Source organism: Nocardioides phosphati, from assembly GCF_014646375.1.
Taxonomy (GTDB): domain Bacteria; phylum Actinomycetota; class Actinomycetes; order Propionibacteriales; family Nocardioidaceae; genus Nocardioides; species Nocardioides phosphati.
In genome coordinates this window covers 1-57,671 of the sequence record NZ_BMNI01000010.1, presented here as the reverse complement: position 1 = coordinate 57,671, position 57,671 = coordinate 1, and the positions used below count along the sequence as shown (strand labels likewise).

At 71.5% G+C, this 57,671-nt stretch carries 47 protein-coding genes; 25 read left to right on the top strand and 22 right to left on the bottom strand.

Going from position 1 to position 57,671, the window contains the following annotated elements:
- Positions 1-157: 157 nt before the first annotated feature.
- Positions 158-625 (top strand): nucleoside deaminase, encoded by a 468-nt coding sequence (locus IEX47_RS15495; RefSeq protein ID WP_188784927.1) that lies wholly within the window; start codon positions 158-160, stop codon positions 623-625.
- On the opposite strand, the gene IEX47_RS15490 is transcribed toward IEX47_RS15495, so the two are convergent.
- From IEX47_RS15490 to IEX47_RS15480, 3 genes are read right to left on the bottom strand one after another with little or no spacing between them, the layout of a single operon-like run.
- Positions 619-1,872 carry an MFS transporter gene (locus IEX47_RS15490; protein ID WP_229662923.1) on the bottom strand — a complete coding sequence of 418 codons (1,254 nt, stop codon included), beginning with the start codon at positions 1,870-1,872 and terminating at the stop codon, positions 619-621. The genes IEX47_RS15495 and IEX47_RS15490 overlap by 7 nt on opposite strands.
- 7 nt (positions 1,873-1,879) lie before the next feature.
- Positions 1,880-2,077 carry a DUF3046 domain-containing protein gene (locus tag IEX47_RS15485; protein WP_188784926.1) on the bottom strand — a complete coding sequence of 66 codons (198 nt, stop codon included), beginning with the start codon at positions 2,075-2,077 and terminating at the stop codon, positions 1,880-1,882.
- Positions 2,077-2,604: a DinB family protein gene (locus IEX47_RS15480; protein ID WP_188784925.1), complete on the bottom strand. Its 528-nt coding sequence runs from the start codon at positions 2,602-2,604 to the stop codon at positions 2,077-2,079. The genes IEX47_RS15485 and IEX47_RS15480 overlap by 1 nt, the downstream gene beginning before the upstream one ends.
- A 71-nt stretch (positions 2,605-2,675) precedes the next feature.
- On the opposite strand from IEX47_RS15480, the gene IEX47_RS15475 reads away from it, so the two are divergent.
- The 5 genes from IEX47_RS15475 to IEX47_RS15455 are packed head-to-tail and all read left to right on the top strand — an operon-like array spanning position 2,676 to position 10,007.
- Entirely contained in the window at positions 2,676-3,236 is a 561-nt protein-coding gene (locus IEX47_RS15475) for a DUF305 domain-containing protein (protein ID WP_188784924.1), read from the top strand.
- Positions 3,237-3,259: 23 nt separating this feature from the next.
- Complete coding sequence (locus IEX47_RS15470) at positions 3,260-7,801, top strand: ATP-dependent helicase (RefSeq protein WP_188784923.1); 4,542 nt, start codon at positions 3,260-3,262, stop codon at positions 7,799-7,801.
- Positions 7,794-8,567 carry a DNA-formamidopyrimidine glycosylase family protein gene (locus tag IEX47_RS15465; RefSeq protein WP_188784922.1) on the top strand — a complete coding sequence of 258 codons (774 nt, stop codon included), beginning with the start codon at positions 7,794-7,796 and terminating at the stop codon, positions 8,565-8,567. The genes IEX47_RS15470 and IEX47_RS15465 overlap by 8 nt, the downstream gene beginning before the upstream one ends.
- Positions 8,568-8,619: 52 nt before the next feature.
- Positions 8,620-8,997 carry a GNAT family N-acetyltransferase gene (locus IEX47_RS15460; protein WP_188784921.1) on the top strand — a complete coding sequence of 126 codons (378 nt, stop codon included), beginning with the start codon at positions 8,620-8,622 and terminating at the stop codon, positions 8,995-8,997.
- 26 nt (positions 8,998-9,023) lie between these two features.
- Positions 9,024-10,007, top strand: a complete 984-nt coding sequence (locus IEX47_RS15455; RefSeq protein WP_188784920.1) for a pseudouridine synthase — start codon at positions 9,024-9,026, stop codon at positions 10,005-10,007.
- Between the two features lie 5 nt (positions 10,008-10,012).
- On the opposite strand, the gene IEX47_RS15450 is transcribed toward IEX47_RS15455, so the two are convergent.
- The 8 genes from IEX47_RS15450 to IEX47_RS15415 form a co-directional block, all read right to left on the bottom strand.
- The gene (locus IEX47_RS15450) at positions 10,013-10,309 is read right to left on the bottom strand and encodes a helix-turn-helix domain-containing protein (RefSeq protein WP_188784919.1); all 297 of its coding nucleotides are present in this window, start codon (positions 10,307-10,309) and stop codon (positions 10,013-10,015) included.
- 33 nt (positions 10,310-10,342) lie between these two features.
- A complete protein-coding gene (locus IEX47_RS15445; RefSeq protein ID WP_188784918.1) occupies positions 10,343-10,861 on the bottom strand; it encodes a CinA family protein in 519 nt (172 codons plus the stop codon).
- A 23-nt stretch (positions 10,862-10,884) separates the two neighbouring features.
- On the bottom strand, positions 10,885-15,042 hold the full coding sequence (locus IEX47_RS15440; RefSeq protein WP_188784917.1) for an ExeM/NucH family extracellular endonuclease: 4,158 nt from the start codon (positions 15,040-15,042) through the stop codon (positions 10,885-10,887).
- A gap of 121 nt (positions 15,043-15,163) precedes the next feature.
- On the bottom strand, positions 15,164-15,808 hold the full coding sequence (gene pgsA, locus IEX47_RS15435; protein ID WP_188784916.1) for a CDP-diacylglycerol--glycerol-3-phosphate 3-phosphatidyltransferase: 645 nt from the start codon (positions 15,806-15,808) through the stop codon (positions 15,164-15,166).
- Entirely contained in the window at positions 15,805-17,298 is a 1,494-nt protein-coding gene (rimO, locus tag IEX47_RS15430; protein WP_188784915.1) for a 30S ribosomal protein S12 methylthiotransferase RimO, read from the bottom strand. Before rimO ends, pgsA begins: the two co-directional genes overlap by 4 nt.
- A 110-nt stretch (positions 17,299-17,408) precedes the next feature.
- The gene (locus IEX47_RS15425; protein WP_188784914.1) at positions 17,409-18,119 is read right to left on the bottom strand and encodes a sunset domain-containing protein; all 711 of its coding nucleotides are present in this window, start codon (positions 18,117-18,119) and stop codon (positions 17,409-17,411) included.
- A gap of 148 nt (positions 18,120-18,267) precedes the next feature.
- Complete coding sequence (locus IEX47_RS15420; protein WP_188784913.1) at positions 18,268-20,085, bottom strand: helix-turn-helix domain-containing protein; 1,818 nt, start codon at positions 20,083-20,085, stop codon at positions 18,268-18,270.
- Positions 20,082-22,664, bottom strand: coding sequence for an FtsK/SpoIIIE family DNA translocase (locus IEX47_RS15415; protein WP_188784912.1), 2,583 nt, complete (start codon positions 22,662-22,664; stop codon positions 20,082-20,084). Before IEX47_RS15415 ends, IEX47_RS15420 begins: the two co-directional genes overlap by 4 nt.
- 84 nt (positions 22,665-22,748) lie before the next feature.
- On the opposite strand from IEX47_RS15415, the gene IEX47_RS15410 reads away from it, so the two are divergent.
- Positions 22,749-23,459: a lysoplasmalogenase gene (locus IEX47_RS15410; RefSeq protein ID WP_188784911.1), complete on the top strand. Its 711-nt coding sequence runs from the start codon at positions 22,749-22,751 to the stop codon at positions 23,457-23,459.
- A gap of 47 nt (positions 23,460-23,506) precedes the next feature.
- Here the strand turns inward: IEX47_RS15410 and IEX47_RS15405 are convergent, their stop codons facing one another.
- Genes IEX47_RS15405 through IEX47_RS15375 form a run of 7 tightly spaced genes read right to left on the bottom strand, consistent with a single transcriptional unit; the run spans position 23,507 to position 30,354 of the window.
- A complete protein-coding gene (locus IEX47_RS15405; RefSeq protein ID WP_188784910.1) occupies positions 23,507-25,198 on the bottom strand; it encodes a ribonuclease J in 1,692 nt (563 codons plus the stop codon).
- A 22-nt stretch (positions 25,199-25,220) separates the two neighbouring features.
- Positions 25,221-26,114: a 4-hydroxy-tetrahydrodipicolinate synthase gene (gene dapA, locus IEX47_RS15400; RefSeq protein WP_188784909.1), complete on the bottom strand. Its 894-nt coding sequence runs from the start codon at positions 26,112-26,114 to the stop codon at positions 25,221-25,223.
- Positions 26,115-26,150: 36 nt separating this feature from the next.
- Positions 26,151-27,965 carry a serine/threonine protein kinase gene (locus IEX47_RS15395; protein WP_188784908.1) on the bottom strand — a complete coding sequence of 605 codons (1,815 nt, stop codon included), beginning with the start codon at positions 27,963-27,965 and terminating at the stop codon, positions 26,151-26,153.
- 31 nt (positions 27,966-27,996) lie between these two features.
- A complete protein-coding gene (locus IEX47_RS15390) occupies positions 27,997-28,509 on the bottom strand; it encodes a dihydrofolate reductase (RefSeq protein WP_188784907.1) in 513 nt (170 codons plus the stop codon).
- Complete coding sequence (locus tag IEX47_RS15385) at positions 28,506-29,300, bottom strand: thymidylate synthase (RefSeq protein ID WP_188784906.1); 795 nt, start codon at positions 29,298-29,300, stop codon at positions 28,506-28,508. Before IEX47_RS15385 ends, IEX47_RS15390 begins: the two co-directional genes overlap by 4 nt.
- A gap of 26 nt (positions 29,301-29,326) precedes the next feature.
- Complete coding sequence (locus tag IEX47_RS15380; RefSeq protein WP_188784905.1) at positions 29,327-30,109, bottom strand: aminoglycoside adenylyltransferase domain-containing protein; 783 nt, start codon at positions 30,107-30,109, stop codon at positions 29,327-29,329.
- On the bottom strand, positions 30,106-30,354 hold the full coding sequence (locus tag IEX47_RS15375; protein WP_188784904.1) for a hypothetical protein: 249 nt from the start codon (positions 30,352-30,354) through the stop codon (positions 30,106-30,108). The genes IEX47_RS15380 and IEX47_RS15375 overlap by 4 nt, the downstream gene beginning before the upstream one ends.
- A gap of 38 nt (positions 30,355-30,392) precedes the next feature.
- On the opposite strand from IEX47_RS15375, the gene IEX47_RS15370 reads away from it, so the two are divergent.
- Positions 30,393-30,923 carry a bifunctional adenosylcobinamide kinase/adenosylcobinamide-phosphate guanylyltransferase gene (locus IEX47_RS15370; RefSeq protein ID WP_188784903.1) on the top strand — a complete coding sequence of 177 codons (531 nt, stop codon included), beginning with the start codon at positions 30,393-30,395 and terminating at the stop codon, positions 30,921-30,923.
- Positions 30,920-31,774, top strand: coding sequence for an adenosylcobinamide-GDP ribazoletransferase (gene cobS, locus IEX47_RS15365; protein ID WP_229662922.1), 855 nt, complete (start codon positions 30,920-30,922; stop codon positions 31,772-31,774). The genes IEX47_RS15370 and cobS overlap by 4 nt, the downstream gene beginning before the upstream one ends.
- 181 nt (positions 31,775-31,955) lie before the next feature.
- Here the strand turns inward: cobS and gcvT are convergent, their stop codons facing one another.
- Positions 31,956-33,059, bottom strand: a complete 1,104-nt coding sequence (gcvT, locus tag IEX47_RS15360) for a glycine cleavage system aminomethyltransferase GcvT (protein ID WP_188784902.1) — start codon at positions 33,057-33,059, stop codon at positions 31,956-31,958.
- A gap of 33 nt (positions 33,060-33,092) precedes the next feature.
- Here gcvT and IEX47_RS15355 point away from each other — a divergent pair, with 33 nt between their 5' ends.
- Positions 33,093-34,574 (top strand): leucyl aminopeptidase, encoded by a 1,482-nt coding sequence (locus tag IEX47_RS15355; protein WP_188784901.1) that lies wholly within the window; start codon positions 33,093-33,095, stop codon positions 34,572-34,574.
- A gap of 5 nt (positions 34,575-34,579) precedes the next feature.
- On the opposite strand, the gene IEX47_RS15350 is transcribed toward IEX47_RS15355, so the two are convergent.
- A complete protein-coding gene (locus IEX47_RS15350; RefSeq protein ID WP_188784900.1) occupies positions 34,580-34,873 on the bottom strand; it encodes a hypothetical protein in 294 nt (97 codons plus the stop codon).
- 116 nt (positions 34,874-34,989) lie between these two features.
- On the opposite strand from IEX47_RS15350, the gene sucB reads away from it, so the two are divergent.
- From sucB to IEX47_RS15300, 10 genes are all read left to right on the top strand, one after another.
- Positions 34,990-37,134, top strand: a complete 2,145-nt coding sequence (gene sucB, locus IEX47_RS15345; protein WP_188784899.1) for a 2-oxoglutarate dehydrogenase, E2 component, dihydrolipoamide succinyltransferase — start codon at positions 34,990-34,992, stop codon at positions 37,132-37,134.
- A gap of 139 nt (positions 37,135-37,273) precedes the next feature.
- A complete protein-coding gene (locus IEX47_RS15340; RefSeq protein WP_188784898.1) occupies positions 37,274-39,196 on the top strand; it encodes an ABC transporter permease in 1,923 nt (640 codons plus the stop codon).
- A 142-nt stretch (positions 39,197-39,338) separates the two neighbouring features.
- Positions 39,339-41,249: an ABC transporter permease gene (locus tag IEX47_RS15335; RefSeq protein ID WP_188784897.1), complete on the top strand. Its 1,911-nt coding sequence runs from the start codon at positions 39,339-39,341 to the stop codon at positions 41,247-41,249.
- 167 nt (positions 41,250-41,416) lie between these two features.
- Positions 41,417-43,336: an ABC transporter permease gene (locus IEX47_RS15330; RefSeq protein WP_188784896.1), complete on the top strand. Its 1,920-nt coding sequence runs from the start codon at positions 41,417-41,419 to the stop codon at positions 43,334-43,336.
- A complete protein-coding gene (locus IEX47_RS15325) occupies positions 43,333-44,238 on the top strand; it encodes an SDR family oxidoreductase (protein WP_188784895.1) in 906 nt (301 codons plus the stop codon). Before IEX47_RS15330 ends, IEX47_RS15325 begins: the two co-directional genes overlap by 4 nt.
- A gap of 5 nt (positions 44,239-44,243) precedes the next feature.
- A complete protein-coding gene (locus IEX47_RS15320) occupies positions 44,244-45,695 on the top strand; it encodes a flavin-containing monooxygenase (protein WP_188784894.1) in 1,452 nt (483 codons plus the stop codon).
- Between the two features lie 54 nt (positions 45,696-45,749).
- Positions 45,750-46,649 carry a TIGR01777 family oxidoreductase gene (locus IEX47_RS15315; RefSeq protein ID WP_188784893.1) on the top strand — a complete coding sequence of 300 codons (900 nt, stop codon included), beginning with the start codon at positions 45,750-45,752 and terminating at the stop codon, positions 46,647-46,649.
- 4 nt (positions 46,650-46,653) lie between these two features.
- Complete coding sequence (gene lipB, locus IEX47_RS15310) at positions 46,654-47,394, top strand: lipoyl(octanoyl) transferase LipB (protein WP_229662921.1); 741 nt, start codon at positions 46,654-46,656, stop codon at positions 47,392-47,394.
- Positions 47,395-47,446: 52 nt separating this feature from the next.
- Positions 47,447-48,427, top strand: a complete 981-nt coding sequence (lipA, locus tag IEX47_RS15305) for a lipoyl synthase (RefSeq protein ID WP_188784892.1) — start codon at positions 47,447-47,449, stop codon at positions 48,425-48,427.
- A gap of 26 nt (positions 48,428-48,453) precedes the next feature.
- Positions 48,454-49,158 (top strand): DUF4191 domain-containing protein, encoded by a 705-nt coding sequence (locus tag IEX47_RS15300; RefSeq protein ID WP_188784891.1) that lies wholly within the window; start codon positions 48,454-48,456, stop codon positions 49,156-49,158.
- A 109-nt stretch (positions 49,159-49,267) separates the two neighbouring features.
- On the opposite strand, the gene IEX47_RS15295 is transcribed toward IEX47_RS15300, so the two are convergent.
- Together IEX47_RS15295 and IEX47_RS15290 are read right to left on the bottom strand one after the other, a co-directional pair.
- Positions 49,268-50,041 (bottom strand): LVIVD repeat-containing protein, encoded by a 774-nt coding sequence (locus IEX47_RS15295; RefSeq protein ID WP_188784890.1) that lies wholly within the window; start codon positions 50,039-50,041, stop codon positions 49,268-49,270.
- On the bottom strand, positions 50,038-50,433 hold the full coding sequence (locus IEX47_RS15290) for an RDD family protein (RefSeq protein ID WP_188784889.1): 396 nt from the start codon (positions 50,431-50,433) through the stop codon (positions 50,038-50,040). Before IEX47_RS15290 ends, IEX47_RS15295 begins: the two co-directional genes overlap by 4 nt.
- 194 nt (positions 50,434-50,627) lie before the next feature.
- Between IEX47_RS15290 and IEX47_RS15285 the strand changes: the two genes are divergently transcribed.
- The 5 genes from IEX47_RS15285 to IEX47_RS15265 all read left to right on the top strand — a co-directional run bounded on the left by IEX47_RS15285 (position 50,628) and on the right by IEX47_RS15265 (position 57,207).
- Positions 50,628-52,805 (top strand): glutamine synthetase III family protein, encoded by a 2,178-nt coding sequence (locus tag IEX47_RS15285; RefSeq protein WP_188784888.1) that lies wholly within the window; start codon positions 50,628-50,630, stop codon positions 52,803-52,805.
- Positions 52,806-52,915: 110 nt separating this feature from the next.
- Positions 52,916-54,481 carry a peptide chain release factor 3 gene (locus IEX47_RS15280; protein ID WP_188784887.1) on the top strand — a complete coding sequence of 522 codons (1,566 nt, stop codon included), beginning with the start codon at positions 52,916-52,918 and terminating at the stop codon, positions 54,479-54,481.
- 26 nt (positions 54,482-54,507) lie between these two features.
- Positions 54,508-55,041, top strand: a complete 534-nt coding sequence (locus tag IEX47_RS15275) for a GNAT family N-acetyltransferase (RefSeq protein WP_188784886.1) — start codon at positions 54,508-54,510, stop codon at positions 55,039-55,041.
- Between the two features lie 70 nt (positions 55,042-55,111).
- The gene (gene glnA, locus IEX47_RS15270; RefSeq protein ID WP_188784885.1) at positions 55,112-56,542 is read left to right on the top strand and encodes a type I glutamate--ammonia ligase; all 1,431 of its coding nucleotides are present in this window, start codon (positions 55,112-55,114) and stop codon (positions 56,540-56,542) included.
- A 395-nt stretch (positions 56,543-56,937) separates the two neighbouring features.
- Positions 56,938-57,207, top strand: a complete 270-nt coding sequence (locus tag IEX47_RS15265) for a helix-turn-helix transcriptional regulator (RefSeq protein ID WP_229662920.1) — start codon at positions 56,938-56,940, stop codon at positions 57,205-57,207.
- Positions 57,208-57,671 lie beyond the last annotated feature (464 nt).

Sequence of the window (57,671 nt, the reverse complement as noted above, 5' to 3'; positions counted from 1 at the left end):
GACGTTAGGACGAACCACCGACAGTGCCTGGTCAGCACCGTCGAAGCCTGTGGAGAACTCCGCCCACCCGTCGTACCCGGTGATCAAACGCTAGCCGAACATCTGTTCGAAGGGGGCTGCGACACGCGCTGATTTTCCGGCGTGTCAGGATCGCGCCATGGACGACGACACCTGGCTGGCCCGGACCATCGAGCTGGCGCGCCAGAGCGTGGCGGACGGGGGCGGTCCGTTCGGCGCCGTGCTGGTCCGCGACGGCGTGGAGATTGCGTCCGGCTCCAACAGGGTCACGCTCGACCTCGACCCGACGGCCCACGCGGAGGTCGTCGCGATCCGCGCCGCCACGCGCGCGCTCGGCAGCAACGAGCTGCGCGGCGTCACCGTCTACGCCTCGTGCGAGCCGTGCCCCATGTGCCTCGGGGCTGCGCTGTGGGCGCGCGTCGACCGCATCGTCTTCACCGCCGACCGCGAGGACGCCGCGTGGGCCGGCTTCTCCGACCAGACCTTCCGTGAGCTCTTCGCCGGCCAGCGCGACGACTGGCCCGCGACCATCGAGCAGCGGCGTACGCCGGAGGCCCGGGCGCCGTTCGAGGCGTGGCTGCAGCGCCAGGACCGCGTCGCCTACTGACGCGTGCGGGCAGCGACGGTGCCGGCAGCGAGGACGACAGCAGCCAGGACCGCCGCGAACGCGTTGAGCCAGCCGTAGCCGAGCGTGCCGACGACGAGTCCGGAGACCCCACCAGCGGCCCCGGCCGAGAGTCCCATCACCAGGTCGGAGGCGCCCTGGACGTCGGTGCGGGCGGCGAGCGGCGTCCGATCGGTGAGCAGGGTCGCGCCGGCGATCGTGACGAACGACCACCCGACGCCGAGCAGGAAGAGCCCGGCGAAGACCTGCCACGAGCTGCCGCGCGGCGAGACACCCGCCAGCGCCACCGCGACGAGCTGCACGAGCGCGCCGAGCACGATCATCCGGGGGCGACCCAGCTGGTCGGTGAACCACCCGACCAGCGGCGCGAAGGCGAACATGCCGAGCACGTGGACGCTGATGACGAGGCCGATGACGTGCAGGTGCGCGCCCCCGTGCTCCATGTAGAGCGGCGTCATGACCATGACGCCGACCATGACAGCGTGGGCAGCGGCGACCGCTGTCATCGCGCAGGCGACGAGCGGCTCGACCCGTATCACCGCGACCGCACCGCCCAGCACGCCGCCCGGCCCCCTCCGTTGCGGCGCGGCGTCGCCGGTGAGCCGGCGGGCCACCACCAGCGGGTCAGGACGCAGCAGCAGCGCCACCACCACAGCTGCGAGCGCCATGCCCACCGCACCCACCAGGAACGGCCCCGTGAGCGGCGGGAGGCCGAGCCAGTCGGCGAGGTCGGCCGACGGCTCGGCGAGGTTCGGCCCGAGCACCGCACCGACGGTCGTGGCCCACACGACGGTCGAGAGGTCGCGGGCGCGGGTCGCCGGTACCGCGAGGTCGGTCGCGGCGTAGCGCGCAGCAGCGTTCGCGGCGGTCATCGAGCCGACCAGGAACGTGCCGAGCAGCAGCAGGCCCATCGAGCCGACCGCGCCGGCCACCACGCACAGCAGCGACCCGACGGTCGCGAAGCAGATGCCCGCGAGCAGGCCCACGCGGCGTCCGCGGGTCGCCATGACCGACGCGAGTGTCCAGGACGCCACGGCGGCACCGAGCACCTGGCTGGTCTGCGCGAGCCCGGCCAGGCTGTCGGAGCCGCTGAGGTCGCGTGCCAGGAGTGACGCCGTCGCGAGCGCGATCGTGATGCCGAGCGCACCGACCGCCTGAGTGGCGACCAGGCTCCGGACCGTACGCCGCTGCAGCGCGACCGTGTCGACCAGCTGCGGCGCGAGCGTCACGTGCTGCTCACCGCGCGCTCGCGGGCAGGCCGAGCACGTCGTGGACCGCCCGCCAGACGACCTTGGGGCTCTCCCCCGCGGCGAGCGCGTCCTCGACCGTGCGGCTGCCGAGGCTCCCGATCACCTGGCTGCCCGCCCAGTAGCGCGCGTACGCCGTGTCGCCCAGCGCCGTCTCCAGACGGTCCCAGAACTCCGTGTGCCGCATCAGCCGTGCACGTCCCACAGGTGGTGGACGTCGTCGTGCAGGTGGTAGCGGCCGATGGTGTCGACGGTGAAGACCGAGCCGTTGCTGCGCGTGCCCAGGCGGGTCCACTGGTCGCCGGTGACGCCGTCGTACAGCGAGGCGACGTGGTTGGCGGACTCGACGAGCTCCGCGGAGACGACGGCCGGGTCCTGCGCGGCGTAGTCGGAGGCGACGGCGGTGGCGTCCTGGTCCCAGTTGGGGAACTGCGGGTTGTCGACCTCCAGCATCAGCACGAGGCGCTCGGCGAAGATCCGGTGGACGTCGCGCACGTGGCACGCGTACTCCAGCGGCGACCACGTCCGGTCCTCCGGGCGCGCTGCGACGTCCGGCCGCTCGAGCACGGCCGCCCAGCGCTGGGCGTTGATCCGGAGCATCTCGCCGAACTCACGGCTCTCGCACGTGTCGGGGACGAAGCCGCACTCGGGGCAGGGCCGTGACAGGACCCAGGTCCAGTCCTTGTCATCGGGGATCGGCTGCAGCGTCGACATGCCGTCAATTCAACCAGCCACGTCGCGCGTGCGTCGCCGGGATTCCTGCCACGCATGGCACCATCCCTGCCATGTCCGTACGCCGCCTGGTCGCCGCCCTCCTGGCCCTCACCGTCACCTCCGGCCTGGCCGCCTGCGGCGAGGAGAAGGCCGCGCCCCTGCCCCGCACGACCGCGCTCAACGGCACCGTCTTCAACAGTGCGGACGCCAGGTTCGCCCGCGACCTGCTGGTGCAGCGGTCGAGGGAGTTCGCCCTGATCGACGTCACCGTCGGACGCCCGCTCGGCGACGACCTGGCCGCGTTCCTCGACGGAGCACGGACCGTGCGCGCCGCCGAGATCGACCAGGTGACGACCTGGATCACCGACTGGGGCCGCGAGGTGCCGGCGACGATCCGCGACCACGCGTCGGAGGACGCCGGCGCGCACGCCTTCGCCGACCTGGAGAAGGCGTCCGACGCAGGGTTCGCGCGGGCCTGGGTCGCGGCGTACCGCAAGGAGCTGGAGGCGAGCGACGACGTCGCCGCGACCGAGCAGACGGCCGGTCTCTACCGCGATGCGCGGGCCCTCGCGGCCAGCGTCGCGAAGGCCAACAGCAGGGAGGCCGACGAGCTGACGGACAACGCCGACTGACGTTGTCGGTGCCGTCCGCAAGGATGGGTGCCATGGCAGACCCGCTCGAGCGCTTCGGCGAGGCGACACGGACCTGGTTCCGCGCCGCGTTCGCTGCGCCGACGCCTGCCCAGGCAGGTGCGTGGGAGGCGATCGCGGCCAGGCGCCACGCGCTCGTGGTGGCGCCGACCGGCTCGGGCAAGACGCTCTCGGCGTTCCTCGCGTCGGTCGACCGGCTGATGACGACGCCGCCGCCGGACGACCCGCGGCTGCGCTGCCGCGTCCTCTACATCTCGCCGCTCAAGGCACTCGCGGTCGACGTCGAGCGCAACCTGCGCGCGCCCCTGACCGGCATCGGCCACACCGCCGACCGCCTCGGTCTCCCCGTCAACGACGTGCGGGTCGGCGTGCGCTCCGGTGACACGCCCGCGGCCGAGCGGCGCAAGCTCGCCACGGCCCCGCCCGACATCATGATCACCACGCCCGAGTCGCTCTTCCTGATGCTCACCTCCGGTGCGCGCGAGGCGCTGCGCGGTGTCGAGACGGTGATCCTCGACGAGGTCCACGCCGTCGCCGGCACCAAGCGAGGTGCACACCTCGCGCTGTCGCTCGAGCGCCTCGATGCGCTGCTCCCCGAGCCCGCGCAGCGGATCGGCCTCTCCGCGACCGTGCGCCCGCTCGAGGAGGTGGCGCGCTTCCTCGGCGGCTCGGCTCCCGTCGAGATCGTGGCGCCGCCGTCCAGCAAGGAGTGGGACCTCCGCGTCGTCGTCCCGGTCGAGGACATGACCAGCCCCGGGGAGTACGACGAGCAGTCGGCCGATCCCGCGCGCAGCGGCTCGCTGTGGCCCCACGTCGAGGAGAGCGTCGTCGACCTGATCGAGCAGCACCGCTCGACGATCGTCTTCGCCAACTCCCGGCGCCTGGCCGAGCGGCTGACCGCACGCTTCAACGAGATCGCGACCGCGCGCGCCGGGACCCCCGTCGGCACGGGCGTGGAGTCGCCGGCACAGGTGATCGCTCAGTCGGGCGTCTCCTACGCGGCCGAGGTGGTCATCGCCAAGGCCCACCACGGCTCCGTCTCCAAGGAGCAGCGCGCCCTCATCGAGGACGACCTCAAGCGCGGCCGGCTCCCCTGCGTCGTGGCCACCTCGAGCCTCGAGCTCGGCATCGACATGGGCGAGGTCGATCTCGTGGTGCAGATCGAGTCACCACCGTCGGTCGCCTCCGCGCTCCAGCGCGTCGGACGCGCCGGCCACCAGGTCGGCGAGGTCTCCCGCGGAGTGCTCTACCCCAAGCACCGCGGCGACCTCGCGCAGACCGCCGTCGCCGTCGAGCGCATGCGGGCCGGCGCCATCGAGTCGCTCCGCGTGCCGACCAACCCGCTCGACGTGCTCGCACAGCAGGTCGTCGCGATGACCTCCCTCGACGCCTGGCAGGTCGACGAGCTCTTCGACCTGGCCCGGAAGTCCGCTCCCTACGCCACCTTGCCGCGCTCCGCGTTCGAGGCGACGCTCGACCTGCTGGCCGGGCGCTACCCGTCCGACGAGTTCGCCGAGCTCCGGCCGCGCGTCGTCTGGGACCGCGTGACCGGGGTCGTGACCGGCAGGCCGGGCGCCCAGCGGCTCGCGGTCACCTCGGGCGGCACGATTCCCGACCGCGGACTCTTCGGCGTCTTCCTGGTCGGCTCCGAGAAGACGGGCAAGCGCGTCGGCGAGCTCGACGAGGAGATGGTCTACGAGTCCCGCGTCGGCGACGTCTTCGCGCTCGGCGCCACCAGCTGGCGGATCGAGGACATCACCCACGACCGGGTCCTGGTCACCCCCGCGCCCGGGGTGCCGGGGCGGCTCCCGTTCTGGAAGGGTGACACCCTCGGCCGGCCCGCCGAGCTCGGCGAGGCGGTCGGCGCGCTCGGTCGCGAGCTCTCCGCGCTCCCGACAGCCGCCGCCGTCGAGCGCGCGCGGGAGGCCGGCCTCGACGAGTGGGCGGCGAGCAACCTCGCGGCGTACGTCGGGGAGCAGGCGGAGGCCACCCGGGTGGTGCCCAGCGACCGCTCGATCGTCGTCGAGCGCTGCCGTGACGAGCTCGGTGACTGGCGGCTCGTCGTTCACTCGCCGTACGGCACGCCCGTCCACGCCCCCTGGGCGCTGGCGATCAACGCGCGCCTGCGGGAGCGCTACGGCGTCGAGGCGTCCGCGGTCGCCTCCGACGACGGCATCGTGCTGCGCGTGCCCGACACCTCGGGCGAGCCGCCGTCGGGCGACATCGTCGTCTTCGAGGCGGGTGAGATCGAGGAGATCGTCACCGCCGAGGTCGGTGGCTCGGCGCTCTTCGCGTCACGCTTCCGCGAGTGCGCGGCCCGGGCACTGCTGCTCCCCCGTCGTGACCCCGGCAAGCGGTCGCCCCTCTGGCAGCAGCGCCAGCGATCGGCCCAGCTGCTCGAGGTGGCCGCGAAGTACCCCTCCTTCCCGATCGTGCTCGAGGCGGTCCGCGAGGTCCTCCAGGACGTCTACGACCTGCCCGGGCTGATCGGCCTGCTGCGCCGCATCGACCAGCGCGAGGTGCAGGTCGTCGACGTCGACACGCAGCTTCCGTCGCCCTACGCGCGCTCGCTGCTCTTCGGCTACGTCGCGCAGTTCGTCTACGAGGGCGACTCCCCCATCGCCGAACGCCGCGCGGCTGCGCTCCAGCTCGACCAGGGCCTGCTCGCCGAGCTGCTCGGTCGGGCGGAGCTGCGCGAGCTGCTCGACCCGGTCGTGCTGGCCGAGACCGAGGCCGAGCTGCAGCGCCTCGTCGAGGACCGACGGGCCCGCGACGCCGAGGGAGTCGCCGACCTGCTCCGCCTGCTCGGGCCCCTCTCCCCGGAGGAGATCGCGGCGCGCTTCGCGGGAGACGACGCCGGTGCGGCCACCGCCTCGCTCGCGGACGCTCGTCGTGCCGTGCTGCTCCGTGTCGCGGGCGTCGAGCGATGGGCCGCGATCGAGGACGTCGCACGGCTCCGCGACGGCCTGGGCGTCCCCGTCCCGCCCGGCACGCCGGCCGTCTTCACCGAGCCGGTCGACGACCCGCTGGGCGATCTGGTGGCCCGCTTCGCGCGCACGCACGGACCGTTCACGGCTGACGAGGTCGCGACACGGTTCGGCCTGGGTGTGGCCGTCGTGCGCCACACCCTCACCCGGCTCTCCGGTGAAGGGCGCGTCCTCGAGGGCGAGTTCCGTCCTGCGGGTGCGGGCTCGGAGTGGTGCGACGCCGAAGTGCTCCGCCGGCTCCGTCGGCGCTCGCTCGCCCGACTGCGCGCCGAGGTCGAGCCGGTCGACCCCGAGGCGCTCGGCCGCTTCCTGCCGCACTGGCAGGGCGTCACCCGCATCAAGGGGGCGCTCCGCGGGGTCGACGGCGTCGTGGCCGCGGTCGAGCAGCTCGCCGGCTGCCCGGTGCCTGCCTCGGCCCTCGAGTCGCTGATCCTGCCGTCGCGGGTGCGCGACTACTCCCCCGCCTTCCTCGACGAGCTCACCGCGACCGGCGAGGTGCTCTGGGCCGGTCACGGAGCCCTGCCGGGCGACGACGGCTGGGTCTCCCTCCACCTCGCCGACCAGGCCGAGCTCACCCTCCCGGTGCCCGTCGCGTTCGAGCACTCCGAGCTCCACCAGGCCGTGCTCGACGCGCTCGCCCCCGGAGGCGCCTGGTTCTTCCGCCAGCTCTCCGACGCGGTCGGCGCGACCGACGACGCCGGCCTGGCCTCGGTCCTGTGGGAGCTCGTGTGGGCCGGTCGCATCGGTAACGACACGCTCGCGCCCCTGCGGTCGCTCGTCGGTGGCGGTGGTGCCCACCGGTCACGCCGGCCTGCGCCGCGGGCCCGCATGGCGTCACGTCGTCCGGCGATGCCCAGCCGCGGTGGGCCGCCGCAGACGTCAGGCCGCTGGAGCGCCCTCCCCACCGTCGACCTCGACCCGACGCGGCGCGCACATGCGCTCGCCGAGGGCCTGCTCGAGCGCCACGGCGTCGTCACACGCGGGGCCGTGCAGGCGGAGCGCGCGCCGGGTGGTTTCGCCGCGGCGTACAAGGTGCTCAGCCAGTTCGAGGACAGCGGGCGCTGCCGCCGCGGGTACTTCGTGGCCGGCCTCGGGGCTGCGCAGTTCGGCTCGGCGGGTGCCGTCGACCGGCTCCGCACCTTCAGCGAGCCCGCCGAGGAGAAGGTCGCCGTGGCACTGGCGGCCACCGACCCGGCGAACCCCTTCGGCGCTGCGCTGCCCTGGCCCGAGCGGCCGGTCTCCGACCCGACGGCCGAGACCGGTCCGGGGCACCGTCCGGGGCGCAAGGCGGGTGCGCTGGTGGTCCTCGTCGACGGCGCCCTCGTCCTCTACGTCGAGCGCGGCGGCCGCACGCTGCTGACCTTCTCCGACGACCACGAGCGCCTGACCCCTGCCTGTGGTGCCCTCGCCGACGCCGTACGCCGGGGGCAGCTCGGTCGCCTGACCGTCGAGCGGGCTGACGGCGAGCAGGTGCTCGGCTCCGGCTCCACGCCCCTGCGCGAGGCGCTGACCGCTGCGGGGTTCGTGGCCACACCGAAGGGGTTGAGGATCCGTGCCTGAAGGCGATGCGGTGTGGCGAACGGCGCGCACCCTGGAGAAGGCGCTCTCAGGGCGCGTGCTGACCCACACCGACTTCCGGGTGCCTGCCCACGCCACCGCCGACCTCGCCGGCCAGACAGTCGTCGAGACGGTCGCGCGGGGCAAGCACCTGCTCACCCGCATCGGTGACGACATCACCCTCCACACGCACCTCAAGATGGAAGGGTCGTGGGTCGTCGGTCGTTCGGGGGCGCGCTGGCGCAAGCCCGCCCACACCGCGAGGGTCGTGCTCCGGGCCGGCGAGGTGGAGGCGGTCGGCTTCTCGCTCGGCATCGTCGAGCTGGTGTCCCGTGAGCGGGAGGCCGACGTCGTCGGCCACCTCGGTCCCGACCTCCTGGGTCCTGACTGGGACGCCGCCCTCGCCGTCGAGCGCCTGTCGGCCGACCCTGACCGGCCGATCGCCGAGGCGCTGCTCGACCAGCGCAACCTCGCCGGCATCGGCAACGTCTACGCAGCCGAGCTCTGCTTCCTCATCGGACGCCTGCCGACCACCCCGGTGCGCGAGGTCGACGCCCTCCCACGCCTGGTCAGCCGCGCCCGCGAGCTGCTGATGATCAATCGCGAGCATCCGGGCATGCCGACCACGGGCGACCTCCGGCGCGGCCGCTCCCACTGGGTCTACGGCCAGCGCGCCTGTCTGCGCTGTGGCACGGCGGTCCGGGTCGAGCAGCAGGGCGAGCAGGGGCGCGAGCGGGTCCGCTTCTGGTGCCCCAGCTGCCAGCGCTGATGCCGGTCTCCCGATACGCCTGCGATCCACGACGTTCGGGTAAGGACAGACCATGAAGCCCACGCTGACCCCTGACGAGTACGTCGCCCTGCGTGCGGCCGTCGAGTGGCCCACGATGTCCGCGGAGCGCGCCGCGGAGGCGCTGCGCGACTCCCTCGCGACGGCGACCGAGCGCGACGACAACAGCCGCCTCATCGGGCTGGCGCGTGCGATCGGCGACGGCTTCTACGTCGTCATCGTCGACGTCATGGTCCATCCCGACGAGCAGGAGAACGGCGTCGCGCACCGCTTGCTGGAGCGCCTGCTCGCCCACGAGCAGGTCGAGGGCGCGGGCCACCTCAGCCTGTTCGCCGCCCCTGACGCGACGGGCCTCTATGAGTCGTTCGGCTTCGAGGCCGGCGGGGGCGTGTACATGCGGCTGACGGAGTAGCCCCGGAGCGCGCCTAGGATCTGCGGGTGCCTCCCCGCTCCCCGTTGCCCCTGCGCCACGGCTTGAGCGCAGCCTGGGTCCGTACGCCGCACGCCGGCACCGTCCCGGAGCACGAGGGGTCGATGCGTGACTGGCTCCGGCACCGGCTGCCGCCCCGCAGCAAGGAGGCGACCGGTCTGCACGCCCTTGCCGAGAGCACCCCGTCGCTCGAGCCGGGCGAGCAGCCCAGCGTTGATGTCGACAGGTTCCTCGCCGAGGGGCGGTTCGTGTGGGCCGACGGCACGCCGGTGCGCGCCGACGACCCCTACCGCGCCCACACGTTCGTGTGGTTCCACCGCGACCTGCGCGACGAGCCCGTCGTCCCCGGCGAGCTGACCGTCCTGCACCAGGACGAGCGCGTCGTCGTGGTGGACAAGCCCGCCTTCCTCTCGACGATCCCGCGCGGGAGCCACGTCGTGCAGAGCGTGGTGGTGCGCGCCCGCGAGGAGCTGGGCATGCCCGAGCTCTCCCCCGCTCACCGGCTGGACCGGGTGACCTCCGGCGTGCTGCTGCTGACGACCGGACGCCGGTGGCGCGCGGCGTACCAGGGGATCTTCGAGGACGGCACCGCGCGCAAGACCTACCGCGCCCTCGCGCCGTACGACGCAGCGCGTGCCGAGCCGACCGTCGTCCGCAACCACATCACCAAGCCGGCCGGGCAGTGGCAGGCCGCGGTGGTTCCCGACGCGCCGGTCAACGCGGAGACGCTGGTCGAGCTGGAGTCACGCGTGGGCGACGACCTTGCGGTCTACCGGCTGAGCCCGCGCACCGGGCGCACGCACCAGCTGCGGCTGCACCTGCACGGACTCGGCATCCCGATCGTGGGCGACCCGCTCTATCCCGACGTGACCGTGACCGACGTCGACGACTTCACGACACCCCTGCAGCTGCTGGCCAGCGACCTGGAGTTCACCGACCCGGTCGACGGGACGCCGCGCCGCTTCCGGAGCGCACGCACCCTGCCTCTCTGACGACGTCAGGCAGCGGAGGTGGAGACGGCCTCGGTGCGGATCGGCAGCGGGATGGGGGCCAGCGCGGCCTCCTCGAGGGCGACCTGGTGGGAGACCTCGCGGATCACCTCGGAGAGCGTGACGTCCATCGCCGTGCAGAGCGACGCGAGCAGCTCGGAGGAGGCCTCCTTGTGGCCGCGCTCGATCTCGGAGATGTAGCCGAGGGAGACACGGGCACCCGCGGAGACCTGGCGCAGGGTCATGCCGCGCTCGACGCGCTGGTGACGAAGAACGTCGCCGAGCACTCGACGGAACAGCACCATGGCGATCTCCTATCTCTCCGGGTGGGGGCAACGCTACCCGAGGCGTGGTTCTTCCCGCGGCACCTGTTCAAGAAGCAGCGCGAGCGCGGCCTCCACCGTCTCCTCGCGGATCGCCACCCGGTCCTGGCTGCTGTCGAGATCGAGCTGCACCGAGACCACGCCACCGGGGCCGGCCAGCCCGACGAAGACCGTGCCGACCGCCTTGCCCTCCTGCGTCTCCGGACCGGCGACTCCCGTGGTCGCGACGCCGAACGTCGTGCCCAGGAGACGGCGTACGCCGGCGGCCATCGCCTCGGCGCAGGGCGCCGAGACGACCCCGTGGTCCTCGATGATCGCGGGCGGGACTGCCAGCAGCTCCTCCTTGGCGTGGGTCGCGTAGGTGACCACACCACCGACGTAGACCTTCGATGCCCCGGGCGCCGCGGTGAGTGCGCCGGCGACGAGCCCGCCGGTCAGCGACTCGGCGGTCGCGACGGTCTCGCCGCGCACCTGGAGGGTCGCGACGAGCTGCGCGGCCACCGTCGGCGACTCGGTGATCTCCTCATCGGACATGCTCCGAGACTAGCCAGCGCGGGCTACACCTTCCCACGTACGACGCGCAGCCCGGTCGTGGTCGACGACGGGCTCACGCGGTCGTCACCGGGGTAGCGGACCTCGAGTGTGACCGTGCCGGGGTCCCGGAAGGGCCCGACGACGAGGGACGCCGCGCCGTCGGCGAGCGCGGCCGTGCCGAGCAGCCGGCCGTCGGCGTACACCTCGACGCGTCCGGTGGCGGGCACGGACGACACGACCTTCACCGAGAGCGTCGCGGTGCCCTTCTTCGCCTTGACGGTGTCCGGCGACAGCGTGGCGACGACGCTCGAGTCGGCCTTCGCAACGGTGACGGGAACGGTGGCGACGGTGCCGGTGGTCGCACCGCGGACGGTCAGCTCGACCCTGCCGGGGGTGACCGACGCGGGCAGCGCCACCTTCACCGAGGCGGTGCCGTACTCGTCGCCCGGCGTGGTGCCGACCGTGTTGTCGACGGGGAACGTGCCGAGCTCGCGGTCCCCGAGCGAGACCGTGACCGCGGAGTCCTTCGGGTCGGGCCCGGTGCTCATGGCGAGTGAGGTCAGGTCGAAGGCGACCTCACTGCCCGGCACGTAGCTCACAGGCGCGCCCGCCGGGAACTGGACGCCCACGGAGACCTGCGCGGCGTCGACCGGCAGCGGCGCGTCGGCGGCGTACTTCGCGAGGTAGTCGACCATCGCGGTGAGGTCGATCCGCCCGGTGTCGGCCTTGTGCGTGCCCTGGGCGAAGGCGCCGAAGTTGTCGCCCCCGGAGGCCAGGAACGAGTTGACGGTCACCGAGTAGGTGCCGGTCGCGGAGAGGGGCGCGCCGTCGAGCCACATGCCGGTGATCCGCTCACCGGCCGGTCGGGGCGCGTCGTACGTGTAGCGGAAGCCCTTCGACGTGCCGAGCCGCAGGAACGGCCGCGAGGCGCCCGCGGGCTGCCACTGCTGCTCCAGCGCCTGCCTGACCTGCGCGCCGGTGAGCTCCATGTTGACGAGCGTGTTGGCGAAGGGCTGCACGGTCGCGGCCTGCTTGTAGGTCAGCACGGCCGGGTAGCCGGCGGCGTTGTTGCCGACCATGTCGGCACGCAGGCCGCCGGGGTTCATGAACGCGATCTGCGCGCTGCCGGTCTCCGGGGAGGACGTCGCCCAGCGCTGCGCCTCGGCGACCAGGTTGCCGAGCGTGGACTCGCCGCCGCGGTTCTCGGAGCCGCTGGAGAGCTTCGCGCGGTTGAACGGGCCGGCGATCTCGCCCAGCGGCCGGGCGCCGAGCACGTCTGCCTCCGCGACCGCCTTGTCGACGATCGCCTGGGTGTCGGCGTCCGCGGGGAACCTGCCGGCCAGCGGAAGCAGCGCCTGCTTCTTCGCAACGACGTCGCCGGAGGCGGTTTCGACCGTGAAGCTGAGCTGGTTGAGGTTGTAGCCGTACTGCCCCGCGGAGACCACGGGCCGCTCGGCCACCGGCCGCCCGGCCCAGCCCGCCACGGGGAACGAGCAGTCGTAGGCGAGGTGCGTGTGTCCCGAGACGATCGCGTCGACGTTGTCGTCGACGCCGGTGATGATCGAGCCGAAGTCGGAGCTCGGGTCGTCGTCCATCGCCGCGCAGTCGGTCGTCGGCGCGCCCTCGTGGACGAGCAGCACGACCACGTCGACGCCCGCCGCGTGGAGCCGGTCGGCCTCACGGTTGGTCGCCGCGACGACGTCCTCGATCTCGACGCCCTCCATGCCGCCGGGGGCGACGAGCTCGTCGAGGTGCTCGGTCACGGCTCCGATGAAGCCGACCTGCACGCCGTCGAACTCACGGACGTACGTCGGGTCCAGCAGGTCCGACTGCGGCGCACCCGGCTTGTGCACGTTGGCGCCGATGTACTTCCACGCGGCACCGCCGTACGGGTTGGTCTGCGCGTCGTACGGCGCCATCACGCGGTGCAGCAGGTCGTCGTAGCCCTGGTCGAACTCGTGGTTGCCGACGGACGAGACCTCGAGACCGGCGGAGTTGAGCGCGTCGATCGTCGGCTTGTCGTGGGCGATGAACGACTCGAACGTCGAGGCGCCGATCAGGTCGCCCGCCGCCGCGAAGACGGTGTGGGGGTTGGCCTGCCGGAGCTGCTTCACCGCGCCCGCGATCACGGCTGCGCCCGCTTCGGCGCCGTTGGACCTGATCCGGCCGTGGAAGTCGTTGGTGGCGAGCACCTGGATGTCGGTGGTCGCCGGGGTGGGCGGCGCCGTGGAGATGCCGACCAGCTCCGGGTTGTGGTCGGACGCTGCGAACTGGTCGGGCGCGTAGAACTGCGTCGCGTTGTAGTTGTCACGGCTGTACTGGAAGGCGACCGACTCGTCGGCGTTGATCTCCCACACGTCGGCGCCGGTCACCGAGGCCTTCGCCGCGTCGTTGGCGAAGACGTGGTCGAGCGAGCCCGAGAGGCCGCTGAACGAGTAGGAGTCGTCGCCGGCCTGGTCGGAGTCGATCGTCGAGAAGCCCGCGTCGCGCAGCGCGACGACCGGGTCCTCCTGCGAGTAGGCGTTGAAGTCGCCGGTCAGGAAGATCTTCGCGGTGCCGTGGTCGGCCGCGAAGTGCTGCGCGAACGCCGCGACGGTCTGCGCCTGCCGCGTGCGGTCGCCGTTGAACGCACCCTGCGGACCCGCGGCGTTGTCGCCGGTCGCGGGCGGGTTGCTGTCGCCCTTCGACTTGAAGTGGTTGACCACGACCGCGAACACCGCGGAGTCGGGCGCTCCGGCCGGCTTGAAGGCCTGCGCCAGGGGCTCGCGCGCGTTGGCGAACGCCGTGGTGTCGAGGAGCAGGTCGGACTCCCCCACGGGCGCCACCGTGGCGGGCTTGTAGATGAAGCCGCTGCGGATCACGTCCTGCTGGGCGACGGCCTCGGGCGTGGTCGCCTCGGCCGGGGACGCGACGTACGCCCACGTGCCGGCGCCGGCGGCGTCGTTCAGGGCGCCGACGAGCTGGCGGACCGCGTCGTCGCGGTCGGTCTCGCCGACGAGCTTGATGGAGTTCTCGAGCTCCTCGAGCGAGACGATGTCTGCGCCGAGGCCGTTGATGGCGCGGACGATCTTGGCCTGCTGGCGCTGGAAGTCCTCGAGCTCGGCGGCACCGCGCGGCCCCGGCTCACCCGACGGACCGGTGCAGGTGTTGACGGTGACCGGGTCCTGGTCGCGGTCGGTGTAGTACGAGCAGGTGCCGCCGTGGGCGACGTAGTCGGTGCCGGTGGTGTTGAAGTAGTTGAGCACGTTGAACGTGCCGAGCTTCAGGTCGCCACCGACCGGCTGCGGCGCCGCGTTGGCCGCACGCGTGTCCTCGAACGTCGCGACGTCGGCGCCCGCGTCGGTCACGCGGTGCGTCGGCTGGAGCTTCCACGTGCTGTTGCGCCACTCGAGGATGACCGGCGCCTTCAGCGTCGCCGTGGCGCCGACGCGGATCGGGTTCGCCGGCGAGAGCCAGGGCAGCGGCACGTCCTGGTTCGGCGAGCCGTTGGTCATGAAGTTGAGCGAGGCGCCGTCGTCGAGCACCACCCCGCGCGCGGCGTTGTCCGCCACCACCGCGTCGTACGCCGCCGTGCCCGGCCGCGCGACCTCCGTCGGCTGGACCAGCGGCTTGCCGCCCGTCGCGAGCCCGATCTCGGCGTACTGGTTGGTGGAGTAGACGTTGGTGACAGCGAAGCTGTCCGTCGGGGCGAGCAGCTCACCCTCGTGGGCCTCGCGGGCCACGGTCGTCGTGGGGTAGGCAGCAGCGAGTGGCGTCACCGCCTCCAGCGGGTCGGCGAGCTCGACGACCCCACCCGATGCCGGCGTGACCTCGGTCAGCCCCTGGAACTCACTGACCGTGCCCGTGACCTCGACGGAGTCACCGACGGTGACCCCGGCAGGCTGGCTGTTGGCGCCGTAGACGAAGACCGCGTCGGAGGCGCCCGGCGTCGCGTCCGTAGCACCCCCGGAGCCGGCGGTCTGGACGTACATGCCGTTGAGCCCGCCCGTCGGGTACGCCGCGGTCACGACGCCGCGGAACGTGACGGACTGGCCGACGAGCGGCGAGGCGGTCCCGGTGCCCTGCACGTCGGCGATCGTGACGGCCGTGGCCGCCCGTGCTGGAGTGGCGAGGCCGAGGGCGAGAGGGGCGGTGACGAGCGCAAGCGCGGCGACGGGGGCCGCGACCCGGGAGGTGATCACCCGGCCGAGGTTGGCCCTGCCAAGTGACGACCGGGTGAGCAGAAGGTCACGATCCGGCCTCGACGCCGGATCCGTCCGGCTCTGTTCCGCTCCGTCCATCCGGCTCGCGCCGGTGCAGAGGTCAGGCGGTGTGGGCGCGCTTCTGCCGGAACGCGTCGCGGAAGAACTCGTAGCCCGACCACAGCGTCAGCGCCACGGCGACCGCGAGGATGACCTGCGCGACGTAGAAGATGACCTCGCCCACGGTGCCCCAGGCGTGGTCGTCGGCGACCAGCGGCAGGGAGAGCAGGCCGAGTGCGACACCCTGCGCGGTGGTCTTGATCTTGCCGAGCTGCGCGGCCGGGATGACGACGTCCTTCATGATCGACAGGCGGAGCAGGGTCACGCTCCACTCGCGCACGAGCACGAGGATCGTCACCCACCACCAGATCTCGCCGCCCGCGACGTACCACGCCTCGCCGGACTGGCTGCCCACGATCGAGAGACCAATGAAGGCCATGCCGGTGATCGCCTTGTCGGCGATCGGGTCGGCGATCTTGCCGAAGTCGGTGACCAGGTTGTGCTTGCGCGCGAGGTCGCCGTCGATCTTGTCGGTGACCATCGCCAGCGCGAAGAGTACGTAGGCCGCGATGCGCCAGGCGATCGAGTCGCCGCCGTCGTGCAGGAGCGCGTAGCCGAAGAACGGCACCATGACGATCCGCAGCGTGGTGAGCGCGTTGGGGACGTTCCAGTTGCTCGGCTTGGTCACCGTGGTCTCGGTGGTCATCGGCTGGTCTCCTTGCGCATCGCCTGGAAACCGGCGACGAGGTCAACGCCCTCGGAGCCGGTCACGTCTGCGGTCAGCATGTCGCCGACCTTCACGCCCTCGGGGGCGTCGAGGACCAGTGTGGTGCCATCGACCTCGGGACCCTGGAACGCCGCGCGGCCGACCACGGCACGATCGCCGTCCTCGTCCTCGAGCGACTCGACGAGCACCTCGACGCGCTCACCGATCCGCTCCTCCGCGCGCTGCGCGGTGAGCTCCTCGACCAGTGCGGTCAGGTGCGCGACGCGCTCGTCGATCTCGTCCTGGTGGAGCTTGGTCGACGCGTCGAAACCTGCCGCCTCGGTGCCGTCCTCGTCGGAGTAGCCGAAGACACCGGTCACGTCGAGGCGAGCCGCCTCGAGGAAGTCGCAGAGCGTCTGGAACTCCTCCTCGGTCTCGCCCGGGAATCCGACGATGACGTTGGAGCGGACGCCGGCCTCAGGGGCCTTCGCGCGGACCTGGTCGAGCAGGCCGAGGAAGCTCTCCGGGTCACCGAAGCGCTTCATCCGGCGCAGCACGGTCGCCGACGCGTGCTGGAACGACAGGTCGAAGTAGGGGACGACGCCCGGCGTGGAGGCGAGCGCGTCGATCAGCGTCGGGCGCATCTCGGCGGGCTGCAGGTAGGAGACGCGCACCCACTCCAGGCCGTCGATCGCCGCGACCTCGGGCAGCAGCGTCTCGAGCAGGCGGATGTCGCCCAGGTCCTTGCCGTACGACGTGTTGTTCTCGCTGACGAGGAAGACCTCGCGCGCGCCGTTGGCGGCGAGCCACCGGGCCTCGTTGAGGACGTCGGAGGGGCGGCGGCTGACGAACGAGCCACGGAAGGCGGGGATGGCGCAGAAGGTGCAGCGGCGGTCGCAGCCGGAGGCGAGCTTGAGCGGGGCCATCGGGCCGGAGTCGAGGCGTGCCCGGAACGGCATGCCGAGCAGGTCACCCGAGCCCGAGCCGTCGGAGACGCCCGGGACGGAGATCGCCGAGGCGTCGCGCGAGGTCGGCGAGACCGCGAGCAGCTTCCGGCGGTCCTGCGGCGTGTGGGAGTGGTGCTGCTCCCCCGCCAGGATCCCCTTGAGCCGGGCGGCGATGTCGGGGTAGTCGTCGAAGCCGAGGACCGCGTCGGCCTCGGGCAGGCTCTCGGCGAGGTCCTTGCCGTAGCGCTCCGCCATGCAGCCGACGGCCACGACCGCCTGGGTCTTGCCGGCGGCCTTCAGGTCGGCGGCCTCGAGCAGCGTGTCGACGGAGTCCTTCTTGGCCGCCTCGACGAAGCCGCAGGTGTTGACGACGACGGTGTCGGCGTCCTCCGGGTCGGCGACGAGGCGGAAGCCACCTGCCTGGAGCCGGCCGGCGAGCTCCTCCGAGTCGACCTCGTTGCGGGCGCACCCGAGGGTGACCATCGCGACGGAGAGGAGACCCTCCTCGGAGGGTGCGGTGGGCGTGGCAGGGGGCTTCGTCATGGCCCGGCGAGTATCCCACGCACGCACCGGCGCCAGCGAAAGCACGCGAGGCGCCCTTCGTCACGTCGGTACGTGAGGAAGGGCGCCCGTCGGGGTTGGCCGACGCGTGCCTACTTGTCGTCCCAGGCGGCGAAGCCCGCGGCACGCGCCGCCTCGACGTCGGCGAACCAGACGTCGGCGGTGGTCACGGCGTAGTCGGGCGACTCCCGCGTGTGGAACGTCTTCGCCTTCTCGTCCCCCTTGATCGTGTACGCCGCACCCGGCGCGCCGCCGTCGGCCAGCGGCTCGGCCGAGCCGGTGCCGTAGCGGCCCTCGCTGGCCTCGGCGGTTCCGCCGATCGCTGCTCCGCCGAAGCCGTCCTCGGCACCGCGGTCGGCATAGCCGCCCTGCTGGCCGGGAGCACCCGTCGCCTGCAGGTCGGGCTTCTCGTAGCCGGACGTGGGCGCCTTGGAGTCGGACGCGCTGGGGCCCTTCGACGCGGGAGCGCCGGAGTGGGTCGGCGCCCACGTGGGCGTGCCGCCCCGCTTCATGGCGTACCAGCCGGCGGCGCCGGCAACGGCCAGGAGGCCGAGGGCGAGCAGACCGCGGTGGTTGCCGGCGGCCTTCTTCGCGCGGGCGGTCCGTCCGCACTTCCCCTTGTGGCCGGGCAGGTGGCTGGTGAGCTGGTCGGGCAAGTGGGTCGGAACGTGGTCCCTCGCGTGTTCGATCGCGTTCTCGAGCGCAGGCCTCACGTGCTCGACCGCGGGCTTCACGCGGTCCAGGGCAGGAGCCATCCGCTCCACCGCGGGAGCGGCGAGGTCGGTCAGGGCTGTGGTGTGCACGGCAATCCCTCCATTCGTCGGCAGCGGGCATCCGGCGTACCGGGGCCGCATGGACGACGTACCCGTCACGGGCTCGGGCACACCCCGCAACGCAGCGGGGGCGGCAGGACGATGTCCTGCCGCCCCCGGGGCGTCGTGCGAGGTGGGGTCACTGCTTCGGCTTGAAGGTCCTGACCTTGGTGTCGGTCGCGCCGTCCAGGACGCCCTTGTCCTTGCCGTTGATGGTGATCTGGACAGCACCCTGGTCGAGCACCTTCACCGTCAGTGGCGGCATCACGGTGAGCTCCTGGCCGGCCGCCGGGCCGATGTCGCCACGGAACGCCACGTTGCCGTCGTCGTCACGGACCACGACCTTCGCGCCGTCCTCGAGCCCCTCGAGGTGGAGCTTCACGGGCTGCGTGCCGATGTAGTTCGGCACGCCCGAGCCGTCGGGGCCGGTGACGATGGAGGGACCGGCCGGGGTGCGCACCTCGGCCGGGTCGTCCATGACCAGGCGCGCGATCGACCAGGCGAGCACGACCGCCATCACGGCCGCCACGAGGACCGACCAGTTGGGGCCACCCTTCATCGGGCGCAGGCCGCCGGTCATGCCGGAGGCGAGCTCGGCCTCGAAGACGCGGCGCGGGTTGATCTCGGCGTCGGCGTAGCGCTCGTCGTACGTCGCGAGCAGCGGGTCGACGTCGACGCCGAGCACGCGGGCGAGGGTCCGGAGGTGGCCCCGGGCGTAGAAGTCGCCGCCGCACGGCACGAAGTCGTCGACCTCGATCGACTCGATGACGTGCGGGCGGATCCGGGTGCGCTCCGCGAGCTGCTCGACGCTGAGGCCGATGCGGGTGCGGGCGGCCTTGAGCTCCGGGCCGATGACCGGGTCGGGTGCGGGCTGCACGGCGAAGTCGTCGATGACGAGCGGCTCGACGGCGTCGCGGACCCGGGCGAGCGGACGGACCCGGTCACCCCAGGTCGGCTTCTCCTCGACGAGGTCGACCGAGCCCGGGCGGCGCAGCTTGCGGCCGTCGATGTCGTCGGCGGCCGGAGCGGCGACGGACTTGAGCTCGGCACGACGCGCGGCGCGCGCCTCGCGGATCGGGGCGGGCGTCGGCGAGGCGTCGACCGGCGTCGCAGCCTCGACCGCAGCAGCCTCCGCGGCGATGCGTGCCTCCTCGGCTGCCTCCTCCTTCGCCGTACGCCGCTCGGCACGGGCGTCGGCCCGGCTCTTCAGCGTGTCGGAGACGGTCGAGATCGCGTGGGCGACCACCGGCCGCGGGTCGGGGAGCTTGCGGCCGGGCGCCTCGGTCTCGGCGGTCTCGACGACCTCGACCGGCTCGGCCGGCGACGCGTGCTCGGGCACCAGCTCGACGACACGGGCGCCGCTGCCGGCGAGCTGGCGCAGGGCGGTGGTCAGGTCGTCGCCGTTGGCAGCGGAGACACCGGTGACCCGGGTCGACAGGCCCAGCGGCACGGCGAACGGTGAGCCGTAGAGCCGCTCCGCGAACCGGCCCTGGCGGCGTCCGGAGGCGTCGAAGGAGGCGAGCACCTTCTCGGCGTTGCGCGGGACGAGCGTGAGCCGGCCGTCGCGGGCGACGCCGTTGCGCGGCGTGACCTCGACGGCGGCGAGGCCGCCCCAGGGGATGCCGCGCCAGGCGCGGCCGAGGCGGATCCGGACACCCTGGGTGTCGGCCACCATCAGCGGCGTACGGGCGTCGACGAAGCCGTGCAGGTAGTACGCACCCAGAACGCCGAGCACGACCGCGAGGCCCCAGTCGAGCACGGCGCCCGTCGAGGCGGCACGGGCGAGGTAGCCGATCGCGACGGCGCACGACGCGCCACCGAGGAGCGCGGCGAGGCCGCCGTTGCGGCGCACCTCGACGGCGTCGGGCGCGGCCGTGAGCACGATCGAGCCCGTGGGCTCGCGGGTGCCCTTCGGCTCCGGGGCCTCCGGCTGCGGCATGGCGTGGTTGGTGCTCACATCTCCCCCTGCAGGGTCGCGATGACGGAATCGACTTCATCGGGCTTCACGAGGACGTCGCGGGCCTTCGAGCCCTCGGACGGGCCGACGATGCCGCGGCTCTCGAGGATGTCCATGAGGCGGCCGGCCTTGGCGAAGCCGACACGCAGCTTGCGCTGGAGCATGGAGGTCGAGCCGAACTGCGTCGACACGACGAGCTCCACTGCCTGGATGACCAGGTCGAGGTCGTCGCCGATGTCGTCGTCGAGGACCTTGTCGGACTTCGCCGGCGCGGTGACCTCCTCGATGTACGTCGGCTCGAGCTGGCCCTTCACGTGACGGACCACCTCCTCGATCTCCTTGTCGCCCACCCAGGAGCCCTGTACCCGGATCGGCTTGGAAGCGCCCATTGGGAGGAAGAGGCCGTCACCCTGGCCGACGAGCTTCTCCGCACCCGGCTGGTCGAGGACGACGCGGGAGTCGGCGAGGCTGGAGGTGGCGAACGCGAGGCGGGACGGCACGTTGGCCTTGATCAGGCCGGTCACGACGTCGACCGAGGGACGCTGCGTGGCGAGGATCAGGTGGATGCCGGCGGCACGCGCGAGCTGCGTGATGCGGACGACCGAGGCCTCGACGTCGCGCGGGGCGACCATCATCAGGTCGGCGAGCTCGTCGATGACCACCAGCAGGTACGGGTACGGCGCGAGGACGCGCTCGCTGCCTGCCGGGAGCTCGACCTGGCCGGCCTTGACCGCCTTGTTGAAGTCGTCGATGTGCCGGAAGCCGAAGTTGGCCAGGTCGTCGTAGCGCATGTCCATCTCGCGACAGACCCACTCGAGCGCCTCGGCGGCCTTCTTCGGGTTCGTGATGATCGGCGTGATCAGGTGCGGGACGCCTTCGTACGCCGTCAGCTCGACGCGCTTGGGGTCGACCATGATCATCCGGACCTCGTCGGGCGTCGCCCGCATGAGGATCGAGGCGATCATCGAGTTGATGAACGACGACTTGCCGGAGCCCGTGGCGCCCGCGACGAGCAGGTGCGGCATCTTGGCGAGGTTCGCGACGACGAAGCCGCCCTCGACGTCCTTGCCGAGGCCGACGACCATCGGGTGGTGGCTGTTGCGGGCGTTGCCCGAGCGGAGCACGTCGCCGAGGGTGACGATCTCCTTGTCCGGGTTCGGGATCTCCACGCCGACCGCGGACTTGCCGGGGATCGGGCTGAGGATGCGGACGTCGGCCGAGGCGACGGCGTACGCGATGTTCTTCTGGATGCCGAGGATCTTCTCGACCTTGACGCCGGTGCCGACCTCGACCACGTAGCGCGTGACGGTCGGGCCACGGGTGTAGTCCGTGACCTGGGCGTCGATGCCGAACTCGTCGAGCACACCCTGCAGGCGGTGGACGATGTCGTCGCTCGCCTTGGTGCGGGCCTGGTGGGCGTCACCGGCCTTGAGCACCTTGGAGTCGGGCAGCGTGTAGGTGATGTCGCCGGAGAGCGAGAGCTGCTCGACGCGCTGCGGCAGCTGGGAGTGCGGCGGCGGCTCGAGGTCGGCCGCGTCGGCCTTCTCGGCCTTGGCCTTCGGCTTCGGGCTCACCCGGGACACCAGGCCGGCGATCGGGCCGGTCGGCTCCTCGTCGGGGGTCGCGGTGTCGAACGACGCGGCCACGTCGACGGCGTCGGCCTCGGTGATGCCGGTCGCCAGGCGCTTGCGCTTCTTGACCTCGCGGTCCTCCAGCACCGGGGTCTCGAACGGCTCGAGCTCGCCCACCGTGTGGTTGCGGCCGCGCGGCAGGCCGCGGGCGTCGTCAGCCGGCAGGTGGTGGGTGCCGAGGAGCGTGTCACGCAGCTCGCGGAGGCGCGTGGGGATCAGGTAGACCGGCGTCGCGCTGATCACGAGCACGCCGAACACGGCCACGAGCGCGAGCAGCGGCACCACGACGTACGGCGACTGCAGGAGGTCGAGGAGCAGCGAGGAGACGACGAAGCCGACCGCGCCACCCGCCTGCTGCAGCCCGGCGACGTCACCCGGTGCGGGGCTGCCGTTGGCGATGTCGACGATGCCCAGGATGCCGAAGAGGAACGCCGACCAGCCGATCACCTGGCGGCCGGCGGGACCGTTGCGCTCGGGGTCGCGCAGCGTGCGCCAGCCCATGAAGACCAGCGCCAGCGGCACGAACCAGGCGACCTTGCCGACCGAGCCGGCGACGACCGTGCGGGTGCCCTCCATGACCGATCCGGGGAGGTCCCACCAGACGGCAGCGGCGACGACGAGCGAGAGCCCGATCAGCGACAGTCCGACGCCGTCGCGACGGTGCTCGGGCTCGAGCTCACCAGCCGTGTGGCCGATCGAGCGCGCGATCGAGCCGATGCCCGCAGCCAGGCCCATCCACATCGCGACGAGCGCGCGGAAGAGGGCCTGGAAGGCACGGAAGATCGGGCCAGGTCCACTGCGGACCGCTCGCGGTGCCGGGCGGGCCTGGGAGGGCTTGCGCGCGGACGTCGAGGGTCGCTTGGCCTGGCTGCCGGTACTACGGGAACGCGAGGCTTGAGACGTGCTCTTGCTCCGCGAACCCGTCGGGGAAGACGTACGGGTCGCCATGCTCAGCACCCTAGGCGATCGCCCCACTGGTCACAGGGACCACAGGAGTGCGTGTCGCCGTGTCCGTTCTGCCAAGATCCGCCCATGACGTACGCCGCGTGGTCCCTCTTCGTCCTCGTCGCCCTCGCCGACTGGATCGCCGTCGCGCGGGGCGACCGCCGGGCGGAGGCGGTGCTGAAGCCGCTGGCGACCCTCGCACTGCTGGCCGTGCCGGTGGTGGCGGTGCTCGCCGACGACCGTGTGCTGGCCAGTGGGGGCGACATCATCGGCGGTGGCAGGTACGTCGACTTCTTCCTCAGCCCCTGGCTCTTCGTCGCGCTGGGGTTCGGCCTGCTCGGTGACGTCTTCCTGCTCTCGGGCTCGGTGACGCGCTTCAAGCTCGGGCTGGCGGCGTTCCTCGTGGGGCACCTCGCCTACCTGCTCGTCTTCGTCGACGCAGGCGCCTCGTGGAGCGGCTTCCGCGACGCCGCGCACGGCGCCGGCCCGTTGATCTTCGGCGCCCTGATGCTCGCTGCGCTCCTCTTCACGCGCGACGTCCTGCCCAACGCCTGGCGCACCGACGGCCCTGCGCTGGCCGTCCCGGTGGCGCTCTACACGCTGGTGATCGCCACGATGCTGGCGTTCGGGTTCGCCACGGCCCTGCCGCTCGTCATGCTCGGCGGCGCCGTCTTCGTGGCGAGCGACTCGATCCTCGCGCGGGACCGGTTCGTCGCTCCCCTCCCCCGCGGCCACCTGATGGTGATGGTGACCTACCACCTCGGGCAGGCGCTGATCGTTGCCGGCCTGCTGGCCTGACAGTCCGGCCGGGCCGGGCGGCGGGCCGGCCGGCCGGGCCGGAGTGCTCAGGCCTCGATGACGACCGGGATGATCATCGGGCGGCGCTTCACCTTGGTGCCGACCCAGCGGCCGATGGTGCGGCGTACCGCCTGCTGGAGCTGGTGCTGGTCGTCAACGCCCTCGGCCAGCAGCTTGTCGAGCGCGTCGACGATCTGCGGCTTGATCGTGTCGAAGACGCTCTCGTCCTCGGCGAAGCCGCGGGCGTGGATCTCGGGCCCGGAGAGCACCTTGCCGGCCTGGAGGTCGACCACCGTGATGACGGTGATGAAGCCCTCCTCGCCCAGCACGCGGCGGTCCTTGAGGTCGGCTTCGGTGATGTCGCCGATCGACGAGCCGTCGACGAAGACGTAGCCGCAGTCGACCTTGCCGGCGATCTGCGCCTTGCCGTCGACCAGGTCGACGACCACGCCGTCCTCGGCGATCACGACGTGCTCGGCAGGGATGCCGGTGGCCCGGGCCAGGGCCGCGTTGGCCTGCATGTGCCGGATCTCGCCGTGGACAGGCAGCACGTTGCGCGGCTTGACGATGTTGTAGCAGTAGAGGAGCTCGCCGGCCGAGGCGTGGCCGGAGACGTGCACGTTGGCGTTGCCCTTGTGCACGACGTTCGCACCCCAGCGGGCCAGGCCGTTGATCACGCGGTAGACGGAGTTCTCGTTGCCGGGGATCAGCGACGAGGCGAAGACGACGGTGTCGCCCTCCTCGATGTGCACGAAGTGGTGGTTGCGCTGAGCGATCCGCGAGAGGGCCGAGAGCGGCTCACCCTGGGACCCGGTGGAGATCAGCACCTGCTTCTCCGGAGGCAGCTTGGCGAGCTCCTTGGCGTCGACGAGGACGCCGGCGGGCACGCTGAGGTAGCCGAGCTCCTCGGCGATCGCCATGTTGCGGACCATCGAGCGGCCGACGTAGCCCACCTTGCGGCCATGGGCGGCAGCGGCGTCGAGCGCCTGCTGGACGCGGTGCACGTGCGAGGCGAAGCAGGCCACGATGATCCGCTGCGACGACTGGTGGAAGACCCGGTCGAACACCGGAGCGATGGAGCGCTCGGCCGTCGTGAAGCCGGGGACCTCGGCGTTGGTCGAGTCGGTCATGAAGAGGTCCACGCCCTCCTCGCCGAGTCGCGCGAAGGCACGCAGGTCGGTGATGCGGCCGTCGAGCGGGAGCTGGTCCATCTTGAAGTCGCCGGTGTGCAGCACCATGCCAGCGCCGGTGCGGATGGCGACGGCCAGCGCGTCCGGGATCGAGTGGTTGACCGCGACGAACTCGAGGTCGAAGGGGCCGAACGAGACCCGGTCGCCCTCCTTCACCTTGTGGTGCACGGTCTCGCGCAGGCGGTGCTCACGCAGCTTCGACCCCAGCAGCGCCAGGGTCAGCTCGGAGCCGACGAGCGGGATGTCGCCCCGCTCGCGCAGCAGGTACGGCGTGGCGCCGATGTGGTCCTCGTGGCCGTGCGTCAGCACCAGCGCCTCGACCGTGTCGAGGCGGTCACGGATGGAGGACCAGTCCGGGAGGATCAGGTCGACGCCCGGGTGGTTCTCCTCCGGGAAGAGCACGCCGCAGTCGACGATGAGCAGCCGTCCGGCGTACTCGAAGGCCGTCATGTTGCGGCCCACCTCACCCAGGCCGCCCAGCGGGATGACGCGCAGGGCTCCCTCGGGGAGCTCGGCAGGGGCGGAGAGTTCGAGGTGCGGGTGGCTCATGAGGTCCTTACGGGAGTGACGGTCAGATCAGCTGGGAGGCGGCGAGGCCGGCACGCAGCGCGGCGTACTCGTCCTCGTCGAGGGCCAGCAACGGCGAGCGGACGGCGCGGTTGTCGAGCACGCCGAGCGCCTGGAGGGCGCCCTTCGCGGTCGTCGCGCCGTAGTTGGCGACGCCCATGACGGCGTTGTTGGCCGGCACCAGGCGGGCGTTGATCTCCTGCGCGGTGGCCAGGTCGCCGGCGAGGAACGCCTCGATCATCGCCTTGAGCTCCTTGCCGGCGGCGTGGCCGAGCACGGAGACGACGCCACACGCGCCGTACGCCAGGAAGCCGAGGGTGAGGCCGTCGTCGCCGGAGTAGACGGCGTAGCCGAGCGAGCGCAGGAACGTCGCCTGGGTCGGGTCGCCTGCGGCGTCCTTGACGGCGATGACCTTCTCGTTTCCGGCGAAGGCCTCGTACGTCGACGGGGCGAGCTTGGTGCCCGTGCGGCCGGGGACGTCGTAGAGCATCACCGGGACGTCGGTGGCGTCGACGACCTGCTGGAAGTGGTTGACGATGCCGGCCTGCGAGGGCTTGTTGTAGTACGGCGTGACGAGCAGCAGGCCGTCGGCGCCGAGCTTGGCCGCCTGCTCCGCGAGCTCGATCGTGTGGCGCGTGTCGTTGGTGCCGATGCCGGCGACGACCTTCGCGCGGTCACCGACCGCGTCCTTCACCGCCGAGAGGGTCTGCCCGTCCTCGGCGATCGTCGTGGTCGCGGACTCGCCCGTCGTGCCCGACACGACGATGCCGTCGTGGCCGTTGTCGACGAGGTGGGTCGCGGTGCGCACGATCGCGTCGAGGTCGAGCTCGCCGGCCGGCGTGAACGCCGTTGCCATCGCGGTCAGCACACGGCCGAAGGGGGCGGCGGGAGCAGTCATGGCCCAAGGTTATCGCCCGGAGGCGACGGGTGTGGGTCAGCCGAGCACGGTGGACGGATGGATCACGACGTGCGCGCGTGCTTCGCGGCGACGCGCCTTGCTCGAGGCCTCGATGACGACGGCGTACGGGACGTCGGCGTACACCCCGGTCCAGCGGTAGGGCCGCGGCCCGGCGGCCGAGCGCCAGGTCCACTGGGTGCCGGCGTGGGTGCCGCGCAGCATCCACCGCTCGCGGACGCCGCCAGCGCCTCCGTGCGGCACGAGGTCGCGGGCGCTGGCGTGGCTGTCCCAGTGGGTCAGGACCACGCGGTAGCCGGTGCGCTGGCAGGTCCACCGCTCGATGCGGTGGGCGGCCTGCTCGGTGTCGAAGCGGCACACCTTCGCGCCGGCGATCGGGAAGAGCCGCTCGAGGGGGGCGGGCGTCTCCGCCCCAGGGGCGGTCGCGGAGGGCACGGTGCTGGCCGACGTGCTCGTGGCCGAGGCGGGCTCCGTGCGGTCGAGGAGGTCGGTGTGGCGGGCACCCCAGACCGTCACGAGCGCGAGGGCACCCACGACGGCTGCGGCTGCGCCGGCCCGGAGGACGCGGCGTCCGGTGCGGGGGCCGTGCAGCTTGCGCTGGGCGGAGGTGCGCGCCGCCCAGTGCCGCATCGCCTCCTTCAGCGCGCGATCGGGCTCCGCCTCCGGCGCCTCGGTGAGCAGGGCGGGCACGACGGCCGGCACGACGGCGGCTTCGCCGGCAGCCGCAGGGGGCTCCCACGCCGCGGCCAGCCCGGGCTCGGGGACGAACGCCGCATGCGCGGCCCTGTGTGCCGGCGACGCCGCCGGAGCAGGTCCAGACGCAGGCTCCTGCTCGGCGGGAGGCGCGGCGCGAGGCGTCGCGGGGGCCTCGGCGACAGGCGCGGGGGCAGCCGACTCCTCCTCGCCCGCAGCTTCGGCACGGTGGGTGGCGGGCGCCGCCGGGAACGCGACCTGCACGTCCGGCTCGCCGGGGCCACGGGGGACCACCCGCGCGGGCAGCTCGCCGACGACTCCCTCGCGCGCCAGTGCGGCGATCGAGCGGAGGGTGGCCACGAAGGCCGCGGCGTCGCGGTACCGGTCGGCGGGGTCCTTGGCCAGGGCGCGCTGCAGGACGCTGTTGATCGCCTGCTCCACAGGGCCGTCGCCGGCGACCTGCGGGATCGGCGCCGGGCCGTGGGCGGCGTACGACGCGAAGGGCGGCTCGCCGGTCAGGGCGAGCCAGAGCAGGCAGCCCAGGGAGTAGACGTCGGAGCGCACGGTGGGAGCCTCGCCCCGGTGCACCTCGGGGGCACCGAAGTCGAGCGCCTCCTGCTTCTGGCTGCCGAAGAGGGCGCTCCTCGACATCAGGACGGGCAGGATGCCGGCGTGGGCGACGGAGGCGTGGATGCCGCCCTCGCGGTCCTCGACCAGCACCCGACCCGGGCCGAGCGCACCGTCGACCAGGCCGGCGTGGTGCAGGTGGTTGATGCCGGTGCCGACCTGGGCGATGAGGTCGAGGGCGTCCTCGGGCGGGATGCCGTCGGGGGTGCAGACCTGGGTGAGGTCCACGCCGTCGAGGGGGGCGGTGGCGAAGAACGGCTGGCCGTCGACCTCCCCGAACTCGTGGAGCTGCACGAGGTGGGGCGACGCGAGCCTCCTCAGCGCGAGCGCCGCGCTCACGACGGGCGCGCGCTGCTCGGGCTCCGCGACGACGTGCGGCATGACCAGCCACAGGGTGCGGCGGGCGCCCGACCGCGCCTCACGCGCGGCGACGAGCGAACCCGCTCCGTGGTACGCCGGCTGCCCGACCATGACGTAACGGCCGAACTCGACTCCGGGGGCTGGCTCCAGCATGGGCGGAACATTAGCCACCCTGAGGCGCCAATCAGGCCAAAACGGTCGGAGTGCCTTCCACGGCGCGCCGCCACCACACGATGACGAAGCCGTCGCGCTGCTCACGACGCTCCTCGACCCACTCCGCCCGGTCGAACGCCGGGTAGTGGGCGTCGCCCTCGGGAGCGAGCGGGATCTCGCTCAGCACCTGCACGTCGGCGTACGGCATCGCGGCGTCGTAGACGGCCGCTCCCCCGCCGATCATGACGGCGCCGGGCAGCGTGTCGGCGAGCGCGAGCGCCTCCTCGATCGAGTGCGCGACGAGCACGCCCTCGTCGCTCCACGCGGGGTCGCGGGTGAGGACGATCGTGGTGCGTCCCGGGAGCGGCCTGCCGATGCCCTCGTGGGTGGTGCGGCCCATGATCAGCGTGTGGCCGATCGTCGTCGCCTTGAAGTGCGCGAAGTCCTCGGGGATGTGCCAGAGCATGTCGCCCTCGCCGCCGATCACGCCGTTGTCGGCGACGGCGGCGACCATCGTGACCTCGCGGCCCGCGGGAGTCGTCATACGGCGATCGGGGCCTTGATGGCGGGGTGCGGGTCGTAGCCCTCGACCGCGATGTCGTCGAGCTCGAACGCGTCGATCTCCTTGACGTCGGGGTTGAGCACGAGCGTGGGGAGCGCGCGCGGCTCGCGGGTGAGCTGGAGCCTCGCCTGCTCGACGTGGTTGGAGTAGAGGTGCGCGTCGCCGAGCGTGTGCACGAAGTCGCCGACCTCGAGGCCGGTCACCTGGGCGACCATGTGCGTCAGCAGGGCGTACGACGCGATGTTGAACGGCACGCCCAGGAAGATGTCCGCCGAGCGCTGGTAGAGCTGGCACGAGAGCTTGCCGTCGGCCACGTAGAACTGGAACAGCGAGTGGCACGGCGGCAGCGCCATGTTGTCGACCTCGGCAGGGTTCCACGCGCTCACGATGTGGCGGCGGCTGTCGGGGTTGGTGCGGATCTGGTCGATGACCTTCGCGAGCTGGTCGATGTGGCGGCCGTCGGGAGCCGGCCACGAGCGCCACTGCGCGCCGTAGACCGGACCGAGGTCGCCGTTGTCGTCGGCCCACTCGTCCCAGATGGTGATGCCGCGCTCCTGGAGCCAGCGGACATTGGTGTCGCCACGGAGGAACCAGAGCAGCTCGCCGAAGACCGAGCGCGTGTGGATCTTCTTCGTGGTCAGCAGCGGGAAACCGGCCGAGAGGTCGAAGCGCATCTGGTGGCCGAACACGCTCCGCGTGCCGGTGCCGGTGCGGTCACCCTTCTCGGTGCCCTCCTCGAGGACGCGGGTCAGGAGGTCGAGATAGGTCTGCACGACGCTCAGCCTAGGTCAGGGACGGCTCAGGCCGACGCAACCACGTGCGCCACGAACGCCGCGACGTCGCGGCCGCGGTCGGCCGGGTCGGCGTACTGCGGCGCGATCGCGGCGTCGTCCCCGGCTCCCCTGATCCGCAGAGCCTCGCGCAGGACGGGGTGCCACCGCTCCTCCATCGCAGTGAGCGCCCAGCGGCCGGCGGCCGACTTGGAGGTCGGGCCGCCGGTCACGAGCAGGTGGTGCATGCGTGCTGCACCGAGCACGTGCCAGCTCGCCTCCTCGGTGGCCGACTCGGCGGGGAACTTCTCGAGGGACTCGGCGATGCCGCGCCACTCACCGGTGAGGCACCCGCGGGTGAAGGCGCGCAGGCGTGTCGCGTCGGTCCACACCGCGGGCAGCTCACCCCGTACGGCGATCGAGTGGTGCGCGAGCTCGTGCCAGCCGACGGGCGTGACGTCGAACCGGCCCGCCGGGTCGAACCACCCGTGGAGGATGCACGGCAGGTCCGGGCAGTCGTCGGGGTCGCCGGCGAGGTCGCCCGCGAAGAGGTGGAATCCGTCGAGCGGTGCCCCGGGGCCGGACTCGCCGAGCCGCTCGTGGGACTCCTCGAGCGCAGCGACATCGCCGTCGTCCGGTCGGCGCGCGAGGACGGCCACCATGTCGACGTCGCTCGTGCCGGGGACGAACTCACCGAAGCCGAGGCCTCCGCGCACATGCAGGCCCGTGACGAGCCCGGGAGCCAGGTCGTCGACGAGCGCCAGCCAGGTCGCGCAGACCTCCGCGACGTCGGCAGGAAGGGCTGCGGTCACGCCTCGAGGGACATCGGGCCATAGACCTGGCGGTCGGCCTCGAAGAGCGTCACGGCACCGACGCCGGCGTCCGCCAGCTCGGGCCAGAACTCCCCCACCCACGACTCCGCGTCGGCCTGGCTCGCGAAGGTCTGGTCGGCGAGCTCGGCCGGCGCGGCGACCTCGCCGCCCGCGCCGTCCTCGAGCCGCCAGCGCCACGGCTTGGTCTCGGTCGAACGGGTTCCCGACGGGTCGAACTGGCTCATGAGGCCACCCTAGAGGCAGAGCAGGTAGGTTCCCCGGCGTGAAGACCCTGGTGATCGGTGGCGCGCGGTCCGGCAAGAGCCGGTACGCCGAGTCGCTGCTGCTCGACCGCCCCGACACGACGTACGTCGCCACGGGCTACCCCGCCGCCGCCGACGACACCGACTGGGCGGAGCGCGTGGCTGTCCACCGGGCGCGGCGCCCCGCGTCGTGGTCGGTCGAGGAGACCATGGACGTCGCGCGCCTCGTCTCGGAGCCAGGCGGGCCGATCCTCGTCGACTGCATGACGCTGTGGCTCACGCGTCTGATGGACGCCCAAAACTGCTGGACCGACGAGGGCTGGTCCCGCGGGGCGGAGGGCCTGCGCACAGAGGTCGCCGACTTCGTCGACACCGTGGCCGGCGCCGGCCGCGAGCTCGTGCTCGTCACCAACGAGGTCGGCCAGGGCGTCGTGCCGGCGGACCCGGGCACCCGGCGCTTCGTCGACGAGATGGGCGCGCTCAACGCCGCGCTCGGTCGTGTCGTCGACGACGTGGTCTGGTGCGTCGCCGGGCGTCAGGTGCGGCTGTGAGCGACCTCGGAGGAGCCGGCGGCGCCTCGGGCGGACCGACCACGCGGCCGCTGCGGCCGGCACTCTTCGACCCGCTGCGGCTCCTCTTCGGCACGCTCACGGTCTTCCCGGTCAACCCACCGCGGCTCGTCAACCGGATCGTCGCCGGACGGGCGATGACCCTGGCCCCGCTCGCCGGGTTCGCGCTGGCGCTGGTGGTCGGCGTCCCCCTGCAGCTGGCGTGGCGCTGGGGCCACGGCTCCGCCGCGCTGCTCGCCGCGCTGGTGGTCGGAGCGCTCGCCGTCCTCACCCGCGCCATGCACCTCGACGGCCTCGCCGACGTCGCCGACGGCCTCGGCAGCGGACGCCGTGGCGAACCCGCGCTGCAGATCATGAAGCAGTCCGACATCGGCCCGTTCGGTGTCGCGTCGCTGGTCGTCGTCCTGCTGCTGCAGGTCGTGGCGCTCAGCGACCTGGTCGCGTCGGGGCGCGGCTTCGCCGCCGTCGTCGTCGCGCTCGTGGCCAGCCGCACGATGCTGCCGGTCCTGTGCGGCCCCCGCTTCTCACCGGCTCGCGCCGACGGGCTCGGTGTCACGATGGCCGGCAGCGTCTCCACCCGGCAACTGGCCCTCGGCCTGGTGCTCGCCATCGGGCTCGTCGTCGCCGGCACCGGCCTCTTAGGCCTCCCCGGCTGGATGGAGCCGGCGCACGTCGAGGCCCTCGTCCTCGCGGCGCTCGGCGGCACGGCCGTCGGCCACCTGCTCGCCCACCGTGCCGTCGCCCGCTTCGGCGGCACCACCGGCGACGTCTACGGCGCGGTCGTCGAGACGACGTTCACCGCCACGCTCGTCCTCGCCGCGCTCTTCGCCTGACCCTGCGGCGCGGCGTACGCCGTGGTGGTGCGGCGCGCGGAGCCGGGTGCCTGCCCGAGCGTTGAGGCTTCGGCGCCGGCCGCGCCGAGGGTGACCACGCAGGGCGTCGCGGCCGACGCCGAACCAGGGAGGGCAGGTGGCCGGCGCAGCGCGCCGGACCAGCCCCCGCCACCGAGAACGATCAGCCCTCGCGGACCGACGTCTCCACGAACGGCGGCTTCACGACATCGAACGCCTCGGCGCGACCACGGATGTCGACCATGACCTGCTGGCCCTCCTCGATCGTGGCGGCCAGCAGCGCGAGCGCGATGCCCTTCTTGAGCGTCGGCGAGAAGGTGCCGGAGGTGACCTCACCGAGCCGGAGGTCATGGGTGAGCAGCACCGGCATGTGCGGACGCGGGATGCCGCGGCCGGCGGCGACCAGCCCGCGCAGGATGCGCTTCGGGCCGGCCTCCTTCTCCGCGAGCAGGACGTCGCGGCCCCAGAACGCCGGCTTCTTCCAGCCGACGGCCCAGCCGACGCGACCCTCGTTGGGCGTGACGGACGGCGAGATGTCCTGCCCGTGCAACGGGTAGCCCATCTCGGTGCGCAGGGTGTCGCGGGCGCCGAGGCCGCACGGCGCGATGCCGAACTCCTCGCCCGCGGCCATCAGGGCGTCCCAGACAGCACCGGCGGCGGCGTTCTTGACGACCAGCTCGTAGCCACGCTCACCGGTGTAGCCGGTGCGGCAGACCACGATCCCGGTGCCCTCGAACTCCGCCTCGACGAAGGCCATGTAGTCGAGGCCCGTCGGCAGGCCCACCTTGGCCAGCGTCTCGTCGGACTTCGGGCCCTGCACGGCGAGGACGGCGTACTCCTCGTGGTGGTTCGTGACGCTGACGCCCTCGGGCGCCTTGGCCTGCAGCCGGCGGACGACCTCGGCGGTGTTGGCGGCGTTGGGGATCAGCAGGACGTGCGTGTCGTCCTGCAGGTAGGCGATGAGGTCGTCGACGATGCCGCCGGTCTCCTCGTCGCAGCAGAGGGTGTACTGCGCCTGGCCGGGACCGATCCGGTCGAGGTCGTTGGTCAGCGTCGCATTGACGTACGCCGCGGCACCGGGGCCGGTGACCATGGCCTTGCCCAGGTGGCTGACGTCGAAGATGCCGACGGCGTTGCGCACGGCGTCGTGCTCCGCGACGACGCCCGACGGGTACTGCAGCGGCATCGACCAGCCGCCGAACTCCGAGAACTTCGCCCCGAGGGCGACGTGACGGTCGTGGAGCGGCGAGGTCAGCAGGTCAGTCATGGCGCTGAACCTACAACGAGTAAGTTCCGGTGCGTGACGACCTACATCCTGCGCAGCGCGAGCCCCGCCAAGACCAAGGCCGACGCCGTCGTCGTCGGTGTCGTGAAGTCGGCGAAGGGCCCGGTGCTCGCAGCAGGCGGTGAAGACGTCGCAGCCGCCTACGGCCGCAAGCTCGCCCCGCTCCTGGCCACGCTCGGCGTCACCGGCAAGGCGGGCGAGACCGCCAAGGTGCCCACCGCCGGCACCCTGGGCACTCCCCTGCTGGTCCTCGTCGGGCTCGGCGCCGAGGAGGCGCTCACCCCCGACGCCGTACGCCGCGCAGCCGGCGCCGCCGCCCGCTCGGTGCCCAACGCCGCGACGGTCGCGCTCGCCCTGCCGGCGACCGAGCCTGCTCTGGTGGCCGCCGTGACGGAGGGCCACGTGCTCGGCGGCTACACGTTCGACCGCTACCGCAAGGACTCGAAGGCGGAGGCCAAGGACGCCCCCGAGGTCATCGTGCTCACCCCGACCGCGCGCCAGAAGGAGACGGTGGCCGCGTTCGAGCGCGCCCAGCTCGTCGCCGCAGCGACCGCGCAGGTGCGCGACTGGGTCAACACGCCGGCCAACGACCTGTTCCCCGCGTCCCTGGCGAGCGCCATGGTCGAGAGCCTTCCCGAGGGCGTGACCGCCGAGGTGTGGGACGAGCAGCGCCTGCGCGAGGAGCGCTGCGGCGGCGTGCTCGCCGTCGGCGGCGGCTCCGCACACGCGCCGCGCATGGTCCGCCTGTCGTGGGAGCCCGCGGGCGCCACGAGGCACGTCGCGCTCGTCGGCAAGGGCATCACCTTCGACACCGGCGGCTACTGGATCAAGCCGTCGTCCTCGATGACCACGATGAAGTCCGACATGGCCGGCGCCGCCACCGTCGTCGCGGCGATCGCCACGATCGCCCGGCTCGGGCTGCCCGTCCGCGTGACCGCCTGGGCACCCCTCGCGGAGAACATGATCAGCGGCGCGGCGATGCGTCCCGGCGACGTGATGACCGCCCGCAACGGCACCACCGTCGAGATCGTCAACACCGACGCCGAGGGCCGCCTCGTGCTCTGCGACGCGCTCGCGCTCGCCGCCGAGGAGGAGCCCGACGCGATCGTCGACATCGCCACCCTCACCGGCGCGATGGTGATGGCGCTCGGCGACAAGATCGCCGGCCTCATCGGCGACGACGAGGTCGTTGCCGACCTGACCGCCGCCTCCGAGCTCGCCGGCGAGCCGGTCTGGCGCATGCCGATCCCCGAGGAGATGGCCCAGCGGGTCCGCTCCAGCAAGATCGCCGACCTGGCCCACTACGACGGCGTGCGCTGGGGCGGCGGCCTCTTCGCCGCGGCGTACCTCCGCGAGTTCGTCGACGGCCGCCCCTGGGCGCACCTCGACATCGCGGGCCCGTCGTGGGCCTCCGGCGGGCCTGCCGGCCACGTCACGACCGGTGGCACCGGCTTCGGCGTCAGCACCCTCGTGGAGTACGTCGCCGCGCTCGCCTGAGGCCGCTACGGCTTCTGGCGCGCGTTCCAGTCACGCATCCTCTGCGGGATGCCGACCACCGCCGCGTCGTACGACGGGACGCTGTGCTTGTTGGCGAAACGGTGCGCCCACTGCACCGACGGGACCCGTCGCCGGGTCCACTCGCCGTCGTGCGCGACCAGCAGCAGGGTGATGCCGCTGATCACCGTCGGGGGCTCCACGAACCCCTCCACACCACGCCGCGTGCGGATGAACTCGAGCAGGTGCGCCTCGTCCTGTGGCGTCGACACACCCGTCGTACGGCGGCGGAACAGTCCCATGGTGCGAGTGTCCCGCATGCCCGTGACAGCCGTGAGGCTGTTAGTGCAAAGATGGTTCCCGCACGCGGCTGAGCCGGGCTGAGAGAGGCCCGGGAGAACTGGAGCAAAGGACGCACATGGCCACCGAAGTCACCCTGCCGGCACTCGGAGAGTCCGTCACGGAAGGCACCATCACCCGCTGGCTGAAGCAGGTCGGTGACACGGTCGCAGTGGATGAGCCGCTGCTCGAGGTCTCGACCGACAAGGTCGACACGGAGATCCCCTCGCCCGTCGCGGGCACGCTGGTGGAGATCCGCGCCAACGAGGACGAGACCGTCGAGGTCGGCGCCGTCCTCGCGCTCGTCGGTGCCGACGGCGAAGCGGGCGCTGCCCCGGCCGCCCCTGCCGCGCCCGAGGCCCCCGCCGCTGAGGCCCCTGCTGCTGAGGCTCCTGCCCCCGAGGCCCCCGCCACGCCCGCCGCTCCCGAGGCCCCGTCAGCCCCGGCCGCGCCCGCCGGTGGCGCCTCCGGCACCTCCGTGACGCTGCCCGCGCTGGGCGAGTCCGTCACCGAGGGCACCGTCACCCGCTGGCTGAAGAACGTCGGCGACACCGTCGCGGTCGACGAGCCGCTGCTCGAGGTCTCGACCGACAAGGTCGACACCGAGATCCCCTCGCCGGTCGCCGGCACCCTGCTCGAGATCAAGGTCCAGGCCGACGAGACCGTCGAGGTCGGCGCCGAGCTCGCCGTCGTCGGCTCCGGTGACGGCGCCGCTGCCCCGGCTGACGCCGCTCCCGCCGCCCCTGCCGCCCCTGCCGCCGACGCTCCCGCGGCCGAGGCGCCGGCCGCTCCTGCAGGCCCTGCCGCTCCGGCCGCGACCGAGGAGGCCCCGGCCCCCGAGCCCGCCGACAACCCGGCCGTCTCCGACGCCGGCTCCGCCAACGGCACCTCCGTGACCCTGCCCGCCCTGGGCGAGTCGGTCACCGAGGGCACCGTCACCCGCTGGCTCAAGCAGATCGGCGACGACGTCGCCGTCGACGAGCCGCTGCTCGAGGTCTCCACCGACAAGGTCGACACCGAGATCCCCTCCCCGGTCGCCGGCAAGCTCCTGGCGATCAAGGTCCAGGTCGACGAGACCGTCGAGGTCGGCGCGGAGCTCGCCGTCGTCGGTGACGGCGCGTCCGCCCCGGCTGCCCCGGCCCCGGCTGCCCCGGCCTCCGCCGCTCCCGCGGAGGAGCCCCCGACGCAGAACGAGGCGCAGGCGCCCGCCAACGAGCCGATCGAGCCCACCCCGGCCGCCCCTGCTCCCGCGGCCGCCGCCCCGGCGCCCGCCGCCGCTGCCCCCGCTGCCCCCGCTGCCCCGGCGGCTCCCGCCGGCGGCGACGCCCCGTCGTACGTCACGCCGCTGGTGCGCAAGCTTGCCGCGAAGCACGGTGTCGACCTGTCGACGCTCAAGGGCTCCGGCGTGGGCGGCCGCATCCGCAAGCAGGACGTCCTCGACGCGGCCAAGGCTCCCGCCGCCGCGGAGGCCCCGGCCGCCGCCGCGACCGCCGCTCCGGCCGCCGCCTCCCCGCTGCGCGGCAAGACCGAGCCCCTCTCGCGCCTGCGCCAGGTCATCGCCAAGCGCATGGTCGAGTCGCTGCAGACCGCTGCGCAGCTCACCTGCGTGATGGAGGTCGACGTCACCGGCATCGCCCGCATCCTCGAGGCGTCCAAGGCCGACTTCCTGGCGCGTGAGGGTGTGAAGCTCTCCTACACGCCGTTCTTCGCCAAGGCTGCGGCCGACGCGCTGAAGCAGCACCCGAAGCTCAACGCGCAGCTCGACTCGGAGAAGAACGAGGTCACGTACTTCGACCGCGAGAACCTCTCCTTCGCCGTCGACACCGACAAGGGCCTGCTGACCCCGGTCGTCAAGGACGCCGGCGACCTGTCGGTCGCTGGTCTGGCGAAGAAGATCGCCGACGTCGCGGAGCGCACCCGCACCAACAAGATCACCCCCGACGACCTCGCCGGTGGCACGTTCACGATCACCAACCTCGGTTCGCGTGGTGCGCTGCTCGACACGCCGATCATCAACCTGCCGCAGGTCGCGATCCTCGGCACCGGTGCCGTCGTCAAGCGCGCTGTCGTGATCGACGACCCGGAGGCCGGCGAGTCGATCGGCGTCCGCCACATGGCCTACCTGACGCTCACCTACGACCACCGCCTCATCGACGGCGCGGACGCGTACCGCTTCCTCGGCGACATCAAGGCGCGCATCGAGGCTGCCCAGTTCGAGGTCTGACGCCCAACGCTCCACCACGAAGGCCCGCACCCCGCGAGGGGTGCGGGCCTTCGTCTTTCCGCGAAACGCCCCGAAGTGCTTCCCGCGGCGTGTGACAAGCGCCATTGTGGGGCTCAGTAACCCGTCGCCAGGAGGCACGATGCCGATCACGCTCGCCGCACCCGCCACACCGCCCGCCGGAGGTGCTGCCTTCCACGAGATCCTCATCGCCGCGGGCATCGCCGGCGTGGTGATCCTCTTCTTCGGCTGGGTCACCCTGATGGAGCGGCTCGACAAGCCGAATCCCGTGGGTGCGCTGGCCGACTGGGCCGCGAAGATCTCCGGCCTGCCGCGCTGGGTGGCACTTCCTGCGGTGCTCGGGCTGGTCTCGATCCTCTCCTGCGCCTGGGGCGTGTGGTGGGACGTCCCGATCCACATGCAGAAGGGCCGTGACGCAGGGCCGCTGGCCAACCCGAGCCACTACCCGATCTTCCTGGGGATCCTCGGCTTCTGCCACGCGGGCATCCTGTCGATGGCGCTCGCACGCGACCCGCTCCCCCGGCACACGATCCGCCTCGCGCCCGGCTGGCGGGTGCCGCTCGGTGCGGTGATCATCACCGGCGCCGGTCTCATCGCGCTCGTCGGCTTCCCCGCTGACGACTTCTGGCACCGCTTCTTCGGCCAGGACGTCACCGAGTGGGGGCCGACCCACACCATGATGATCGGCGGCGCCGTCACCTTCGTGCTGGGCATCCCGCTGCTCCTCGCGGAGGCCGCCCAGATCGGCACCGTCGGCGAGCGTGCGCTGATGGGACGCATCTTCGGCCACCGCGTCGTCACCGGCCTGGCGATCGCTCTGTGCGGCATCCCGTTCGCCTTCCTGATGGAGTTCGACCTCGGCGTCCCGCAGTTCCCGGCGGTGACGGAGTTCCTCATCTTCGGCTTCCTCGCGGCATGGATCTGCACATCCGTCCGGCTGTGGGTCGGCCCGGGTGGCGCCCTGCTCGTCGCCGGGGGCTACCTCTTGGTCCACGCCTTCCTCTGGGTGACCATCGACGTGCTCCCGGACGTGCTGCTCGCGCGGTTCCTCCTGCTCGTGCCGTCGGCGGTCATCGTGGAGCTCGTCGGGCTCGCCCTGCGGCCCAACCGCACGAACCGCGCCATCCCCTTCGCCCTGCTCTCCGGCCTCCTCGTCGGCTCCCTCGGCATGTACGCCGAGTGGCTCTGGTCGAAGGTCTTCATGCCGCTCCCGCAGCCGTTCGACGCCGACGCGCTGCCGTTCCTTCTCGCCGTCTCGACGGTGGCCGGTGTCGGCGGTGGGTTCATGGCCCTGTGGATGCTCAGCCGGATCCGGCTCGCCGCCGCTGCGGAGGCGCCGTCCGACCCCAGGCAGCTCCCGTACCGCGGCTTCGGCCTGGTCGGCCTGGTCATCTTCGTCGGCCTGATGAGTGCCTTCGCCGTCCCGCGTGAGGGCGACACCTACTCCGGCACGGTCACCTACAGCGATGTCTCGACCGGCGGCAAGGCGTGCGACGGGCAGCAGCGTTGCCTCGCCAGGGTGACGCTCACCTTCCACGGCAAGGACATGGCGAAGGACGCGATCTGGTTCTACGCGCTGTCGTGGCAGGGCAACCCGCGCCACGGCGCGGGCGACAACGTCCCGACGGACCCCTCCGCCCACGTCCCCGGCATCGTGCGCACCGCCCTGGAGCCGACCGGCAAGCCCGGTCAGTACACGACGAAGGACCCGGTGCCGATCTACGGCCCGTGGAAGACGCTGCTCCGCCTGCACCGCGCGCCGAGCCAGATGGTCTCGTTCCCGATCTACGCGCCCGACGACCCGGCGATCAAGGCCGCCACCGGCCGCCAGGTCCTGGTCGCCGACGGGGCGACCGTGAAGACGCAGCTCGAGAGCAAGTTCCTCCAGCGCGAGAAGAAGGACAACATCCCCGCGGCCGCCTTCACCATCGGCTACCTGCTGGTCCTCGCCACCTGGATCGCGATGTTCCTCTTCTACGGCTGGTGCTACAACCGCGCCGCGCTCTCCCCGGCCGGAGGTCGCCGGCGTACGACGTCGGGGTGAGCACTGCGCGGGAGATCACAGGGCGCACAGCCCGCTCGGGCGGGCGCGGCAGGCTAGATTGAAGATTACCGCGACACCGCGAACCGGATAGTTGCGGCGCGCACCCGTGCTCCGTTTCCCGCCTGATCTCCGAGGAGACCCGATGCTTGACACCCTCGCCCTCGAGGCAGCGCCCGCGGCCGGAGGTGCCGCGTTCTCGGAGATCCTGTACGCCGCCGGCATCGCCGCGGCCTTCTACGCCGTGACCGGGTGGGCACTGGTGCGCGAGCGCACGGGCCACCGCACGCTCCTCGGCCGGGCCTCGGACGCCCTCGGTCGCCGCGTCGGCCTGCCGGGATGGGCCGCCATCCCGGTGGTCGTCATGGTCCCCGTCTGGCTGGTCGCAGCGGCCGTCTACTGGGACGTGCCGCTGCACCTGCAGAAGGGACGCGACCCGGGCCCGCTGGCCAACCCGAGCCACTACCCGATCTTCCTAGCGCTGCTCTTCTTCAACTGCCTCGGCCTGCTGGTCATGGCACTCGCCAAGGACCCGCTTCCGCGCCGCACCCTGCGGATCGCTCCGGGCTGGCACGTGCCGTACAGCTCCGTGATCCTCACCCTGTCCGGCTTCATCGCGGTCACCGGCTTCCCGCTCGACGACCTGTGGCACCGTCTCTTCGGCCAGGACGTCACCGAGTGGGGTCCCACCCACGTGCTGATGATCGGCGGCGCGGTCACCTCGATCTTCAGCGTCCCCCTGATGCTCGCCGAGGCCCAGCAGACCGGCGCGCGGTTGATGTCAGGGCGGCTCGGGCGCTGGGTGATGGCCAGCTTCCTGTCGCTGAGCATCGTCTGCTCGGTCTTCCTCATGGAGTTCGAGGTCGGCATGCCGCAGTTCCCGGCGACGACCGAGTTCATCATCTTCGGCTTCGTCATCACCTGGACGGCCATCGGCTCGCGGCTCTGGTTCGGACCGGGCGGTGCCCTCATCACCTTCGCCTGGTGGTGGATCATGCGTGGCTACCTGATCGGCGGCATCAGCCTCTTCGGCGACCTGCTGACGATCCGGTCCTTCAGCGCCCTGCCGGCTGTCCTCATTATCGAGCTCGTCGCCCTGGCCTTCGGCGTACGCCGCGGCGGGAAGCGGGTGCTGCCGTTCGTCGTGGTGAGCGGCGCTCTTGCGGGCACCGTGGGCCTCTCGCTCGAGTTCCTCTGGTCCCGGGAGTTCATGGCGCTGCCGCAGCCCTTCGACGCCGACGGGCTGCCGCTGTACCTGGCTGTCGGAACCCTGGCCTCGATCGGCGGTGGCCTCCTCGCGACCTGGCAGGTTCGACGACTGGTGCTCGTCGCCGAGGGGTCACCGACCCCGGTCCCCCTGCCCGAGATGGCCGCGGGCCGGCGCTGGTACGGCCTCACCGGCCTGCTCAGCTTCGTGGTCCTGATGGCCTGCTTCGCGCCGCCGGCCGCCGGCACCCCGGCCGATGCCACCGTGCACTGGGAGGACGCCTCGACCGGGACCACCGAGTGCCCGGCCTCCGCCGAGCGCTGCCTGGCGACGCTCACCCTGCGCCTCTCGGACCCGAGCGTGGTCAAGCACGCGGCCTGGTTCTACGCCCTCGCCTGGCAGGGCGACGACGGCAGCGCCGACGTCCCGCGCGACCCGGTCGCCGACGTTCCGGGCATCGTGCGCAGCCACCTGCTCCCGACCGGGGTTCCGGGTGAGTACCGCTCGGAGGTGCCCCTGCCGGTCTACGGCCAGTGGAAGACGATGGTCCGGCTCCACACGCTGCCGCGCACGATGATGACCTGGGTCCTCTACATGCCGGAGGACTCCGCCATCACCAGCCAGCGCGGCCGGCTGATCCACGCCGCGGACGGTGACACGATCACCAGCCACTTCGAGCCGGAGATGCTGCAGCGCGAGCGGAAGGACGACGTCCCCGCATGGCTCTTCAACGCCGGCAATGCCGTCGTGCTGCTGCTCTGGGTGGCCGTCCTGCTCGGCTACGGCCGGTGCTACAACCGCGCTGCGCTGGGGTCGGACAGTCGCCGCCGGCGTACGACGTCGGAGTGAGGATCCAGCCCCGCACGCAACGAGAGCAGCGTCACTCTCCAACGACTCAGGTCACACCGAAACCGGCCACATCAGTGCACACCCGTCCACTAACTTGAGTGCGACACCATGTCTGTGACACGTCGTTCCGACAAGACGGTCACGGAATCACTGCACCAGGAGTGACCATGCTTCTCCCCCTCGCTGCCCCCACCGCTGGTGGCGCGTCGCTGCACGACGTGCTCATCGCATCGGGCATCGCGTTCGTGTACTTCGCCGTGACCGGCTGGCTCCTCATCCGGGAGCGCACCGGCCACCGGACCCTGCTGGGCCGCGGCCTCGACTGGTTCGGCGAGAAGGTCGGGCTTCCCGCGTGGGCCGCCGGTCCGTTCGCGATCATGCCGTTCGTCCTGCTGACCGCCGGCTTCGGCGTCTACTGGGACGTCCCGGTGCACATGCAGCGCGGTCGTGACAACGGCGCCTTCGCCAGCCCCGCGCACTACCCGATCTACCTCGTGCTGCTCGGCCTGCTCAACATCGCCCTGGTCATCATGGCGATGGCCAAGGACCCGCTGCCCAGGCGCACGCTGAAGATCGCTCCCGGCTGGCGCGTGCCGTTCAGCTCGCTGATCCTCTTCTTCGCAGGCTCGATCGCGGTGACCGGCTTCCCGCTCGACGACCTGTGGCACATCCTCTTCGGCCAGGACGTCACCGAGTGGGGCCCCACGCACGTCCTGATGATCGGTGGCGCCATCACCTCGCCGCTCTGCCTCCCGCTGCTCCTGGCCGAGGCCAAGCAGGTCGGTGCCCGCGCGATGAACAACCGCGCCGGCCGCTGGCTGATGCTGACCGCGATGGCGCTGTGCATCGTGCCGTTCGCGTTCCTGATGGAGTTCGACCTCGGCATCCCGCAGTTCCCCGCGGCCACCCAGGGCATCATCTTCAGCGTCACGCTCGGCATGTGCTGCGTGATGGCCCGCCTCTGGTTCGGCCCCGGCGGCTCGCTCGGCGTCGCGGCGTTCTGGCAGTTCGCGCACTGGTTCCTGGTCGCCGTCATCGCGGCGCTGCCCAACGTCATCACGATCCAGTTCCTGACCGCGATCCCGTTCGCGATCCTCGTCGAGCTGGTCGCGCTCGCCCTCTCGGTCGACCGCCGGAAGAACATCGTCATGTTCGCGCTCGTCTCGGGTGCGCTCGGCGGCTCGCTCGGCTACTACTTCGAGCTGCTCTGGTCGAAGGACCACATGCCGGTCCCGCAGCCGTTCGGCACGGGCTCGTGGCCGCTGCTCATCGCGGTCAGCGCGGTCGCCGGTGTCGCCGGCTCCCTGCTCGGCGTCTACATCTACCGTCGCTGCCAGCAGGTCGCCGGCGACGTGGCCGAGGGCCCGGAGGCCACCGAGACCCGCTCGTTCCGCTACGTGGGCCTCGCCGGCTTCGCGATCTTCCTCGGCCTGATGGGCGTCTTCGCGCCGCCGACCGGCACCAAGCCGGTCCACGCGGTCCTCACGTACGACCACGTCACCGGCGGTCAGACCGCGTGCACGTCCGCCACCGAGCAGTGCCTCGCCAACGTCACGATCACCTTCAAGGGCGACGACCCGACCACCGACGCGGTGTGGTTCACCGCTCTGGCCTGGCAGGGCTACCCCAACGCGGCGATCGAGCCCACGGCGAAGATCCCCACCGACCCGTACGCCGGCGTCCCCGGCATCGTCCGCACCCCGATGGTCGCGACGGGCACCCCGGGCCAGTACCGCACGAAGTACCCGCTGCCGCTCTACGGCCACTGGAAGTCGATGATCCGCCTGCACACGGGCACGACCACGATGATGGCCTTCCCGGTCTTCTTCAACGACGACCCCGCCGTGACCGGCCCCCGTGGCCGCGAGATCCGGATCGCCAACGGCGGCACGGTGGCGTCGCAGTACGAGCCTCACCTGCTGCAGCGCGAGCGCCGCGACGACATCCCGGCCTGGCTCTGGGTCGGCGGCAACGTGGTCGTCTTCTCGCTCTGGGTGATCGTCCTGCTCCTCTTCGGCTGGTGCTACAACCGCGCCGCCGGTATGGGTCGACTGCCCGCCCCCGTCCGCGAGAAGGTGACTGCATGAACTCCGACATCGACCAGGTCGTCCTGATCACCGGCGGTGCCCGCGGCATCGGCGCCGAGACCGCCAAGGCGCTCGCCGCCCGCGGCGCCCGCGTGGTCCTCACCGACCTCGACCGCGCCGCGCTCGACGAGACCGTGGCTGCCATCGGCGAGGAGAAGGCCCTGGGCGTCGTCGCCGACGTCTGCGACCTCCCGGCGATGGAGGCCGCCGTCGCGGCCGCAGTCGAGCGGTTCGGCCGCCTCGACGCCGCGATCGCCAACGCCGGCATCGCCAGCTACGGCTCCGTCCTCCACACCGACCCCGCCATCTTCAAGCGGGTCATGGACATCAACGTGCTCGGTGTCTTCCACACCGCGCGGGCGGCGCTCCCCGCGCTGATCGACAGCAAGGGCTACCTGCTCGTCGTCAGCTCGCTCGCCGCCTTCGCGGCAGCGCCCGGCCTGTCGGCGTACAACGCGTCGAAGGCGGGGGCGGAGCACTTCGCCAACGCGGTCCGCCTCGAGGTCGCCCACCAGGGCGTCACCGTGGGCTGCGCGCACATGTCGTGGATCGACACCCCGCTCGTGCAGGACGCCAAGGCCGACCTGCCGGCGTTCCAGGAGCTGCTCAAGAAGCTGCCGTACCCGCTGGGCAAGACCACCGACGTGGAGTCGTGCGTCAACGCGTTCGTGAAGGGCGTCGAGAAGCGCCAGCGCCACGTCTACTGCCCCGGATGGGTCCGCGGCATCGGCATCAACCGCAACGTGGTCAACTCGGCCGCCGGCGCGATCCCGATCCTGCGACACGTTCCCCGACTTCTCCCCCAGATGGACGAGCAGGTGGCAGCCTTGGGCCGCGCCACCAGCGCCCGCAACCTCGCCAACGACGCCAGCGATGCCGCTGCGGTCGACAACAAGGAGTGACTGAGATGACCGAAGCGACGCACCTCGACGTCCTGATCGTCGGCGCCGGACTTTCCGGCATCGACGCCGCCGTCCACGTCGGCAAGGCCTTCCCGGCGAAGAGCTACGCGATCCTCGAGATGCGCGAGGAGCTCGGCGGCACCTGGAGCCTCTTCAAGTACCCCGGCCTGCGCTCCGACTCCGACATGTACACCCTCGGCTTCGGCTTCCGCCCCTGGACGGGCAAGGACGCCATCGCCGACGGCAAGGACATCCTGCAGTACCTCAAGGACACCGCTGCCGAGTACGGCGTCGACAAGCACATCCGCTACCAGCGCAAGGCCACGGCGTACTCCTGGTCGTCGGAGCAGAACCTCTGGACGGTCACGGTCGAGAACGGCGAGACCGGCACCACGGAGACGCTGACCGCGAACTTCCTGGTCAACACCACGGGCTACTACAACTACGACGCCGGCTACACCCCGGAGTTCCCCGGCGCCGACGAGTTCAAGGGCCAGATCGTCCACCCGCAGCACTGGCCGGAGGACCTGGACTACACCGGCAAGCGCGTCGTGGTCATCGGCTCCGGCGCCACGTCGATCACGCTCATCCCGTCGATGGCACCCGACGCGGGGCACATCACGATGCTGCAGCGGACCCCGACGTACATCATCAGCCAGCCGAAGATCGACCCGGTCGCCTCGGTGCTGAAGAAGACGCTGCCCGCGGGCCTCGCCGCCAAGGCGATCCACGCGCGCTACGCGTCGGTCACCATCGGCTTCTTCGAGTTCGCGCGCCGCCAGCCGAAGGCGACCAAGCAGCTGATCAAGCGCTGGGCGAAGATCCACCTGCCCAAGGACTTCGACTACGACAAGCACCTCGTGCCGCCGTACAACCCGTGGGACCAGCGCATGTGCGTGGTGCCGGGCGCCGACCTCTTCAAGGCGATCCACAGCCACAAGGTCGACATCGTCACCGAGCACATCGAGAAGTTCGACGCGACGGGCATCCAGCTCAAGAACGGCGAGCACCTCGACGCGGACATCATCGTCACGGCGACCGGCCTGGACGTGCTGATGTTCGGTGGCGCGTCGGTGGAGGTCGACGGCGAGAAGGTGGACCTCGGCAAGAAGTTCACCTACAAGGCGCTCATGCTCGACGAGATCCCGAACTTCGCCTTCATCATCGGCTACTCCAACGCGTCGTGGACGCTCAAGGCCGACCTGGTCTGCGAGTACATCGTCCGCCTGCTCGACTACATGGATGACAACAACTTCACGAAGGTCGTGCCGCAGGTCGAGGGTGGCCTCGAGCCCGAGGACATCATGAAGCTCGACTCGGGCTACCTGGCCCGGGCCGCCCACAAGATGCCGAAGGCGGGCAACCGCGACCCGTGGCGACTCAAGCAGAACTGGTACTTCGACAAGAAGTTCATCCAGAAGGCGCCCCTCGTCGACGACGAGATCCACTTCAGCTGAGACATTCCGCCGGTACCTCTGGTCCGGCTACCGACGACCCGGCAGAGTGGGAGCGTGCAGCTCCTGCTTGCCGGGTCGTCCGGCTTTCTCGGCACCCACCTGACCGATGCCCTGCGTGCTGACGGCCACGAGATCACCCGGCTCGTACGCCGTCCGCCCACCGCCACGGACGAGGTGCGGTGGGATCCCGCCGCAGGCGTCGTGCCCCAGGAGGTCGTCGACGCAGCCGACGTGGTGATCAACCTCTGTGGCGCGCCCACCGCAGGCAATCCCCACTCGCGGCGCTGGGCGTCCGAACTGCGCACCAGCCGCGTCGACGCGACACGCACCCTGGCGACGGCGGTCGCGGCCGCCCACCAGCGCGACGCCGGCCGACCCGCCCTCCTCAACGGCAGCGCCGTCGGCTTCTACGGCGACCACGGCACCGCGCTCGTCGCGGAGACGGGCAGCTCCAACGGCGGCTCCTTCATGACCTCCGTCGTCCGCGAGTGGGAGGCGGCGACGACCGTCGCGCGCCACGCCGGCGCCCGCGTCTGCCTCCTGCGCACCGCTCCGGTGATCGACCGCGACAGCGCGCCCCTGAAGCAGCTGCTCCCGCTCTTCCGTCTCGGGCTCGGCGCCCGACTCGGCGGCGGCTCGCAGTACTTCCCGATGGTCTCCCTGCGCGACTGGGTCGGCGGCGTGCGCCACCTCGTCGGGTCGGGACTGGCCGGCCCGGTCAACATCTGCTGCCCGATGACACCGACCAACACCGAGTTCACCCAGGCGCTCGCCGACGCGGTCGGGCGCCGCGCCCGCCTGGCCGTGCCCTCCAAGGTGCTCGAGACCGCTGCCGGCCGGGTCTCCCCCGAGCTGCTCGGATCGCTGCGGGTCACTCCGCTGGCGCTCCGCTCGTCGGGCTACCAGTTCGCCGACCACGACGTGCGGGACGTCATCGCGGCCGCACTACGCTGATCCTGTGCGCGCACCGATCGACAACCCCCTCGAGTTCACCATCGCCGGCATCGGCCCCCGCGCCGTCGACTACCTCGAGGCGTGGGAGCTGCAGCGCCAGGTCCACGAGTCCGTCGTCGCCGGTGGCACCCCGACGGTGCTGCTGCTCGAGCACCCCCCGACGTACACCGCAGGCAAGCGCACCGATCCGCACGAGCGTCCCGCCGACCCGGGCGGTGCCCCCGTCATCGACGTCGACCGCGGCGGCAAGATCACCTTCCACGGGCCCGGCCAGCTGGTCGGCTACCCGATCGTGCGGCTGCCCGACCACGTCCTCGTCGTCGACTACGTACGCCGGGTCGAGGAGGCGCTGATCCGGGCGTGCGGCGAGCTCGGGGTGACGACCGCGCGCGTTCCGGGTCGCAGCGGCGTCTGGCTCAAGGCAGACCCCGCCACCGGCCGTCCCGAGCGCAAGGTCGCGGCCATCGGCATCCGCGTCGCCCGCGGCGTGACGATGCACGGCTTCTCGCTCAACTGCGACGTCGACATGGACTGGTACGACCGCTTCATGCCCTGCGGCATCGCCGACGCCGGGGTCACCTCGCTCTCGCTCGAGCTCGGTCGCGACGTGACCGTCGCCGAGGTGGTGCCGGTCGTCGAGAAGCATCTTGCGACGTACCTCGCGTGGGAGCCCTACGTGCCGACCCCGGACTACGAGGCGCGTCCCGAGCCGCCGCGCATCAGCCTGGTGCGCCCCGGCGTCTGACCCTCGTACGCCACGCAAGGCCGCGCCCGCGCGCCGCGTAGACTCGATCCTTGTGACCACCCCCACCACACCCTCCGCAGCGACCCCTGCGACACAGCCCGACGGCCGCAAGCTCCTCCGGCTCGAGGTGCGCAACTCGGAGACCCCGATCGAGCGCAAGCCCGAGTGGATCAAGACCCGCGCGAAGATGGGCCCGGAGTACACCGCACTGCAGAAGCTGGTGAAGTCCGAAGGGCTCCACACGGTCTGCCAGGAAGCGGGCTGTCCCAACATCTACGAGTGCTGGGAGGACCGCGAGGCCACGTTCCTCATCGGCGGGGACCAGTGCACGCGCCGTTGCGACTTCTGCCAGATCGACACCGGCAAGCCGCAGCCGCTCGACCGCGACGAGCCCCGCCGCGTGGCGGAGTCGGTCCGCTCCATGGAGCTCAAGTACGCCACGATCACCGGCGTCGCGCGCGACGACCTGCCTGACGGCGGTGCCTGGCTGTACGCCGAGACGGTGCGCGCGATCCACGAGCTCAACCCGGGCACCGGCGTGGAGAACCTGGTCCCTGACTTCAACGGTGAGCCCGACCTGCTGCGTGAGGTCTTCGAGGCCCGCCCGGAGGTGCTGGCGCACAACCTCGAGACCGTGCCGCGGATCTTCAAGCGGATCCGTCCGGCGTTCCGCTACGAGCGCTCGCTCGACGTGCTGACGCAGGCGCGGGCGTTCGGGCTGGTCACCAAGTCCAACCTGATCCTCGGCATGGGCGAGACCCGCGAGGAGATCAGCGAGGCGCTGCGCGACCTCCACGAGGCGGGCTGCGAGCTGGTCACCATCACGCAGTACCTCCGCCCGAGCCTGCGCCACCACCCGGTGGAGCGCTGGGTGAAGCCGGAGGAGTTCGTCGAGCTCGCCGCCGAGGCGGAGGAGATCGGCTTCTCGGGAGTCCTCTCAGGACCGCTGGTGCGTTCGTCCTACCGCGCCGGACGGCTGTACCGTCAGGCCATCGAGTCGCGGGGCGAGCCGCTCGCCACCGTCAGCTCCTGACTTCCCTCACGACAGAAGGCACGATCATGTCGACCCCGACCGCACCACCGCAGAAGCGCGGCCAGCAGCTCATCCAGGCCTACAAGATGGCCAGCAAGACCGACCGCACCCTGGGCCTCTGGATCCTCGTTGCGTTCGTCGTCTTCGCCACCTTCGGCTTCCTGCTCGGCGCGCTGCCGGGCTGGGGTCCGATCTGGCTCATCCCGGTCATCACGGCCCTGGTCCTCGGCGTGATGGGCGCGCTGCTGGTCTTCGGCCGCCGCGCCCAGCGCGCGGCGTTCAACCAGATGGAGGGCCAGCGCGGTGCGTCCGTCGCGGCACTCTCGATGCTCCGCCGTGGCTGGAAGGTCAACACCCAGCCGGTCGCGTTCACCAAGCAGCAGGACATGGTCTTCCGCGTCGTCGGCCCTCCGGGCGTCGTCCTCGTCGGTGAGGGCCAGGGCGCGCGCCTGCGCCAGCTCCTCGTCACCGAGAAGCGCTCCACGCAGCGCGTCCTCGGCGAGGCCACCCCGGTCCACGAGGTCATCCTCGGCGACGGCGACGGCGAGGTCCCGCTGCCGAAGCTCCTCAAGCACGTGCAGAAGCTCGGCCGCCAGGTGAAGCCCGCCGAGATGACCGACATCCTCAACCGCCTCAAGGCGCTCGACGCCCAGCGCGGCATGATGCCGATCCCGAAGGGCCCGATGCCGACGAGCATGAAGGGCCAGCGCGGCAACATCAAGGGCCGCTGAGCCTGCCGCTCCCCCGCGTCGACGTGTCAGCCTGACACTCTCGCCCCCACTGACACCTCCGACGTGTCAGTCCGGGCGAAGGTGTCAGGCTGTCGCCGTTCCGGGCCCGTCAGCGCGCGATGATGTCGCTGGCCTTCGGGGCCTTCACGTCGATCGGCTCGCAGTAGTTGGTGAACGTCTCGACGGTCTGCTCGTCGCCGGTCTCCGTGGTCACCTTGCGGATCAGGTTCCACTTGTCGATCCAGACGTACGACGTGGCGTGCTGTCCCAGCCCGGCCGGCGGCGTGATGCCCTGGGCGCGGGCGGCGAGGCGCGGGTCGATGTCGAACTCGTAGAGCTCCGTCGGCGTGCCGTCGTCCATCGTCTCCTTGCCGACGTAGTTGACCGCCTGGAGGCCGACGGTCCAGGCGGTGGCCGCATTGCTCGCCCCCGCCTGGTCGAACCACGCCTTCATCGGGGCAGCGAGCGGGTCACGCGGGTCGGAGGGGTCGACGGCGTAGAACTTGCCGGGGTGGTCGCTGCCGGCCGAGACGTAGACCTTGTCGTCCTTGACGATCAGCTTCACCGAGCCGTCGTCGCCGGGCAGCGTCTGCTCGAGCGCGTAGAGCTTGTCGGGTGAGGAGTCGGCCGAGCCCTCGATCGCGGCGGTCCGCTTGTCGCGGGTCAGCTCCTGACGGAAGCTGACCGTCTTGCGGCCGCCTGCCGCCTTCGCCAGCGCGGCGGGTGCGGTCTTCACGGTCAGGTGGCCCTTGCGGGCCTCCGTCAGCCCGCACGGCGCCTTGGCCACACCGGGCTCGTCTCCGCGACAGCCGGCGAGCGCCAGCGTTCCGACGAGGGCGAGCGTCGACAGCCCCGCGGCGTACGCCGGGCGGCGGGGGCTCACGCGCCCACCTTCGCGCCGGCCTGGAGGTCGTCGAGGCGGACGACGTACGAGCCCAGGATCATGTCGTGGAGGCCGCGGCGGTCCGGGCCCGCGACCAGCGGCGGGATCACCAGCAGGATCAGCACCGGCCGGGCGATGGAGCGCAGCAGGTCGAGGGGCCGGCCGTTGGCCCGGATCACGCGCAGCCGCGTCGCCAGGTGGCCGAACGATCCACCCATCAGCGCGGTGAAGAAGGCGCTCTCCACGACGAAGACCGCGAAGACGTAGAGGCCCGACCGCGGGCCGTCGCCGAAGTACGACGAACCGGAGAAGGCGAGGACGACACCGACGCAGGCCAGCCAGTCGATGAAGAGGGCGATGATGCGGCGCAGCCACGATGCGGTCTCTAGCACCGCGCCAACCTACCGGGTGTCAGGATCACTGCCGCGCGCTCGTGGAAATCGGCGGTCCTCACGGACTCACGGATTCCTCAGCACGAGTTAACACGCCCGAAACATTCGGCTACGGCCGCGAAACGCAGCACGCCTAGCGTGCAGCCTTGAATCGATCATTTCGGCACCTGGAACGCCGAGCTAGGAGCACTTCAATGACTGCGAACCCCACCCGCCTGGGTGCGATCCGCGAGATCGAGGCCAACGAGGCCCCGGCCGCCTTCTTCAACGGCACCGGCGACTCGCCGGAGATCTTCGGCGAGAACGTCTTCTCGCTTCCGGTGATGGCCAAGCGCCTCCCGAAGTCGGTCTACAAGTCCGTCGCAGCGACGATCGAGAAGGGCGAGAAGCTCGACCCCGCGATCGCCGACGTCGTCGCCGCCGCGATGAAGGACTGGGCCATGGAGAAGGGCGCGACCCACTACGCGCACGTCTTCTACCCGCTCACGGGCCTGACCGCGGAGAAGCACGACTCCTTCATGGAGCCGGTCGGCGACGGCACCGCCATCTGGGAGTTCCAGGGCAAGATCCTCGTCCAGGGCGAGCCCGACGCGTCGTCGTTCCCCAACGGTGGCATCCGCGCCACGTTCGAGGCCCGCGGCTACACCGGCTGGGACGTCCAGTCGCCGGCGTACATCCTCGAGAACGACAACGGCTCGACCCTCTGCATCCCGACGATCTTCGTCTCGATGACCGGTGAGGCCCTCGACTACAAGACCCCGCTCCTGCGCTCGCAGAACGCGATGTCCGACCAGGCCAAGCGCGTCCTCGCCCTCTTCGGCCACAAGGACATCGACAACGTCGTGTCCTACTGCGGTCCGGAGCAGGAGTACTTCCTGGTCGACACTTCCTTCGTCAACTCGCGCCCCGACCTGCTCAACGCCGGTCGCACCCTCTTCGGCGCCAAGCCGCCGAAGGGCCAGGAGTTCGACGACCACTACTTCGGTGCCATCCCGGAGCGCGTCCAGAACTTCATGTTCGACACCGAGCGCGCGCTCTTCAAGCTCGGCGTCCCGGCCAAGACCCGCCACAACGAGGTCGCCCCCGGCCAGTTCGAGATCGCCCCGGTCTTCGAGAAGGCCAACCTGGCCGCTGACCACCAGCAGCTGATCATGTCGACGTTCAAGGCGATCGCGAAGAAGCACGGCTTCGAGGCGCTCTTCCACGAGAAGCCGTTCGCGGGCGTCAACGGCTCCGGCAAGCACGTCAACTTCTCGTTCGGCAACGGCAACCAGGGCAACTTCCTGAACCCGGGCGACAACCCCCACGACAACGCCCAGTTCCTCGTGTTCTGCGCCGCCGTCATCCGCGCCGTCCACCTCCACGGCGGCCTGCTCCGCGTCGCCATCGCGTCGGCCGGCAACGACCACCGCCTGGGCGCCAACGAGGCCCCGCCGGCGATCATCTCGATCTTCCTCGGCGACCAGCTCCAGGACGTCTTCGAGCAGATCGCGAAGGGTGGTGCGACCTCCTCGAAGCAGAAGGGCGCCCTCTCCGTCGGTGTCGACAGCCTCCCCGTCCTCACCCAGGACGCCGGCGACCGCAACCGCACCTCGCCGATGGCCTTCACCGGCAACCGCTTCGAGTTCCGCGCCGTCGGCTCGGACCAGACCGTCGCCGCCCCGCTCATCGTGATCAACACGATCATGGCCGAGGCGCTCGACTACCTCGCCACCGAGATCGAGGCCCTCGTCGCGGCCGGCACCGAGTTCAACGCCGCCGTCCAGCAGATCCTCGCCAAGGTCATCGAGCAGCACGGTGCCGCGGTCTTCAACGGCAACGGCTACTCCACCGAGTGGCACGAGGAGGCCGTGGCGCGTGGCCTGAAGAAGCTCGACACCACCGTCGACGCCCTTCCGGAGTACCAGACCCCCGAGGCCAAGGCGCTCTTCTCGAAGTACGGCGTCTTCAACGAGGCCGAGCTCGAGGCCCGCTACGAGGTCGCTCTCGAGCAGTACCTCATGGCGGTCAACGTCGAGGCGAACCTGACCGAGGAGATCGCCAAGACGATCATCCTTCCGTCGGCCGTCCGCTACCAGACCGAGCTCGCCGGCAACATCGCGGCGCTCAAGGCCGCCGGTGTCGAGGGTGACCTCTCCGACCTCAACGAGGTCTCCGAGCTGGTCGCCGCCCTGCGTGCGGGCCTCAAGAGCCTGCAGGCCGCCGTCGCCGGTCAGCACGACCACGAGGGCATCGCCGAGGCGCAGTACGTCAAGGACGTCGTCCTCCCCGCGATGCTCAAGGTCCGTGAGGCCGCTGACGGCCTCGAGGGCGTCGTCGCCGACGACCTGTGGAACCTCCCGACCTACCAGGAGATGCTCTTCATCCGTTGATGAGCTGACCTCACGGTCGTACGACGGAAGCCGGTGCCCCTCGCGGGGTGCCGGCTTCCGGCATTTCGCGGCGTCCGACAAGTCCGTCGGGTGCCGGTAGAATCCGGCCAGTGCCCGACACTCGCCCCCGCCGTACCTTTGCCGTCATCAGCCACCCTGACGCGGGCAAGTCCACGCTCACCGAGGCGCTCGCGCTCCACGCGCGGGTGATCACCGAGGCCGGAGCGGTCCACGGCAAGGGCGACCGGCGCGCGACCGTCTCCGACTGGATGGCGATGGAGAAGGCGCGCGGCATCTCGATCACGTCGGCGGCGCTGCAGTTCGTCTACAACGACCACGTCATCAACCTGGTCGACACCCCGGGCCACTCCGACTTCTCCGAGGACACCTACCGCGTGCTCTCCGCGGTCGACTCGGCCGTCATGCTCGTCGACGCCGGCAAGGGCCTCGAGCCGCAGACCCTCAAGCTCTTCCGGGTCTGCGCGCTGCGCGGCATCCCGGTGATCACGGTCATCAACAAGTGGGACCGCCCCGGCCTCTCGCCGCTGGGCCTGATGGACGAGATCCAGAAGCAGATCAACCTGCGTCCCACTCCCCTGACCTGGCCCGTCGGCGAGGCCGGGGACTTCCGCGGCGTGCTGGACCGGCGTACGGGCGAGTTCGTGAAGTACACGCGTACGGCGGGCGGCGCGACGCGTGCGCCCGAGCGGCGGATGACGGCCGACGAGGTCGAGGAGGCCGACCTCCTCCCGTGGCGCGAGGCGGTCGAAGGCCACGAGCTGCTCGAGCTCGACGAGGCCGACCACGACCAGGCCCGCTTCCTGGCCGGCGAGACCACGCCGGTGATGTTCGCCTCGGCACTGCAGAACTTCGGCGTCGCGCAGCTGCTCGACCTGCTGCTCGACCTCGCCCCCGGCCCGTCCGCCACGGAGGGCACCGACGGGTCGATCCGCGAGCCGGACGACGAGTTCAGCGCCTTCGTCTTCAAGGTCCAGTCGGGCATGAACTCCGCCCACCGCGACCGCCTGGCCTACGCCCGCGTGGTCTCGGGCACCTTCGAACGCGGCATGGTCGTGACGCACGCGCCGACCGGGCGCCCGTTCGCCACGAAGTTCGCCCAGACGATGTTCGGCCGCGAGGCCACGTCCGTCGAGACCGCGGAGCCGGGCGACATCATCGGCCTGGTCAACGCCCAGGCGCTCCGCGTCGGCGACACGATGTACGTCGGCAAGCCGATCGACTACCCGGGCGTCCCGAGCTTCGCGCCGGAGCACTTCATGACCGCGACCGCGGCCGACATCGGCAAGTTCAAGCAGTTCCGCAAGGGCATCGAGCAGCTCGACCAGGAGGGCGTGGTCCAGGTGCTCCGCTCCGACCTGCGCGGCGACCAGAGCCCGGTGCTCGCGGCCGTCGGTCCGCTGCAGTTCGAGGTCGTCGAGGACCGGATGAAGAACGAGTTCAACTCGCCGATCCGGCTGTCGAGCCTGCCCTACTCCTCCGCGCGCAAGACCGACGCCGCCGGCGCCGACGCCCTGCGCGGTGTCCGCAACTCCGAGGTGCTCCAGCGCAGCGACGGCACCTACCTGGCGCTCTTCAGCGACCAGTGGACGGCCGGCTACGTGGCGCGCAACCACCCCGACGTCCTGCTGGAGGAGCTGCCGGCAGGCGGTCGCTGACGGGGTTCGTCTCCTAGGCTCTCGGCATGACGCTGCCCCTGCCGCTCACGACCGCGCGGCTGACCCTCCGGCTGATGGAGGCCGGCGACGCGCCCGCGCTCGCGGCGTACCGGAACGACCCGGCGGTGGCGGTGCTGCAGGGCTGGGACCTGCCGTTCACGCTGGCGGACGCCGACGAGTTCGTGGCGGCGACAGCAGCGCTGGGGTGGCCGGTCCTCGGCGACTGGCAGCAGGTCGCCATCGAGCACGACGGCGCGATGGTCGGTGACATCGGGGTGCACCGGACGGCGGAGGGTGAGGTCGCCACGATCGGCTACACGCTGGCCCGTGCGGCGCAGGGCCAGGGCTACGCGACGGAGGCGGTCGGCGCGATGATCGCGCTGCTCGAGGCCGAGGGCGTACGCCGGGTCGACGCCGCCACGGACCCGGAGAACCACGCGTCATCGCGGCTGCTGCTGCGGCTCGGGTTCGAGCTCGTCGGCCGCGGCTCGAGCGAGGTGCGCGGGGTGACCGTCGTCGACGACCTCTACGTGCTCCGGCTGCCCCGACTCCCCCGCTAGACACGGCGGGACGTGACGCGAGGTGGCGACACCCTGTCGGCGTCGCCACGGCGGGAGTAACCTGCCCAACATGTTCACGACCCAGGACGAACTGCTCCGTTTCATCAAGGACGAAGGCGTCGAGATGGTCGACGTCCGCTTCGTTGACCTGCCGGGCATCGAGCAGCACTTCACGGTGCCGGTCTCGTCGTTCGACGAGTCCGTCTTCGAGAACGGCCTCTCCTTCGACGGCTCCTCGATCCGCGGCTTCCAGGCGATCAACGAGTCGGACATGTCGCTCTTCCCCGACGTCACCACGGCGTACATCGACCCCTTCCGTACGGCGAAGACGCTCGTGCTGAGCTTCTTCATCCACGACCCGATCACGGGTGAGGCGTACTCCCGCGACCCGCGCAACATCGCGCGCAAGGCGCAGGCGTACCTCGCCTCGACGGGCATCGCGGACACGGCGTACTTCGCGCCGGAGGCGGAGTTCTACATCTTCGACTCGGTGCGCTACTCGACGGGTGCCAACGAGGGCTTCTTCCACATCGACTCGGTCGAGGGCTGGTGGAACTCCGGCAAGGAGAGCCCCGACGGGCAGCCCAACCGCGGCTACAAGACGCGTTTCAAGGGTGGCTACTTCCCCGTCGCGCCGTACGACCACTTCACGGACCTGCGCGACGAGATGGTGAAGAACCTCGAGGGTGCCCAGCTCCTCGTCGAGCGTGCGCACCACGAGGTCGGCACGGCCGGTCAGGCGGAGATCAACTACCGCTTCGACACGCTGCTCAAGGCCGCGGACGACGTCATGAAGTTCAAGTACATCATCAAGAACACCGCGTGGGAGGCGGGCAAGTCGGTCACCTTCATGCCCAAGCCGCTCTTCGGTGACAACGGCTCCGGCATGCACGTGCACCAGTCGCTGTGGAACGGCGGCGAGCCGCTCTTCTACGACGAGACCGGCTACGCAGGGCTCTCCGAGATGGCGCGCCACTACATCGGCGGCATCCTGAAGCACGCGCCCGCCCTGCTCGCCTTCACGAACCCGACGGTCAACTCGTACCACCGCCTGGTGCCGGGCTACGAGGCGCCGATCTCGCTGGTCTACTCCTCGCGCAACCGCTCGGCGTCCGTGCGCATCCCGATCACCGGCGCCAACCCGAAGGCCAAGCGCATCGAGGCCCGGTTCCCCGACCCGTCGGCGAACCCCTACCTCGCGTTCTCAGCCCTGATGCTCGCCGGCCTCGACGGCATCAAGAACAAGATCGAGCCGGCCGAGCCGATCGACAAGGACATCTACGAGCTCCCGCCGGACGAGATGGCCGAGATCGCCCAGGTGCCGACCTCGCTCAACGCCGTGCTCGAGGCGCTCGAGGACGACTCCGACTTCCTGACCGAGGGCGGCGTCTTCACCCAGGACCTGATCGAGACGTGGGTGGACTACAAGCGCACCCAGGAGATCGCGCCCGTCCAGCTGCGGCCTCACCCGCACGAGTTCGAGCTGTATTACGACATCTAATCGGGCCGCCTTCTGCGGTCGTGAAGCAACCACGAATGACCGCAAAAAACAGCCTCTGACCTGCACAAACGCCGTCGGGCGACCTTCTGGTCGCTCGGCGGCGTTTGCCGTTGCTAGCCGCTCGCTTGTTACATTTTTGGTACATTTTTGGCTTCCACGGGGCGGGCGTATCCGTCGCTGGCTGAGCCAGACTCCGTGGCTCAGATACGGCCGCAGGCGACCGACGCGGTTCCGCGCCGTGTCTGCAATCCACCATGTGGCCCGACCAGGGGCGGTCCCCTCCCCCGACACCAAGGCCCCAAGATCCAGCGCGACTGTGATCGCTCCCGGTGCGCTCGCGGACCTTGGTGTCCAGAGGCCCAGTGGCCGTCGGCACCGCGAGGAGGGGCTGAATCATGGCGAGCGAATCCAACACACCGGCAGCCGTCGCGCGCGCCTTCGGGCCACGACGGCGGTCCACGACTGTCGCTACTCCGCGACTGGTCGATGCTCAGGAGCTGTGGGACATCGACGACGTTGCGGCGTATCTCGGCGTAACCAAGCAGACCATCTATTCCTGGCGGACCTCCGGGTACGGCCCGGCGGGGTTCCGGGTCGGCAAGCATCTGCGTTGGCGGGCTGCAACGGTCATCACCTGGACGGTGAGGCTCGAGGAAGCGCAGTGAGCTGCTGCAGCCCAGCCTCGCATCCGCTGGACTCCTCTCCCACCATCCCATCCCAGGTGCTCGGCCCCTGCACCTGCCCACATTGACGCAAGCAACCGCGGCAAGCGACGCCCAACATGGCTAGCGTCGGCGCCGGCAAGCCTGCCGCGGACGGAAGCCCCCGCTACGTCGTCAACTATCGCGACCCCGAAGGCCGCCAGCGACGCAAGACGTTTCGACGCAAAGCCGAGGCGGTTGCCTTTCGTAGCACTGTCGAGGCCGACAAACTGCGCGGAACGTACCTCGATGTCGACGCTGGTCGGATCACGTTCCGTGCCTACGCAGACGAGTGGCTCGCCAGTCGCACCTTCAGCCTGCTCAGCTACGAAGCGACAGAACTAAGAGTTGAGTCCCCGATAGTGGTGTAGCGCGGTCGCCGAGACCGTCGCCGGCGTGTACGGCAGACGAAGACGCGGCCACCGCGT

Excerpts from the sequence above, each read along its gene's own strand:
- IEX47_RS15375 (WP_188784904.1), bottom strand. The coding sequence starts at position 30,354 with ATGAGCCAGTTCGACCCGTCGGGAACCCGTTCGACCGAGACCAAGCCG.
- IEX47_RS15475 (WP_188784924.1), top strand. The coding sequence starts at position 2,676 with ATGTCCGTACGCCGCCTGGTCGCCGCCCTCCTGGCCCTCACCGTCACC.
- IEX47_RS15285 (WP_188784888.1), top strand. The coding sequence starts at position 50,628 with ATGACTGCGAACCCCACCCGCCTGGGTGCGATCCGCGAGATCGAGGCC.
- rimO (WP_188784915.1), bottom strand. The coding sequence starts at position 17,298 with ATGACGAAGCCCCCTGCCACGCCCACCGCACCCTCCGAGGAGGGTCTC.
- IEX47_RS15325 (WP_188784895.1), top strand. The coding sequence starts at position 43,333 with ATGAACTCCGACATCGACCAGGTCGTCCTGATCACCGGCGGTGCCCGC.
- IEX47_RS15330 (WP_188784896.1), top strand. The coding sequence starts at position 41,417 with ATGCTTCTCCCCCTCGCTGCCCCCACCGCTGGTGGCGCGTCGCTGCAC.
- IEX47_RS15275 (WP_188784886.1), top strand. The coding sequence starts at position 54,508 with ATGACGCTGCCCCTGCCGCTCACGACCGCGCGGCTGACCCTCCGGCTG.
- IEX47_RS15470 (WP_188784923.1), top strand. The coding sequence starts at position 3,260 with ATGGGTGCCATGGCAGACCCGCTCGAGCGCTTCGGCGAGGCGACACGG.
- IEX47_RS15450 (WP_188784919.1), bottom strand. The coding sequence starts at position 10,309 with ATGGTGCTGTTCCGTCGAGTGCTCGGCGACGTTCTTCGTCACCAGCGC.
- glnA (WP_188784885.1), top strand. The coding sequence starts at position 55,112 with ATGTTCACGACCCAGGACGAACTGCTCCGTTTCATCAAGGACGAAGGC.
- IEX47_RS15495 (WP_188784927.1), top strand. The coding sequence starts at position 158 with ATGGACGACGACACCTGGCTGGCCCGGACCATCGAGCTGGCGCGCCAG.
- gcvT (WP_188784902.1), bottom strand. The coding sequence starts at position 33,059 with ATGACTGACCTGCTGACCTCGCCGCTCCACGACCGTCACGTCGCCCTC.
- IEX47_RS15320 (WP_188784894.1), top strand. The coding sequence starts at position 44,244 with ATGACCGAAGCGACGCACCTCGACGTCCTGATCGTCGGCGCCGGACTT.
- IEX47_RS15390 (WP_188784907.1), bottom strand. The coding sequence starts at position 28,509 with ATGACGACTCCCGCGGGCCGCGAGGTCACGATGGTCGCCGCCGTCGCC.
- sucB (WP_188784899.1), top strand. The coding sequence starts at position 34,990 with ATGGCCACCGAAGTCACCCTGCCGGCACTCGGAGAGTCCGTCACGGAA.
- IEX47_RS15405 (WP_188784910.1), bottom strand. The coding sequence starts at position 25,198 with ATGAGCCACCCGCACCTCGAACTCTCCGCCCCTGCCGAGCTCCCCGAG.
- IEX47_RS15485 (WP_188784926.1), bottom strand. The coding sequence starts at position 2,077 with ATGCGGCACACGGAGTTCTGGGACCGTCTGGAGACGGCGCTGGGCGAC.
- dapA (WP_188784909.1), bottom strand. The coding sequence starts at position 26,114 with ATGACTGCTCCCGCCGCCCCCTTCGGCCGTGTGCTGACCGCGATGGCA.
- IEX47_RS15300 (WP_188784891.1), top strand. The coding sequence starts at position 48,454 with ATGTCGACCCCGACCGCACCACCGCAGAAGCGCGGCCAGCAGCTCATC.
- IEX47_RS15460 (WP_188784921.1), top strand. The coding sequence starts at position 8,620 with ATGAAGCCCACGCTGACCCCTGACGAGTACGTCGCCCTGCGTGCGGCC.
- IEX47_RS15415 (WP_188784912.1), bottom strand. The coding sequence starts at position 22,664 with ATGGCGACCCGTACGTCTTCCCCGACGGGTTCGCGGAGCAAGAGCACG.
- IEX47_RS15265 (WP_229662920.1), top strand. The coding sequence starts at position 56,938 with ATGGCGAGCGAATCCAACACACCGGCAGCCGTCGCGCGCGCCTTCGGG.
- IEX47_RS15480 (WP_188784925.1), bottom strand. The coding sequence starts at position 2,604 with ATGTCGACGCTGCAGCCGATCCCCGATGACAAGGACTGGACCTGGGTC.
- IEX47_RS15395 (WP_188784908.1), bottom strand. The coding sequence starts at position 27,965 with ATGCTGGAGCCAGCCCCCGGAGTCGAGTTCGGCCGTTACGTCATGGTC.
- IEX47_RS15340 (WP_188784898.1), top strand. The coding sequence starts at position 37,274 with ATGCCGATCACGCTCGCCGCACCCGCCACACCGCCCGCCGGAGGTGCT.
- IEX47_RS15410 (WP_188784911.1), top strand. The coding sequence starts at position 22,749 with ATGACGTACGCCGCGTGGTCCCTCTTCGTCCTCGTCGCCCTCGCCGAC.
- pgsA (WP_188784916.1), bottom strand. The coding sequence starts at position 15,808 with ATGACCACCGAGACCACGGTGACCAAGCCGAGCAACTGGAACGTCCCC.
- IEX47_RS15445 (WP_188784918.1), bottom strand. The coding sequence starts at position 10,861 with ATGTCCGATGAGGAGATCACCGAGTCGCCGACGGTGGCCGCGCAGCTC.
- IEX47_RS15350 (WP_188784900.1), bottom strand. The coding sequence starts at position 34,873 with ATGGGACTGTTCCGCCGCCGTACGACGGGTGTGTCGACGCCACAGGAC.
- IEX47_RS15335 (WP_188784897.1), top strand. The coding sequence starts at position 39,339 with ATGCTTGACACCCTCGCCCTCGAGGCAGCGCCCGCGGCCGGAGGTGCC.